The organism is Flavobacterium sp. (assembly GCF_039930565.1).
Lineage (GTDB): Bacteria > Bacteroidota > Bacteroidia > Flavobacteriales > Flavobacteriaceae > Flavobacterium.
This window is the reverse complement of record NZ_JBDTTP010000017.1, coordinates 1-57,619: the sequence shown is the minus strand read 5'-3', so window position 1 is coordinate 57,619 and position 57,619 is coordinate 1. Positions and strand designations below refer to the sequence as shown.

The following is a 57,619-nucleotide window of genomic DNA, read 5'->3' as shown; positions in this document are numbered from 1 at the left end:
TTTATTTTTTGTTGAAGAAAAAAAGCGACCGTAGGAAGCTCTTTTTTCTTTTTACAAAAAAAAGCGTTTTGAAAAAAGATTGAAACGAATAGCAAGATCGGCTCCTGATAATTTTACTGGTTTTAAAATGCAAAAATAAGATATAGTTTTTAGAATATGGAAATAAATTTGATTAGCGATACGATTACCAAACCTACATACGAAATGTTGCAGTATATGTTTAATGCGCAGGTTGGGGATGATGTTTATAAACAGGATCCTACGGTAATTGAACTGGAAACGAGGGTTGCTGAGTTTTTTGGAATGGAGGCAGGTTTATTTTTTCCTTCGGGAACTATGGCTAATCAAACGGCAATTAAATTGCATACCCAGCCTGGGGAACAATTAATAGCCGATAAGTATGCACACGTTTATCATTATGAAGGAGGAGGGGTTTCGTTTAATAGCGGAGTTTCCTGTTGCTTATTAGACGGAAATCGTGGAATGATAAATGCAAGTCAGGTCGCGGCTGCAATAAATGATCCGGAGTTTTACCATAGCCCGTTAACGAGTTTGGTTTGTGTAGAAAATACGACCAATAAAGGGGGAGGTGCCTGTTATGAATTGGAAGATTTAAGAGAAATAAAAAAGGTCTGTGATGCTAATAATTTGAAATTCCATTTGGATGGAGCCAGAATTTGGAATGCATTAGTCGCCAAAAGACAAAATCCGAAAGAATTCGGTGCTATTTTCGATACTATTTCGGTTTGTTTGTCGAAAGGATTGGGAGCTCCTATTGGTTCTGTATTATTAGGAACCAAAGCAGATATTCACAGAGCGTTGAGAATCAGAAAGATATTGGGTGGAGGAATGCGGCAGGTAGGTTATTTAGCAGCTGCCGGATTATATGCCCTTGCGCATAATATTGAAAGGCTGGCTGATGATCACAGAAGAGCAAAACAAATTGCCGCCGTGCTCAGTACAAAATCTTGGGTTTCGGAAATTGAAACGGTAGAAACTAATATTTTAATTTTTTCATTGGCGGAAGGCTACAGCGACAAACTGCTAATCGAAAAATTAAAACAGAAAAATATTTTAATAAGTGCAATGGGGCACAATAAACTCCGAATTGTAACGCATCTGGATTATAAAGAAGTAATGCATACCTATGTGATAGAAACCTTGCAGAAGTTTTAAACAGATCAAATAAATTAAAAAAAGGCAGGGTTCACCTGCCTTTTTTTAATTTATTTGATCTACTATTATGAAATTAATGTCAATTGAAGTATCCGATTTTAGTTCGAAATATTTATAAGTTTTGGTCAAAATGTTGAATTTAAAAAGAACAAATGCTTCAGATCCTTTTTGTACACAGCATATATATTCGTTATTATTTTTGTCTATATATCCTGGGCCATTAAGATGAGCATATCCTAAAAAGTCGCCAGGTAGTAAATCTTCGTAATTATTTTTTGTTAAATCAATTTTCACAATTGTATTGCTGCCTACGACACCTGTTTTATTTGTTATGCAGTAAACAAAGTTGTTTGAAGAAACGGCAGCTTTCAAAAATGAAAATTTGGTATTGTTTAATAATATCTTTTTTGCTGTATTGTTATCTGTGTCAATTTCATAAGTGTCCTGATTGTTATAAGAACTATATAGTTTATTTCCATTTAAAAAAGTAGAAAGCGAAGCGGTCTGATCGAAGCTTAAACCTGAATATGAAACTTCAAAAGTATCCGGATTGATTTTTACATAATACGATATACTATTTACAGGTGTAATATAGGTGTTAGGTACGATTATTCCATGAAGAACTTTTTTTGAATCATCCCATGTAAGTGCAGAAACTGACGGATTCGGACCAGTTACTTCACTTGGAAAAACTAATGATTTTGAGATTGTTTTTTTTGTTTTTTTATCAAAAACGAAAAGTTTATTTGAAGGCGCATAATATTCAACTAAAAAAATCTTATCTGTATTTGAAGTAACAGTATTTAGATTTATGGTATTAGAAGTTAGTCCTTCAAATTCAGAGTAAGATGTAATTTTTCCGCTGTTGTTTCCAATTTTGTTTATTTTTCCTGCAAATGTTATTGCTAAAAAACTAAAATCATCTTTAACTGATTCATCCTTTGGATTTGAATCATTTGAGCAGGAAAATAAAAATAAACTGGCAAAACTAATTGCCAGAGTTTTGTACGTTAGTTTCATAAATTACTTAAAAAGATTATCCATTCCCGGAATCATTGGCATATCCATTTTGGCAACAGCATCCAATTCTCTTTCGTTTACGCTTGTTGCTTTTTCAATGGCTTTATTCAACGTTACAATCAGGTAATCTTCCAATTGTTCCTTATCTTCAAGTAAAGAATCGTCTATAGAAATTGACTTTACCTTTCTGTTAGCTGTTAATGTTACTTTTAGCAATCCATCTGCAATTTGTTCGTCAATTAAAACCGTATCTAAACGTTTTTTTGTATCTTCAATTTTTTGTTGGGTTTCTTTAAGTTTACCCATCATTCCCATTAAATCCATTTTGTCAGTTTTTTAAATTGTTTTCAACAAAATTAGGTATTACGGTTTATAATAAAGTAATATTTTATGAAAAAATTAATTCTGTTCTATACACTATGTACTATTTTTGCCAGTCTTATATAAAAACAAATGCCCTATCAATGCAAAAAAATATAATTGCTCCAAAAGCGAAAGTTATTCCGAAATCACTAAAAAAACATAAAGTAGTCCGAATCGATAATTATTTTTGGCTAAATGACAGGGAAAATCCTGAAGTAATCGAATACCTGAATCAGGAAAATGCTTATTACAAAAGCACGACCGGGCATACAAAGGGTTTACAGGAATTTTTATTTGAAGAAATGAAAAGCCGAATCAAGGAAGATGACTCCTCTGTTCCTTATTTTTACAATGGCTATTATTATATTACCCGATTTGAAACAGGACAGGATTATCCTATCTATTCCAGAAAAAAAGGAAGCCTTGCTGCTGATGAGGAAATTTTGTTCAATTGCAATGAAATGGCAAAAGGACATACCTACTTTAAGCTGGGCGGAATGAGTGTGAGTCCTGATAACAAATATGTGAGTTTTGGTACTGATATAGTGGGGAGAAGAATCTACACGATACAGATTAAAAACCTTGAGACAGGAAAGGTTTTAGAAGATAAAATCGAAAATGTTACCGGGGGATCAGTTTGGGCAAATGACAACAATACGCTGTTTTATACAAAGCAGGATGAGGTAACTCTGCGATCAGATAAGGTTTTTAAACATAAACTAAATACTGATTCTAAAAACGATGTATTGGTTTATGATGAAATCGATGATACTTTTAATGTTTCAATCAGCAAAGAAAAATCAAGAAAATATATTGTAATAGGTTCGGGAAGTACACTGACTACAGAATATCGAATTCTGAATTCAGATGATCCTGATGGAGAATTTAAGGTTTTTCAGCCTCGTGTACGCGGACTGGAATACAGCATTTCGCATTATGAAGATCATTTTTATATTTTAACCAATAAAGACAAGGCGACCAATTTTAAGTTGATGAAAACGACTGAAAACAAAACAGCTAAAAAATATTGGAAAGATCTTATTCCGCATCGTGAGGATGTTTTGTTGGAAGATATAGAGATTTTTAGAAACTACCTGGTTGTTGAAGAAAGATCTAACGGACTAAGTCATATCCGCATTATGCCATGGAATGATGAACCCGATTATTATTTGCCTTTTGGAAGTGAAACGTATAGTGCTTACACCACCACCAATATTGATTTCGATACTGATATTTTGCGTTATAGTTATCAGTCACTGGCAACACCGTCATCGTTAATTGACTTTAATATGAAAACAAAAACCAGGGAAATCTTAAAGGAACAACAGGTTTTAGGTGGAAAATTTGATAAGGAAAATTACATCGAAGAACGCGTTTGGGCCACTACCAGGGATGGTGTTAAAGTTCCTGTATCAATGGTTTATCGGAAAGGTTTGGTGAAAAATAGTAAAAATCCTTTATTGCTGTATGCTTATGGTTCCTATGGAGCGACTATGGATGCTTATTTTTCATCAACAAGACTTTCATTACTTGATCGTGGTTTTGTGTATGCAATTGCCCATATTCGTGGAGGTGAAGACTTAGGAAGACAATGGTATGAAGAAGGAAAACTGTTAAAAAAGAAAAATACCTTTACAGATTTCATTGATTGCTCTAAATTTGTAATAGACGAAAAATATACTTCTGCTAAACATTTATATGCTGAAGGAGGGTCTGCAGGAGGACTTTTAATGGGGGTGATCGTAAATGAAGCACCTGAATTATATAATGGGGTTATTGCCCAGGTTCCTTTTGTGGATGTAGTCACAACGATGTTGGATAATAGCATACCGCTTACAACAGGAGAATATGATGAATGGGGCAACCCGAATAATAAAAAATATTATGATTATATGTTGTCGTATTCGCCATATGACAATGTAAAAGCTCAAAACTACCCTAATATGTATGTGTCAACGGGATTACATGACTCGCAGGTGCAATATTGGGAGCCAGCCAAATGGGTTGCTAAACTGAGAAATCTAAAAACAAATGATAATTTTTTGTTTCTCGATACCAATATGGATGCCGGACACGGTGGAGCTTCAGGTCGTTTTGAGGCTTTGAAAGACTTAGCAAAGGAATTTAGTTTTTTATTAGATTTAGAGAAAATTAAAAGCTAATTAGAAATTTTTTGTTAAATTTGCAACCTATCGGGGTTATTTAAAAATGCCTTTGATTAACTATTTTTTTATGAAAGAAGAAATAAATGCTTATAATAATGTTTTAGAGTTAATAGGTAACACCCCGCTTATTAAGCTAAATAAAGTCACCGAAGGTTTAGAAGGAAATTTCTACGCAAAGGTAGAAGCTTTTAATCCGGGACATTCGTCAAAAGATAGAATAGCATTGTATATCATTGAAGAAGCAGAGAAAAAAGGAATTTTATCTCCCGGTGATACCATAATTGAAACTACATCAGGAAATACAGGATTTAGTTTAGCGATGGTTAGCATTATAAAAGGTTATAATTGTATTTTGGCAGTAAGTTCAAAATCATCAAAAGATAAGATTGACATGTTAAGGAGTTTAGGAGCAAAAGTATATGTTTGCCCGGCTCACGTTTCTGCCGATGATGAAAGATCCTACTACAATGTTGCAAAACGTTTGCACGAAGAGACAAAAGGTTCCGTTTATATCAATCAATATTTTAATCAGTTAAATATTGATGCACACTATAACACAACAGGTCCTGAAATCTGGGCTCAGACAAAAGGACAAATTACGCATCTTATAGCTTGTAGTGGTACCGGAGGAACAATTTCAGGAACAGCAAAATTCCTTAAAGAGCAAAATCCAAATATTAGAATTCTGGGAGTTGACGCTTTTGGATCAGTTTTGAAAAAATACCATGAAACAAGAGAATTTGATAAGAAGGAAATTTATCCTTACCGTATTGAAGGTTTGGGTAAAAACTTAATTCCATCTGCAACAGACTTTGATATTATTGATAAGTTCATGAAAGTAACTGATGAAGAAAGTGCACATACAGCAAGGGAAATTACACGAAAAGAAGGTTTATTTGTAGGATATACTTCCGGAGCTGTAATGCAGGCAATCAAGCAATATGCAGAAGAAGGTGAATTTACAAAAGAAAGCAACATCATTGCAATCTTTCCTGACCATGGTTCCCGTTATATGAGTAAGGTCTTTAGTGATGACTGGATGAATGAACAAGGTTTCTTTGACAGCGTTAATGAAGAAGAAGTTCAGAAAATTGAATTTATAAAGTAGACTAAAAATTTACTTTTAGCTATAAAAAAACTCCAGATGAAAATCTGGAGTTTTTTGTTTATATTATTTTGCTAAAAGCTCTAAGATCTTTGCTCTTAATTCAGGACCTCTTAAATCCTGTGCAACAATCTTTCCTGATGAATCAAGTATAAAGGTTGCCGGAATCGATTCTACGCCATATTGCTTTGCAATTGGTTCGTCCCAGAATTTTAAGTTAGAAACATGTGTCCAGCTTAATTTATCTTTTGCAATGGCTTCTTTCCAGGCACCAGCTTCTTTATCTAATGAGACTCCAATGATGTTTAGACCTTTTGAGTGCAGCTCATTGTATATGGCGACAACATTTGGGTTTTCCTTTCGGCAAGGGCCACACCAGGAAGCCCAAAAATCAACAATTGTTACTTTTCCCATACTTTCCTTAAGCGATACTTCTTTGCCTTCAGGATTTGGAGCTGAAAAATCTGCTCTTCATTTAGGACTCCCAATCGCAGGAGCTGTTGCACCTACTGCAGGCATTTTCATTTGACCGATTTTTTCTTTTATGCTTTTTCCTGGTTTTGTGTTTTTCAACGACTCATCCAAAGAGTTATATAAAGCTTCTGTTTTTTTGAAATCTGCACTAGGGTCATTAGCCATCCCCTGAATAATCAATGCACTTATAAAAGACTTAGGATGAGATTCAGCGTAAGCTATATATTTCTTTTTAGATTCGCCCTGAACATCAGTTTGTATAGCCATGTATTCTTTCATCAAACCATTGATAGCTGCAGTATCTTGCTTTTGTTGTGCAGCCTGCATAGTTTGTGTGTTTTTTTTCTGAAAATCAACCAGCCTTTTTTGAACTTTAGTAAGCTCTTCGTTGAATTTTACATACTCATCATTATTGTAAGTTCCTGAAATTTTCGATTTATGAATACTGTCTTTATCAACTTCGATCTTAATTTCACCAGTTTCTAAGATAAACGGAACCGGACCTTGTAAATCCTGTATAACTAAAGTATGAAAAGCAGGTTCAGTAACTTTTCCTTTTATTTCGAATTTCCCATTTTCAACTTTTACAGTGTCAAGTGGTAAAACAGCCATTGTTGTTGGATCCTGTCCCTGAAGTATTATTGTTTTTCCATTTTCAATTCCTTTTGCAGTTCCGGTAATAAGGAATTCTCCGTCTTTAACTTTACTGCAAGAAATTATCGCTGCAGAAGCGGTAAGTAAAAAAAATATTTTTTTCATTATAAAAATTAATTAGTTAATTGATTCGTGCAACAAAAGTATTTAAAAATATAAAACATCAACAATTTTACTACCTAAAATTTTGTTATAGTTTTTTTTGCCTCAACTGTCTTATTAGTAGTGTTTTAATTGGTTTAGATCAACTAAAAAACAGCTAATAATTTTATTATTCAGAATTAAAGGAATGATTTTGTTACTTTTTAGCATAAAAAAAGCACTCTGGTGTCAGAATGCTTTTAACAATATTTATTGCAGGAATCTATTCCTGATTTGTTTTCTTTCTCCAGGTAAAAGAGTTTAAAATGTGTCTTTTTGCGAATCTTCCAGGAGAATCAGCATTTACCATTTTCACGTAAGTAGCTTTAGGAACACTAATGTATTCGTAAACACTTCCGTTAGAAAAATCAATGATTAAACGTCCTTCAACAAATTTATAATCAGTAATTGTTGCAGTTGCGATCGTTTCAGTATATTCAGGTAAATTAGCTTTAATCGTCTCAGGATTAATACTTACCAAAAAGTGGTACGCTTCAATAATAGCTTTACTTTTTTCTTCTGCAGCTTTTAAACCCGCATCGTCGCCTTGAAATTTGTCAGGGTGAGATTCCTTCATCGCATTACGATAAATGGTTTTTAAATCTTTTAATTCAGCAGTTTTCTCTACGTTTAGTAACTTGCGGTATTCAACTATTTTTTTCATAAATAAGGTAACTACTTGTCTATTAGTTTGAAATTGATATTAATTGTTCAAAAAGACAAATTTTTTGCAAAGGTACACTTTTTTTTAACTTTTTACTTTTGATAGAAAAAATATTCAGTAAATATCTAAAGAGGTATTTTTCAGGAGCTGGTTCCCGCTATCCGTTCTAATCTTTTATGCCGAACCCCGGCATAAAAGGATTTCCACTTCAAACGAAGTTCACTGAACTCAAATTAAAATAAAAGCTAAGTGAAGTAATCGGGGCTAGGGCACTTGTTTTTATAAGATGTTTAGATTTCAACCTGAAACCTGAAACAAAAAAACCTGAAACAGATTTTAATTATTTATTCTCAGGCTTATGATTGGCCTTATCAAAGTTTTTAGATTTCTTTGGATATTTATCATAACTAATATCGCTTGGATTTTCGATAACCGATTTAATTGTAATCCAATCTCCGATAGTAAAGTTTGAATGTGCCATTTTGTAATCTAAAAGATATTCACCACAAAAATAATTGTTGCTTTCATCTTTTTCGATGATGCCGGTATAAACTCCTTTTTGAGGCATTTTTTCTTGTGAATCTTTAGACATAGTATTTTATTTTAAATTGAAGTGGCAAAGTTAATCAATTTTGGTTTGTTTTAGGGAGTTCGTGACAATCTCAGTATATTTGCACATGCAAAAAAACTTTAAGCCACATCCTAATTCCTTTAAAAATACATTTTGTGTTTTTAATGAAGTATTGCCGGAAGTCATTAAAGGATTGAAAATTCAGTTTGAAAGCAAAGCAGGAAGTACCTATTATTATACCGAAGCCGGAATGTACCGTGTTTCGAATCATTGGGGCAGATTAGCCAACAGTAAATGGCGATTGGTTGCAATGGATCCGGATACTTCTTCTAAAACCAAAACAGGTTTTGCTGCCTGGAGTGAGTTTTATCCTGATAATACGGAAGAAAAATTATATTACATAGAAGCGGATTATAATAAAAACACTGTAAACTATCAGCACAAAAATAATCCGGAGTATGATAAAAAAGCAATTCTGAGAACGGGTTTTGAAACCACGAAAAGAATCAGGCAAATCAGAAACCTTCAGCAGCTGACTTCATGGGCAAAATATTACGAAGCTGATATTGATGTTTTGAGAAAACAGTTTGTAAGCGAATTGATTTATACGGAGAAGACTTTAGACGAAATTAAAAGAGAAATATAATGGGACGCAACAATGAAAGGAATATCAAAAAGCACAATGACAAATTGCACAAAGCCCAAAACAAAGTAAAACAGGCTGAAATTGCACGTAAGGAAAAGCTAAAAGAAATTATAAAAAAGTTTAACCAAAAAGATCAGGAATAGATAACAGTTCTGGTTTTGCGTGAGCGGTAGAGGCGGTATCCTCGTAATGAAATGAAGAGATAAAGCCGAAAACGCGACCCGCTTTTTTTGCGGGTCACGCCCAAATTTGATAACGAAAACACCTTATAATATGAATACTAAATTTGAAAGTTTAAAAGCAAGCGTCCAGGAAATTATAGATTTAATTGCTGCTGAAAATAATAGAGAAGCCAATAATAAATTGCTTGATGTAAGTGAAGTATTGGATGAAATGCTGGATTTTACTGAAGAAGATGAAGAATTGAGAGAAATAAGCAGGTATCAGGTTTTGTTAAACCAGCTTCATGTAAAACTGAATGGCGAAGAGCAGGTTGATGGAGAATAAAAAATGCTTTTGCGACACAGGTTTACTCTTCGCTGATTGTTGTGGATTGTATCTTGAAAAGGATCAAAAAGCACCAACAGCATTGGCTTTGATGCGTTCTAGGTATTCTGCTTATGCTACGCATAATGCCGATTATCTTTTGCAAACAACTTATATTTCGGAAAGGCAATATTACTCAAAAGCTGAAATTCTAAAATGGGCTACGAGTAATAAATGGCTGCAACTGGAAATTTTATTTTACAAAGAGAATAAGGTAGAATTTAATGCGTATTTTTTGGATGAGAATAAAAAATCACAAATTCATCATGAATTTTCAACTTTTAAATTTGAAAATGGTGCATGGTTTTATCTTGAAGGAAATTAGTAATCGCTAAGTTTCTTGCCAAAAAAGTATTGTTTTATACCTAAGACTTTAACTAAAAATTAATAAACGTTTCGTTTTTCTTGGTTGTAAAAAAGATTAATTTTAGAACTATGAAAAACGAATTTAAAAAGGGTTTTTATTTTAAGACGTACGAAGCACCTTTTCAGTCTCCGTTTGAAAAAATTTTTGGCATTTTCAAAGAGCTCATCACCCATACCTCGGGTGATTTTGACGAAGCTATAGACTGGCTTCGGGAGTTGGACAAGGAATACAAACTGACCGACGAAAACTACACTATCGATGATTTTATCGAAGATTTAAAAAAGAAAGGTTACATAAAAGACGAGGTTAAGGAAGATGGTACCGGCGGTTTTGGTATTACGGCCAAAACAGAACGTGCCATTAGGCAACAAGCTTTAGATCAGATTTTCGGAAATTTGAAACGTTCCGGATCCGGAAACCACAAAACCAAACATGCGGGGAACGGCGATGAACATACAGGTGAATTCCGTGAATTTAATTTTGGTGATGGTTTAGAACGTATTTCGTTAACTGAAAGTTTACGAAATGCCCAAATTAACAACGGTGTAGAAAGTTTTATGCTGACCGAAAATGATTTGGTTGTTGAGGAAACACAATTTAAAGCCCAAATGAGTACGGTTTTGATGATCGACATCAGTCATAGTATGATTTTGTATGGCGAAGACCGAATTACACCTGCCAAAAAAGTTGCGATGGCTTTAGCCGAATTAATCACAACCCGTTATCCTAAAGATACTTTAGATATTTTAGTTTTTGGAAACGATGCCTGGACGATTCCAATTAAGGATTTGCCGTATCTGCAAGTTGGTCCGTATCATACCAATACCGTTGCAGGATTGCAATTGGCGATGGATATTTTGCGCAGAAAGCGAAATACTAATAAGCAAATTTTCATGATTACAGACGGGAAACCAAGCTGTGTGCGTGAGAGGGATGGTTCCTACTATATGAACAGCAACGGGCTGGACGAATATATTGTGGACAAATGTTATACACAGGCGCAGCAAGCCAGAAAATTACACATTCCGATTACTACTTTTATGATTGCAAACGATCCGTATTTACAGCGTTTTGTCAATCATTTTACGGAAGCCAATCAGGGAAAAGCATTCTATACCGGACTGAAAGGTTTAGGGGAAATGATTTTTGAAGATTATGAAACCAATAGAAAGAAGAGAGTTCGTTAAACAGTTGAAGAGGTTCTGAGGAACAAAGGCTTTTCAAAAGGAAATAAATTGAATTTTTATAACATTAAAATTTTTCAATTTCAAAATAAATAATATGAAAATAGAAGACATAAAAACATTAGGCCAATTAAAAGCCGCAGGATATAAAAGTATAAGTATCAAAGACGAATTGAGAAATAATCTTCGTGAAAAAATCAAATCAGGAAAACCTGTTTTTGAAGGTGTTCACGGTTTCGAGAATACTGTAATTCCCGAATTGGAACGTGCTATTTTATCGCGTCACAACATTAATTTATTAGGACTTCGCGGTCAGGCAAAAACCAGATTGGCACGTAAAATGGTCGGTTTGCTAGATGAATACATTCCGTTTGTAACGGGTTCAGAAATAAATGACGATCCGTTAAATCCTATTTCGCGTTTTGCAAAAGATTTAATTTCCGAAAAAGGCGATGATACTCCAATTTCATGGTTGCACAGAAGTGAACGTTTCTCTGAAAAATTAGCAACGCCGGATGTTACCGTTGCCGATTTAATTGGCGATGTCGATCCGATAAAAGCAGCAAATCTTAAATTATCATATGCTGATGATCGCGTGATTCATTTTGGAATGATCCCAAGAGCGAATCGTTGTATTTTTGTCATAAACGAATTACCAGATTTACAAGCCAGAATTCAGGTTGCCTTGTTTAATATTTTGCAGGAAGGCGACATTCAGATTAGGGGATTTAAGTTGAGAATGCCTCTTGATATGCAATTTATTTTTACGGCAAATCCGGAAGATTACACAAATCGGGGAAGTATTGTAACACCTTTAAAAGACAGAATTGGTTCCCAAATCCTGACACATTATCCCGAAAACGTTGCTATTGCAAGAACGATTACAGAACAGGAAGCAAAATTAGACGAGACACAGCACAAACTTGTTTATGTGCCAAGTCTGGCGAAAGATATTTTAGAACAAATAAGTTTTGAAGCCCGCGACAGCGAATATGTTGATAATAAAAGTGGCGTTAGTGCGAGAATGAGCATTACCGCTTTTGAGAATTTAATGAGTACTGCAGAACGACGTGCCTTAAAATCCGGTTCAGATAAAACTGTATTGAGGCTGTCAGACTTTATAGGAATTATTCCCGCGATTACCGGAAAAGTCGAGTTGGTGTATGAAGGAGAGCAGGAGGGAGCCGCTTTTGTTGCCCAGAATTTAATTGGTTCAGCGATTAAAACTTTATTTCCAACACTTTTACCTAAAATAGAAAAGCTTGAAAAGCCTGACGCAAAAACACCCTATTCTGATTTAATTGAGTGGTTTTTTGCTGAAAGCGGTTTTGAATTATTAGATGATGCTTCTGATGAAGAATATCAACAAGTTTTAGACGAGGTAACTCCGTTGGATGTTTTATTAAAAAAATACCAGCCTCAGTTAGATAAAAAAGACCAGTATTTCATGAAAGAATTTATTTTATGGGGATTAGTAGAATATAAAAAATTAAGCAAAGATCGTTTTGCACAAGGACATCAGTTTAAAGATATGTACGGAAGTTATATTAGTAAATTGTAGTTATTAAAAATAGGATAAAAATAAAATCATGAATATTACATTAGAACAAGCTGAAAGAGCAATTGCAGCAGCAAAAAATAAAGCCGTAGAAATTAATACAAAAATGGATATTTGTGTAGTAGATGCCGGATCCAATATGGTCGCATTTGCCCGAATGGATGGTGCGTGGATAGGATCAATTGATATATCGCAAAAAAAAGCAAAAACTGCTGCCTGGTTTACAATGGATACAGCAGCTTTGGTAGATGCTGTACAACCGGGAGCGCCACTTTATAACATTGAACATTCTAATGGAGGATTGGTCACTTTTCCGGGTGGTGTATTGATTAAAAATTCGAATGGAGAAATTATTGGTGCTATTGGAGTTAGTGGCAGCAGTGTTGAAAATGACCATACTGTAGCCGTAGCCGGAGCGGAAGTTTTAAAGTAATTTTTATAAAAATACATCAAACCCGACAGATTTTAATAAGCTGTCGGGTTTTTTATGTCAAAATAAATCCATTATCAGTTTTATTTCTTCTACCTTGCTTCGTTGACTGTATTTGCAGTTTTCCTAAAAAATAAATGGAAAATAGTTTTGAAGATTTGATTGCAAGTTATATTGAGAATAAAGTTGGGATATCGGAGCATTTTTTAAGCCCTGAATTGGCGAATCATTTAAAGCAAAATTTACTTGACTTAAACAAGAAAAACTTATTGATGGCGGCAGGAATTGGCAATTCAGAAAAGCTTTCATACGATGGTGCCATCAGGAGCGATTCTATTTACTGGTTAGATAAAGAGAATAATAATGTCTTTGAGGATGCCTTTTTTGCTCAGATTGATGCTTTTATAATTTATTTAAATAAAAGCTGTTATGCAGGAATTACAGGTTATGAGTTTCATTATTCCTTATATGAAACAGGCGATTTTTACCTGAAACACTTAGATCAGTTTAAAAATAATCCAGGCCGTAAATATTCAATGATCAGTTATCTCAACAGTGATTGGCAGGAAAGCGACGGTGGAGAATTAATGATTCATCAGGAAGATAATAATCAAAAAATTTCACCAACTCAGGGTAAAACAGTCTTTTTTAAAAGCAACGAATTAGTACATGAAGTTTTGGTAACCCAAAATACCAGAATGAGTATTACGGGCTGGCTTAAAGGTGATTAAATAGTCAGATTTTTATTTTCTTCATAATAAAATCATAATTCAGGTTGTAGTAATTTGTATTTACATTTCAATTCTTATTTTTGTTTTTCATACATTATTAAAAATGAAATTACTTATAGTCGAAGACGAGCCTAATCTATTATCTATTTTACGAAAAGGATTAGCTGAAAATAATAATGAAGTAAGTGTAGCGCTTGATGGCAAAACAGCTTTAGAAATGCTTCATGATTATAATTTTGACGTGGTCGTTTTAGATGTTATGCTTCCGGATATTAACGGTATTGAAATTTGCAGAAGATTGCGGGCAAGTAAAAATTTTGTTCCGGTTTTACTTTTAACAGCACTTGGAACTTCTGAGAATATTGTAACCGGACTTAATGCGGGAGCTGATGATTATTTGGTAAAACCTTTTAAATTTGGCGAACTGGAAGCAAGATTAAATGCTTTATACCGAAGAGCAAATCAGGATGTTGAAAAAATAGATACCATCACTATTAGTGATCTGGAAATTAATGGACGTGCCAAGACTGTAAACAGGGAAGGCCAATCGATTACGTTAACGGCTAAAGAGTTTAAATTACTGTATTATCTGGCTAAAAATAAAGGGAATATCGTTTCTCGTGACCAAATTTTAGATAATGTCTGGGATATCAATTTTGACATGAATACCAATGTAGTGGATGTTTATATTAATTACTTGAGAAAAAAGATTGATAAACCCTTTTCCAATAAACTTATCCATACAATCAAAGGATTAGGTTATGTTATAAAATCATAGAATGAATATTAGAAAAAAAATTACATTTACCTATGTTGCCCTTTCCACATTTAGCACTTTGCTTTTATGTGTTATTGTATTTATTTTATTCAGGTCCAATAACCAATATTATTTTTTAAAACGACTAGAAGACAGGGCCAAAATTGTTGCTTCTATTCATTTTCAAAAAGATCCTGAAAAAATCAGATACTATAAAGAGCTTAAAAAGAATGGGCTTGAAGAACTTATAGAAGAAGAAGAATTTGTTTTGAAAATAAATAGCGCAAATAGCTTCGAATACAATACAAATTTAAATCTGCCAAACGAATTTTACACTAAAATTTTAAAAACAGGAAAAGACTTTTTTGAAATCGATAATAAATATTATCTCGGACAGGTTTTTGAGGAAAATAACCAGAAATATATTGTAATTGTAGGAGCAAGGGACAGAAAAGGAAATACTACCACAATCTATATTGTAAAAATAATGTTGTTTGGTGGTATTGGATTTGTGCTATTAGCTTTTTTCTTAGGACGTCTTTTAGCAATACGCGTTATCAATCCAGTATCAAGAATAACAAAAGAGGTTAATAGAATTAGTGCTTCCAATCTCCATAACAGATTGCCGGAGCTTAAAAATTCAGATGAGATTTCAGATTTAACGGCCACATTTAATGATATGCTAGACCGGTTGGAAACCTCTTTTGAAATTCAGGCTAATTTCATCAATAATGCTTCACACGAATTAAAAACGCCAATAACTACTATTATTGCAGAGTCTGAAATCATGCTTCTAAAAGAAAGAGAACTGCCGGAATACATTCAGTCCCTGGAAAATATTTACAGTCAGGCTTCACGATTAGGTAATCTTACCGAAAGCTTATTAAAATTGACACAAACTGGTTACGATGGTAAAAAACAGGTTTTGGATATTGCCAGAATTGATGAACTGCTAATGGAAGTTAAATCAGACATAGATAAAATTTTTCCGGATAACCGAGTAAGCATCAAACTTAATTTTGCACCCAAAGATTCTAACTTACTTTTAATTCCTTGCAATAAACCTCTATTAGAACTGGCTATCAATAATATTATTACAAATGGGGTTAAATACTCTGATAATAATGAAGTATTTGTGAACCTTACAGCTAATCAGGAATTAATTAAAATTTCTATAAATGATATAGGAATAGGAATTCCCCCTGAAGATATTCCACATTTATATGAACCTTTTTTTAGGGGCAAAATTGCTGCAAAATATATAGGTTATGGATTAGGGCTCCCGTTGGCTTCTAAGATTATCAGAATGCACGATGGTGAAATCCAAGTACAATCCGAGCAAAATAAAGGAACAATCGTAACTATTATTTTCAAGAAAAATACTTCTAAAAAAGCCAACATTAAAAATTCTAATGTTAAATCTTAGAAAATTCTAATTTTACATTAAGTCCGTACTAATGTTGAGAGACTTATTTTGTAGGTATAAACAAAACAATTATACTTATGAAAAATTTTCTTATACCTACTACTTTAAAAGCAGATACAATCTGCGCAGTAAAATCAGCTATCAATCAGGCAAAAAAATCTGATTGCGAGATTGTGTTAATGCTTTCATCTGAAACTCCGGATACTTTTTCGTCTTCTCAATTTTTACGCCAAATGAGAGCCGGTCTTACTTCAGGTCAGCAGGAAGTGTTAGAAGCTTGCCGATTTATAATCCAAAGTGCTTCAAATTGTAAAATAAAGGTGCATAATCAATTCGGTCTTTCATCGCCAATTTTTAAAGGTATAATTGATGCCTTTGATATAAAATTGGTAATCCTTACACATTCCTATAAACAGGAGCCAAAGCGAATTCATCAATATGTGACAAAATTAGCAGGTAATCAAAAATGCCCAATTTTGCATTTAGGAGTTGAGCAAATCAAAAACGATTTTAATAAAGCACTTTATATTGAAAATGCTACTGCCAATATGCATGTTAAAGATGTACAGCATTTTTTAAATCAGAATTTTTCATTTGAAATTGTGAGCCAAACCAGAAATTTTCAAAACATGGAAGAGTTTACACCTTATTTGAAAGAAGCCATATCTAAATACGATATTGATTTATTGGTTGAAACCAGAAAAGGCGAAAAGATTAAATTCAAAAAAACGAAACCAGTAAATAACAATGAGGGATTAGGTCTTCCGGTTCTTTCGCTTTATGAAGAATTGGCATAAAGAAATTATAAATGAATTTAATTTAAACCGATAATTATGTTGTTAAAGAAAAGAATTCCAATGAAGTATGTGCTCGGGAAAATTAAAGTTGAAATTGCCCTGGTGATTACTTATACTGTAATGTTTGAAATTTTTCATCATTATTTCATCAATCTTCCTGTTAATATCCCAATTGCAATACCAACAATGATTGGTACAATTATATCCTTATTATTAGCATTTAAATCCAATCAGGCTTACGACAGATGGTGGGAAGCAAGAATTGTCTGGGGAGCAATTGTAAACGACTCGAGAACACTGATTCGTCAGGTGCTGACATTTTATAAAGATCCCAATTTTTCAGTCGAAGCAAGTGAATTCAAAGAAAATTTTGCTAAAAGACAGATTGCATGGTGTTACAGTTTAGGACAGGCACTCCGAAATAAAGATGCTGTAAAACCACTTGTAGGATTGGTGAGTGAAGATGAATTACGTTTCATAAAAAATCATCAGAATGTTCCTAATGCAATTTTAATGTTGCATGCCAGAGATTTGCGAATTGCAAAAAATGAAAAAAAAATCAATATGTACCAACAGGTAGAAATTGATAATACATTATCAAGATTATGCGATGAAATGGGTAAATGCGAGAGAATTAAAAACACTATTTTTCCAACAACCTACAGCATGTATACCAGGCTAACATTGTGTTTGTTTATTTTATTGCTGCCTTTTGGACTTACTAGTGTATTGAGTTGGTTCGCTATTCCGCTTATCACAGCAATTGCAGCCTCTTTCTTTTTAATCGAAAGAATGGCAATTCATTTACAGGATCCTTTTGAAAACAGGCCAACAGATACACCTGTTACGGCTATTGCAAATACAATAGAAAAAAATATTATGCAGATGCTGAATGAGTATCAAAGTGAATTTGATATCATAAATGAGTTCCATCTTAAAAACGAGCCTAAAAAATCAGAAAGTAATTCCTATTACGTTTTATAAATTTAATTTTAGTTTTCAATAGTTAACAGACAATGCCAGTATTGGTGTTGTCTTTTTTTTTATAGTAAAATTCTAAAACATTCTGTATTTGGTTTTATTTTTTGGAAATTTGCCACTTCAATAAAAAATAATGAAAACTACAAAATATTACATAGCTGCCATTTCAGCCTATATTATTTGGGGATTTTTTAGTCTGGTCTTAAAGCCTATTCATGAATATGCTTCTTTGGATATTTTGTTTTATCGTGTTTTTAGCTGCAGTTTTCTCATGCTGCTAATCGTTTTTATTTTTAGAAGAAAAATATTAATTGAAAATATAACGATTTTTAAAAGTCTGCCATCTTCTGAAAAAAAGAAAACTATTTTATTAAATATCGGAGGAAGCTTCTTTTTGATAGCAAACTGGTTCACCTTTATTTATGTAATGAATCATATTAGCGTAAAGGCAACTTCGCTGGCGTATTTGGTTTGCCCTATTTTAACTACTTTGTTAGCTTACTTCATTTTGCATGAAAAGCTCTTAAAAACACAGTGGTTAGCGGTTGCACTAAGTGTTACAGGCTGTTTACTGCTGTCTTATGCAGATATAATGGATATGTTTTTTAGTATAATTATAGGTTTTACATATGCGTGTTATTTAGTAAGTCAGCGTGTTAATAAAGTTTTTGATACCTTTGTCATACTCACATTTCATATTACTTTAGCAGCATTAATTTTATTGCCTTTTTATTCGGCTTACAGCGAACCGTTGCCAACAAACTTCAAATTTTATTTTTTTATAGAAACAATTGCTATTTTATTTACAATTATTCCATTGTTTTTAAATCTGTATGCACTTTCCGGAATCAATTCTTCAACGGTTGGTATGCTTTTGAATATTAATCCCATGATCGCTTTTTTACTGGCGAACTTTGTTTATAAAGAAAAAATAAGCACATTACAGATTCTTGCTTACAGTATTGTTTTTATAGCGGTATTGGTTTTTAATTCGCATCATCTTTTCAAATTAAGAAAGAGAATAGAATAGCTAAAAATCATGAGTAGTTATTGAGTAAAGTTCATTTATTCATGAAGAGTTTAAAACACTATTTTTGCATTAAAAATAATTATGTTATTTCTGATTCTAAGTATTATTTGCAGTGTTGCAGTAGGAGTGATTTTTAAAATTTCCCGAAGTTATAATGGTAATGCATTTCAGGTAATCGCTTTTAATTATGTAGCAGCGATTGGACTTTGTTATTTCATATTTAGTCCGAATATGGATCAGGTTAGTGCTAAAGCTCCCTGGAATGTTTATTTGGCTATTGGTATTTTACTTCCTGTCGTTTTTCATTTTTTAGTCCTTTCAATACAACATATGGGAATTGTAAAAACAGATGCAGCACAGCGCTTATCGCTTTTTATTCCAATTTTGGCGGCATGGCTTATTTTTAATGAAGATTTTAACTTGTATAAAATTATTGGTCTTTTAATTGGTTTTTTTGCGTTATTGTTAATTTTCAATAAACCATCAGCAAATATTCAGTCCCAAAAATGGATTTTTACAACTTTTGTTTTAATTGGTTTTGGAATTATAGACATTCTTTTTAAACAAATTGCGCTTTATACCTCTTTGCCCTACACAACTTCTTTATTTGTGGTTTTTGATATTTCACTGGCAGTCAGTCTCTTTATTTTAATTTATCAGGCAATAGTTAAAAAAGTGCGGTTAGAATGTAAAAATTTTCTTTTTGGTGTTTTGGTTGGAGTATTTAATTTTGGAAATATTTTGTTTTATCTTAAAGCACATAAGGCTTTTTCTGAAAATCCTTCAACTGTTTTTGCCAGTATGAATATGGGAGTGATTGTATTAGGGACTTTTGTGGGAGTATTATTTTTCAAAGAAAAGCTATCAAAAATTAACTTTGCAGGCGTTATTTTAGCTTTGATAGCGATTGTTTTTATAGTTATTTCTCAATTATAAAATAGTATTTGTTATACTTAATATTTTTTTTCTAAGTTTATACACGACTATAATCACCTTTCCAGTGTATAATCGCTTTTTTTATTTCGTCGCCAGTAAGGTTTTCATGAAGTGTGCGTTCAATAAGGGATAAAAATTCACCATCAGATGCAAATCGTAAAGCAAATAACTGCTCATCCGTAAATTTATATTCAATGCTTTCCAGTCTTTTTCCTGAAAGAACAAAATACCGATATCTAAGTTCCATTTTTACTATTCTGTTTTGCAGTGTTAAAGCATAATGCTGCCGAAGCATAAAAGCAACACAGAATAAGAATATCAATGTTATACTTATAAAGGCCCAAATAAGTTTATCATCTGTTGTAAATGCAAAATAGACACTTGAAATTAAAAAAACCATCAAAATCGGATAATACACAAAATGATGCGGCGGATAAAATCTGATATGATTCCGTAAATTTTGAACTTTCATATTCTTGTAATTAAATAAAATTTATTTCAAGAAAACTATTTTTGAGGATAAGAATAATATTTATCGTTATTTTTTAATAAGTCTTAAAGAATATTCTTGTTTAATATAATAGTTTATCATAAAATCAAATATAATGATTAAATAGTCCGGATTTACTTTAAGGAATGTTAATTTGTTTTTATGAATTTATTCTAAATCATTTTTAAATTTTAAAAAAAAAATGGAGTTAAAAACTCCATTTGGTCCTTGCATTTATAAGCGCTTTTATCTTTATTGATTTAGGATTTTATCAAGTTATTTTTAATAGCATATTTTACTAAGCCAATAGTGTTTTTAGTCTGTAACTTTTTCATAATGTTTTTACGATGTGTTTCGACTGTATTTGTACTGATAAAAAGCTGCTCGCTGATTTCTTTTCCACTGTATTCTAGTGAAATTAAAGTTATAATTTCTAATTCACGACCCGTTAAAATCGAATTTATTGGAAAAACAGATTTATTTAATTTAGGATTATTTTCTGTAAAGGTGTTGAAAATTTTCTCTCTCACTGAAGTGCAAAAATACTCTTCTCCCTGATTCACAACTTCAATAGCTTCAATTATATTTTCGCCGGCACATTTTTTTGTCAAATAACCGCTGGCACCAAGCTTCATTACTTCTTTAATAATTTTTAAATCGTCATAACTGGATAAAATTATAACTTTACAAGGATATCCTTTTTTATTAAATTCTTTTAAGACTTCTACACCGTCTTTTTCAGGCATACTAAGATCAAGTACTAAAATATCGGCATTATTTGTCACTACTTCATCAAAAATATTTAGCCCATTTGATGATGATCCTACTATTTCAAAATCAGAAACAGTACTTAAAAGATTGGTCAGTCCATCAATTAGGACCAAATGGTCATCGGCAAGATGAATTCGTATTTTCTGTATCATAAATAGTATGGAATAACAATTGTAAAATTATAAAAAAAACAACTGATAACATTAATATTTTTAATTAATTTATTTGATTTTTAATAAATAACGTGATATTTAACACAAAAAAACCCGAATTGTATAATTCGGGTTCTCTTCGCGCAATAAACTAAGTTTATAGGTTTATCTCAAACGATCTACAGATTTTACGAGATCTTCGTCCTTTTTGATGGCCTTATTAGCTAAAACTAATAACACGATAGCAACAATAGGAAGAAACATCCCAATACCTTTCTCAGAAACAGTAACTGCTTCTCCAGATAAATTTAGAGAACGATATACAAACAATCCTAATAAAATTAAATTTAATATTATATTCAGTCTCCCCATAACAAACTGATTCTGTCTTTTTTTATATGAAATAATACTGATAATACTAAGCATAGTACTCAAACCCAATAAAATAGTATAAACCTGATCCTGCATAAAATAAAAAGGTTCTCTATTATTTGTTGTCCAAAGAGGAACAAAAAAGAGCAAAACTCCGGTAACCAAAAAGGTAAGCAGTAAATATATAGTCTGAATTCGTTGTATCATGATCAAAAATTGTTTTACAAAAATATATTTTCTTTTTTTAAAATACTATTGTATGATTAAATTTTATTCGTATTATTGCATCATAATACCGTAAGCACTTCATACTGCGGTTAATTGAAATCAAGTATCTACCTATTCTTTTACAGTATTTCATTTAAAATAATTAAATTCATAGAACATTCATGTTTGATATTTCTGCATTAAAAGAAATGAAGCTTTCCGAGCTTCAAGAAATAGCTAAATTAGCTAAAAATATAAAGTTTAACGGTGTCAAAAAAGAGACTTTAATTAGTCAGATTTTAGCACATCAGGAAGCTAATAATACGCCAGCCCCTGTCATTGAAATGGCTGATGATGATAAACCCAAAAGAACCAGAATAGTTCCTGCAAAAAAGGCAGCTATTTCAAAAAACACTCCTGTTTTAGAATTTGATAAACAAGAGGAGGAGCCTGAAAAAACTGAAGCTCCGGTAATTGCGAAACAAAATTCGAAAGCGCAGCAAAATTCAAAAGTCCAAGCGGATTCAAAATCTCAGGAAACCGCACAAATTGAAACTTCAGAATCAAAAGAAGATATAGGAACAGAGAAAAAAGGAGCAAAAATTGTAAAATTTAATAAATCTGCTTACGAGAAGAAAGTTGCTCAGCAAAAAGAAAAAGAAAGTAATTCTTCAGAAACTGAAGAATCTCTACCGGAGGTTCCATCTGAAAAAGCAGAGCAAGCTGCCCCAGTAAAAAAAATAAATCCGAATCAGCTTAAAAGCCAAAATCCAAACCAGAATCCCAATGGAAATGGAAATGGAAATGGAAATGTAAACGGAAATTTAAACGGAAATAACGGGAACCAAAATCCAAATCATAAAAATAAAAAAAATAATTTCAGGGATTCAGACTTTGAATTTGACGGAATTATTGAAAGTGAAGGTGTTCTTGAAATGATGCCGGACGGTTACGGATTCTTACGCTCGTCGGATTATAATTACTTAGCCTCTCCGGATGATATTTACTTATCAACTTCACAAATCAGATTATTCGGTCTTAAAACCGGAGATACAGTAAAAGGAGTGGTTCGTCCCCCAAAAGAAGGGGAGAAGTTTTTTCCTTTAGTTCGTGTATTGAAAATCAACGGTCACGATCCGCAGGTAGTTCGCGACAGAGTTTCTTTTGAACACCTGACACCTGTTTTTCCATCAGAAAAATTCAAATTAGCCGAAAAAGGCAGTTCAGTTTCAACCCGTATTATTGATTTATTTTCTCCAATTGGAAAAGGACAGCGTGGTATGATTGTCGCACAGCCTAAAACAGGTAAAACAATGTTATTAAAAGACATTGCCAATGCAATTGCCGCCAATCATCCTGAAGTTTATTTGATTGTTCTTTTGATTGATGAACGTCCTGAAGAGGTTACAGATATGCAGCGTAGTGTTCGTGGTGAAGTTATCGCTTCTACTTTTGACAGAGAACCGCAAGAACACGTAAAAATTGCCAACATTGTACTTGAAAAAGCAAAACGTTTGGTAGAATGCGGACACGATGTAGTCATTCTTTTAGATTCGATTACTCGTTTGGCAAGAGCTTACAATACTGTTCAGCCAGCTTCAGGTAAAGTTTTAAGTGGTGGTGTTGATGCGAATGCATTACAAAAGCCAAAACGTTTCTTTGGAGCAGCAAGAAATGTAGAAAACGGAGGGTCATTAAGCATCATAGCAACTGCACTGACAGAAACAGGTTCTAAAATGGATGAGGTGATCTTTGAAGAATTTAAAGGAACTGGTAATATGGAACTTCAGCTGGATCGTAAAATTGCCAACAAACGTATTTTTCCTGCAATCGATCTTACGTCATCAAGTACACGTCGTGATGACTTGTTATTAGATGAGAAAACGCTTCAAAGAATGTGGATCATGCGTAAATACCTATCTGATATGAACCCTGTAGAATCAATGGATTTTGTAAACGAACGTTTTAAGAAAACCAGAAATAATGAAGAGTTTTTAATTTCGATGAACGACTAAAATTCTAAGTTGCCAACAGTTTCAATTTGAAATTATTTATTGTAAATATAAAAAGGGGAATGAGTTTTAAACTCATTCCCCTTTTTTTTGCTTAAAGATAATCTTATTTAAGAACTTATTTTTTATCAACTATTGGTCTGTTCTCCCTGTTTGCCAGTTCCCAGGCAACGACAAATGCTAATTTTGTTCTTTTGGTTAAGGCATCATATTCAATTTTTTCAGCAATATCATCTTTTCCGTGATAATCCTCGTGTACCCCATTAAAAAAGAAAACAGAAGGGATACCATGTTTTGCGAAGTTATAGTGGTCAGAACGCTCATAAAAATGATTTGGATCTTTTGGGTCATTAAACTTGAAATCCAACTCTACTTTACTGTATTTTTCATTTTGGGCAACTGTAATATTATGTAAATCTGATGATAATCTGTCGGCTCCAATAACGTAAACATAATTGTTTGTTTTTGAATGTTCAACATCACGACGGCCAATCATGTCAATATTAATATCAGCAATCGTATTCGCGATTGGAAACAATGGGTTTTCAGAATAATATCTTGAACCGTGTAAACCATGTTCTTCACCAGTAACATGCAAAAATAAAATAGAACGTTTTGGTCCGTGTCCGTCTTTTTTAGCTTTTGCAAATGCCTTCGCTATCTCAATAACGGCAACAGTTCCTGAACCATCATCATCAGCGCCGTTATAAACTTCACCATTTTTAATTCCTACATGATCATAATGTGCAGAGATAACCAAAACTTCATCCGGTTTTTCGGAACCTTCTATATAAGCCAAGATATTTTCGGAGTCGGGTAGGTTTTCTTTATATTTTGCATTCAAAAAAGCCGCTGGGATATGCTGGTAATGATCAGAAGCTCCCTTAGGAAACGGAACATTGTTTTTTTTGTATTGCCCGATCATGTAAAGACCTGCTTTTTTTTGTCCCTTCGATCCTGTTTCACGACCTTCCATTTCATCTGAAGCGACAACATATAACATTGTTTTTAAATCTTCTTCACTAATCAGGTTCATGTATTTTGTTGGATCTGAATTGTCTTTAGAACCAACAGATTGTATGTTTTTGCATGAAAATGCAGAGGTAAGCAATAATAGAATAACTATTTTTTTCATTGTGGTTTAATGTAAATTAATGAATGTATAGAAAATGTAAAGAGTCAGTAAAAATAAGATAAAAAATGAGTTTATAAAAAAGAGTATTATACTTTTAAAAAAGGAAACAATTCGTGATTCTCCGTAAAAGCGATGATGTGCAGGATAAAAATAGTAAAGCATCCAGATTATGCCGACAAAATTTGCAATTTCAGCTATAAATGATATTGCACTAATCGACCCAATAGTTTTATCAATAACGAATAAAATAAGAAAAGTTAAAAGTAAAAAAGAAAAATAGTGCAGCGTAAATATTCCGTGATCAAAGTAATACCATTTCTTTTTATCATGAAAAATCCATAAAAAAAAGGCGAAGAAAGGCATTATAATGAATAGTATTTTTGGAATATTATGAACAAATGATTCTAAAAATTTTTCTATAATTTCTTTTTTAGTATTATGCTCAGTTACATGTACAACTTTTTCATAAGCCCAATATTCAAATTCAGAAAGTTTCTCTTTTCCTTTTTCATATTTTTGAATAGAATCGATTTCTTTCATTGTAATTAATTCAAAATGCGAATTAGGATTAAAATTTTTAATCTTTATCTTCTCATTTTTCTCTAGTTTTGAAGAAATATTTTTCTCTCCTTTGTTAAGGCTTTCATCAAAATTGGTTGGAAATAAAGCAATCATAAGAAAAGTAACAAAACTTATAAAAATATAAAGACGCACAGGAGCCAGGTAAGAAAGTCTTTTTCCAGAAAGATATTCTTTAGTTAAAGTGGCGGGTTTGAAAAGTAAATTTTTGATGGTTTTCCAAAAGGCATTTTCATAATGTGTCAAATCTTCAAAAAAATGAATAAACAAATGATGAAATGTTTTTCTGCTATCTGTATTTTCCTGTCCACAATTCGGACAAAATTTTTGTTCAACAACATGCCTGCAGTTTAAGCAGGTTTTATCTTTTCTGATAGGACTGTGTGACATTTATTTAGGTTGGTTTTGATTAGCTAACTCAAGAATATTAACCGATTTTATAGTCTTCAATTTAATTAGGAATTATTTTTTCAATACTTCATTAAGAAAAAGCTGTAGATGTTCAAAAGACCTTTTTGCCGCAACAGCATTATAGGCATTTCCTTTTGAGTTGTCATTTCCAGCTTCAGGATTGGTAAAGGAGTGAACAGAATTAGAATAATAAATCATTTGCCAGTCTGCTTTTGCATCACGCATTTCCTGCTGAAAGGCCAAAATTTCTTCTGGTTTTACATTTGGATCATCAGCTCCGTGGCAAATTAGAACTCTGGGAGTTATAGGTTCAACAGGGCGTGAAGCTTCTTTGCCTAAACCTCCATGGAAGGAAACAACGCCTTTTAGATTCAAATGACCTCGTGCTGCTTCCAAAATACCTGTTCCACCAAAGCAGTAGCCAATAGCAACAATATTATCAGCATTTGCTCCTGATTTTATTAATTGATCTAATGCTAATTGAATACGTTTTTGATAGGCTTCATAATTTTTTTTGTAGAAACCAGCTTGTTTTCCTGCTTCGGAATTGTCTTTTGGGTAATTTCCTTCCCCATATATGTCAGCGATAAAAACGGTATAACCCAATTTGGATAAATTTTCGGCAATTTCCTTTGAAGCATTATCAATTCCTTTCCAGGCAGGGAGTAATAAAATACCAGGATTCTGACTGCTTTTTTTAACTGATTTTATTGATAATCCGTTTAGAACCTGATCAGCATCAGCATATTTTACAGGTTTTAATTGTGCAAATATTGTATTCATGCTTAATAAAAGCCCTAAAATAAATAGATATATTGTTTTCATAAATGTTTGATTTTAAACAAATATCTGAAATTTTAATGGTAAAATAAACATCAAAATGCTATTTATTGGGATGTTTTGATAAACAGAGTTTTGATATGCTATTTTTGCATTTTATACTGAAATAATAGTGTACTTTTTTACTTACTAGGTATATTTTTAATTAGTTCTCTTACAGATCCTTTACTGCTGTTCCTGCTATTTTTATTTTTGCACCAAATGGCAGTTTCTGTACTTCATAAATTGTTCTTGCAGGACGTTTGTCAACTAAAAATAAGCTGCTGTATAGCTGATTTATTTCCGGCAGATTCTCTAAATTATCAAAAGCAATATCTATGAATACAATATCTTCTTTTTTAAAACCCGCATTTTCTATAACGGAAAAGAAATTTTTAAATGCTAATTCTCCTTCTTTTAGAGCAGTTTCACAAACATATTTTCCCTCACTATTTACAGATAATTGCCCGCTTACAAAACACATATTATTGGCAACAACTGCATGACTTATCGGATTTTCCCAATTGGGCAATCCATCTCCTTTGGTTATGTATTTTTTAGAATTCATTTTTCTCGTTTTATAAAGTAATGTTTCTTTTAAAAGCACAACCTAATTCAATTATAGAATCAGTTTTGGCAATGCCGGAAATCCGATCTATTTTTTCGTACAGGACAGTTCGCATGTGCTCGTGATTTTTGGCTATAATTTTGATGTAAAGTGTAAAGGAACCAGTTACATAATAACATTCTGTTATTTCCGGAATATCTTTTAAAGCTTCAATTATTCTGTCTGAATCCGAATCTTTATTGAGTGTAATTCCGGTAAATGAAGCCCAGTCATAACCAATTTTTTTTTCGTTAACCAAAGGTTTAATTCCGGAAATAATACCTTGTTCGACCAATCGATTGACACGCTGATGCACCATAGTATTTGAAATCTTCAGCGTTGTGGCAATTGACGAAAAAGCCATTCTGCCATCCTTTTCCAGCTCCTTTATAATTTTGATGTCAAATTCGTCTAATGCTAGCATTTCTTTAGTTGTTAAAAATAAAATTGACTTTTATTTAAATTATTAATTAATAAATTGACTTTAATTGCACTAAATAAAGTCAAAAGTAGCAATTTTTATTGTAAAATAGAATAATATAATTATTTTTGTAAAAGAATTTAAAATAGGAATCATGGCACATACACAAGAAATTCTTTCATCAAAATCTGAGGTTTTAATAGAGAAAGAAAATAAATACGGAGCACATAATTATCATCCGCTTCCGGTTGTTTTAGATAGAGGAGAAGGGGTTCATGTCTGGGATGTTGACGGAAAGAAATATTATGATTTTTTATCAGCCTATTCTGCCGTAAATCAAGGGCATTGTCATCCTAAAATTGTGGGTGCAATGATAGAACAAGCGCAAAAACTGACATTGACTTCCCGTGCATTTTATAACGATCAATTAGGAAATTATGAAGAATATATAACCAATTATTTTGGTTTTGATAAAGTTCTCCCAATGAACACAGGAGCTGAAGCAGTTGAAACGGCTTTAAAATTGTGCAGAAAATGGGCTTATGAAGTAAAAGGTATTCATGAAAATCTGGCTCAGATTATTGTTTGCGAGAATAATTTTCATGGAAGAACAACAACAATCATCTCATTTTCAAATGATGAAAGTGCCCGTAAAAGTTTCGGACCTTTTACCGAAGGTTTTATAAAAATTGGATATGATAATCTGGATGCTCTGGAAAAAGTACTGGAATCCTCAAAAAATATTGCCGGTTTTCTGGTAGAACCTATTCAGGGAGAAGCCGGAGTTTATGTTCCATCTGAAGGATATCTGGCTAAAGCTAAAGCACTTTGCGAAAAACACAATGTATTGTTTATTGCGGATGAAGTACAAACCGGAATTGCGCGTACCGGTAAATTATTAGCCGTTCACCACGAAAATGTACAGCCTGATATTTTGATTTTAGGAAAAGCAATCTCGGGAGGTGTGTATCCAGTTTCAGCGGTTTTGGCTAATAATGAAATCATGAATGTGATCAAGCCGGGACAACACGGCTCAACTTTTGGAGGAAATCCTGTTGCTGCAGCGGTTGCTATTGCTGCACTTGAAGTTGTGAAAGATGAAAAACTGGCTGAAAATGCAGAACGCTTAGGAATCATTTTAAGAAAAGGATTAAATGAAATTGCTCAACGTAACGACTTAATCACGCTTGTTCGCGGAAAGGGTTTACTAAATGCGATCGTAATTAATTGTGATGAAGAATCAGATTTAGCCTGGGAAATTTGCCTGAAATTCAGGGATAACGGTTTATTAGCAAAACCAACTCACGGGAACAAAATTCGTCTTGCTCCGCCTTTAGTGATTACAGAAGCACAAATTCAGGAATGTCTTGAAATTATTGAGAAATCTTTGAGTAATTTTAAAAGGTAAAATTACTTCAATAAAATAGTAATGCAGCTTTGAAATAGATATTTCGAAGCTGCATTTTTTTTATAAATTGGAATTATATAATAAAAGTAACTAAATTATATAATTTTTAAATTAGGAAGCGGAGTAGATTTGAATAACCTAAAACTAAAACCAAAAAATTTGTTTAACCTTTAAATTACATCCTATGTCTTACTCTAATAATGATTTAACACGTTTTTTAGATGCACAAAACAAACTTTATCTGACCGCTTATTCCGAACTAAAAAAAGGAAAAAAACAAACACATTGGATGTGGTTTATTTTTCCTCAGATAAAAGGTTTGGGAAAAAGCACAATTGCTAATTACTATGCAATTGCAAATCTTAAAGAAGCAGAGGATTTTTTAAACCATCCTGTTTTAGCAAAACATTTGATTGAAATCTGTAAGGTTTTATTAGCATACAAAAAAAAATCTGCTGAGGCTATTTTTGGAGAATTAGATGCGAAAAAACTTTGTTCTTCGATGACTCTTTTTTCTCAGGTAGAAAATGCGGATTCTGTATTTCAGGAAATACTGGATGTATTTTTTTCAGGGTATTCAGATCCACTTACTTTGTCATACACAGCTGTACCTTTAGAAATTGCTATGGCTTCTTAAATAAATTATACTCTAAGTTTTATATAAATCAAGAAGCGATTGTCCGAAGACAATCGCTTTTTTTAATTGCTTAAAATATCAAAAACGCCATTACTTTTTCGCAGCTGTTCCCGGAATCAATTCATTTTTTTGTTTGAATTTAATTTGAATTTAATTTGAATTTAATGTATTCAACTACTCCCGTTTTGTCTGCCCATTCAAAATATTTAGCCGAAAGTTCGTTAACAACACCGGGGTTTTGCCGGGCTACATGAGAATAACTAGATTATAGGTTTATAAATAGATGATTGATGGAAGGAAGTATTTGATTTTTAAATATATATAATGAGTTTGGGTGTTTTGTACAACTCAATAATAAAGAGTGTAAAATGCTATATTAAAACATTTACACTCTTTATTATTCATTTAAACCTCTCATAATTATTCTCCAAACAATAAAAAAGCAATGATCAGCGTGACAATTACATTAAAAAGCTGAGCAATCAAAAAAGCATACAAAGGTTTCTTACTATTGTTGCTGAACAAATCCTTAAAGTTGGTTTCTAATCCAATGCTGGTAAAAGCAAGAGCAAACCAAATTCCCTGAAGATTCTTCAAACTGTCTTTTACAGTATCTCTTGTTTCAGAAGTCAATAAGAAGGAAAATACTAAGGAAGCGATAATAAAACCAAGGACGAATTTTGGAAAACGTTCCCAAATAACGCCTAATGTTGTTTTTGAGGCAACAACTTCAGAAGATTTATTGTGCGTGTATGTCCAATAAACCGAGATTGCAAAAGCAGCAATTCCTAACAATACATTTTGTGAAAATTTGACAATAGTACTAATCTTCAAAGCCGTTTCTCCAACCAAAGATCCCGAAGCCACAACAGCTCCGGAGGTATCAATGCTTCCGCCAAGCCATGCTCCGGTAACTTCTTCAGGAAAGTTGAAATATTTGGCAATGATTGGCATGAAAATCATCATCGGAATGGCAGTTACCAATACCATAGAAATAACGTATGACAGTTTTTTTGAATCTCCTTTGATGGCACCAGAAGTCGCAATTGCTGCCGAAACACCACAGATAGAAACAGCACTCGAAATCATCATCGCCAATTCGTCGTCGACTTTTAGTTTTTTACACAACCAGAAAGCAAAATACCAAACCGATAAAACCACAATTAAAGCCTGAATTAATCCTAAAGAACCGGCTTTCAGAATATCTGAAAAAATGACACTGGTCCCCAATAAAACCAAACCGATTTTCACAAAAACTTCTGTTGAAAGTGCTGAACGAAACCATTCCGGAAGCTTGAAGAAATTGCCGATTGCCAAACCAATAATCAAACTAAAAATTACGGCTTCTAAATTGAGTCCTTTTATAAAAGTATTTCCTGCTATAATTAAAGCTAAAACAGTAAGCAGATATACGATTGGAAAACCCAATAAAAAGTTTTTGACCGATTTTCCAATTAAAAAAGCAGCTATACCTCCGATGGCAATCAGATAGATAAACTGAATTAGCAGAATTTTCAAATTTCCGATAGCAAATACATCCGCCAGTAAATCGGATCCGTTGGACCATTTGAATAGCGGAACTTCAGGAAGAAATATAAATAATGAAATCGCGATGATTAGAAATCCTAATAGTACGACTGTCCAGTCTTCGTGAAGGGTAAATTGTTTAGTATTATTTGACATTTAATTTTTTAATTTATTGTAAAAAAGTTTTTAAGAATTCAGATAAATAGTCTGGAAAAAAAATTGATAAACCTGCAAGATACTGAAACCTTGCAGGATTTAAAAAAAACAAAAAACAAAATTTTTTAAATGTCATTGATTATTTAGTTGTATCGGGCATCACTTTTATTATTATTTCGCCAATGCAACATCAACATCTTTTTTAAGATCACCTAAACCATCTTTTTTGAAAATAATTTCACCGTTTTTATATAAAATGAGGGTTGGAAAAACTTTTACGGTTTTTAAATCGGCTACAATTTGTGGGTTTTCCTCCAAATCAATTTCTACGATTTTCAAATTTTCACCATATTGAGTTTTAATGGTTTCCAGAACTGGTTTCACTTTCTTGCAGGCGCCACAATATTTTGAACCAATATCGACCAAAACAGTAGTATTGTCAGCAATGATTTTATTGTATTCTGCTAATGATAATTTACTTTTTGAATTAGCATAAAATGGTTTTCCATTACCAATCCAGTTCGCAATACCGCCTTCTAAACTATAAGCCTGTTTGAAGCCCTTTTTTAATAAGTCGTTGGCCAGCCAGACACTTCTTCCCGCACCAATAGAATAGGTAAAAACAGGTTTTGTCTTGTCTAATTTTGCTACTTGCTGCGCATAATCTTTTGACTCCAGATTAAAATTCACAACACCTTCAATATGATTGAGTGCGTATTCTTCCGGACCTCTGGCATCAATTATCTGTGGATTTTTTTCGCTTTTTATCTTTGAATAAAACTCATTCAGTGACACTGTATTTGATTTTTCATTTTGCGCAAATCCGGCAATGGATAACAGCAGTATGATAGCTGTGATATTATTTTTTAAATTTTGTTTTTTCATGATTTTAAGATTGAACTGGTTCAAGATTTGCTGAATTTGATGAAACTATTTCCTTTTTTTGAGAAATCGGAAGAGCAAGTACACCATCAGCTAATGGACTTCCTTCGATTTTAGATTTGAATATCGGCCACAGAAACTGAGCATACCATTCTTCACTTTTGTATGATTTTGTTCCGTATGATTCTGGAAATTTACGAGTGATTAAACCTGTACCGAACATTACATCCCACAAGAAAAACATATTACCGAAGTTTCCTTTAAAATGCCCAACACCATCACCGCTTGTATCAGCATGATGAGCGTGATGCGTAGCCGGAGTAGAAATAAGGCGCTCTAAAACCCATGCAACCGGATGCAATACTTTGTATTTGTAAAACGGTTTATCCCAGGCAATACTTGAATGTGCTCCTAATGTTATGATACTTTTAATAACCAAAACAAATAAGGCTGGCAATCCCAATCCTAAAAAAGTAAGCGTAGCCGTTAAATATATTTGAGAGAAAAACACCGTGTAAATGAAGTTTTGTCTTGATGCCATCGCCATTCCCATATACGGAGCAGAATGATGGGTTCTGTGAAAACGCCATAGAAACGGAACCTGATGGTGCAAACGATGGTACCAATATTGCGTTAAATCATCTGCAATAGCAATCAGGAAAAAACCTCCCCAAAATGGCACCCATGAAAGTGTATTGGCCAAATTTGGAACTAAATAAGGTAAAGCGGTTAAGCTAAAAAAAGTGATTACCGGAGGTAGAAGCAATTTTGGTGCTAAAAAACAAATAACATCTATTTTACGTTCACGACCGGTCCAGTGATCATCATACAAACCGGCAGCAAATTCAACAATTCCCAAAACGACTGAGAATACAATTAAACCCCAGCTTCTAATATTGGTAAAGGCAGGCTGTAAAAATTTTAAATAGGTTGGTAATGTAAGATGTGATTCTGTTACTATACCATTATTCAATTTAAAATACAGATAAATTGCCAATACTGGCAAAGTATAAATAAATAGGCTGATACCTAAGTCTCTTTTTAGTTTTGTTTGATCTAATGCCATGATTTCTTATTTTAAAATTTGATTAACTAATGTTAAACCTCCAGCCAGAATGACCAATGGTATTAAAAACACGATTATCCCAACGACAATCTTTTTTCCTATTACTTCGTAATCTGCTTTTCTCATGATTTCCTTTTTATTATTTAAAATCTTTATCTCGTTCCAGAAATGGATTCGCAATTATTTGATAAAATTAAAAATTAAAAATACTAATTCTATGTAATTAGTAGAATTTAATTTAATCTTTTTATAATATTTTGTTAGATATATTTATCCAATATATTTACAAGTTGGATTTAATCCTGTAAGCTTTTTAACTTACAGGATTAAATGAGATTAATTTGAAGTTCCGGCGCTTCCTGGTTTAGTAGCCTGCTTAATCAAATCCTGAAGTGTTTTACCTTTATCTGCGCCAGAATTATGTATTTTTCTGTTATACACATCCTGCCAGTCAATTAACGGATAAACATTATTTTCCTTAGCTTGTTCATCAAACAGTTTTTTCAATTCGGCTAACTTTTCCGGGTATTTTTGTGCCAAATTATTACGCTCGTTAAAATCTTCGTTGAGGTTGTATAATTCCCAGACATCTGCATCAAAATTGCTTTCTACAGGTTTGTCAGTTTTGCCTAAAGATTTTTTTACTGCAAATGAATCCGGTAAATGTGCTGCTCCCGCTTTCCAACCATCTTTGTAAATCGCTCTGTTTCCAAAAATGTAATAGTATTGCACCTTGTGTAATGATTCTGCATTGGCATTATTTAATGAAGCATATAAAGAAGAACCCTGAATAATATCCTGTTTCACATTTTTGATATATTCCGGCGCCTTGATTCCGGCAATATCCAAAGTGGTTGGAAGCAAATCGGTTACGTGGCTATATTGATTTCTGATTCCGCCTTTTTCTTTAATTCCGTTTGGATAAAAAACAATCAGAGGATTATGAGTTCCACCTTCAGATTGCGCATCTTGTTTCCAGTTTTTGAAAGGTACATTCGTTGCCTGAGCCCATCCTAAAGGAAAGTTGGTATTCAGACCTTTTGCTGTTCCAATTTCATCAATATTAGCTAAGTTTTTCTTCAGATTTTCCTCGTCGGAGGTTCCCTGAGAAAATAAACTTTGGTTGATTGTCCCTTCTGTAGTCCCTTCTTTACTGGCGCCATTGTCTCCAATTGCCACAAAAATCACTGTGTTTTCTAATTGATTGCTTTCTTTTAGATAATTCACCACTCTTCCAACTTCAGAATCAGTATACGTTAGGAATCCCGCATAAACTTCCATGAAACGAGCGTACACTTTCTTTTGGTCCGGAATTAGTTTTTTCCAGTCAGCAATTAGAGGATTGCGTTCCGGTAAAACTGCGTTTGAAGGAATTACACCCAATTTCTTTTGGTTAGCAATCACTTCTTCACGATAAGCATCCCAGCCTTTGTCAAATTTTCCTTTGTAGGGATAGCTCCATTTTGTAGCCACCTGATGAGGTGCATGAGCAGCGCCGGGTGCATAATACAAGAAGAAAGGTTTTCCGGGTGCCGCTTTTTGTTGTGTCTTAATATAGCTGATTGCTTTATCAGTAATCAATTCATTTAAATGACGTCCGTCAGGAACAACATGAACCTGATCTTCAACCAAATCAGGATTGTATTGATCGGTTTGGGATCCTAAGAATCCGTAGAAGTGATCAAAACCTTTTCCTGTTGGCCATCTGTCAAACGGACCAGCGTCAGAAGCTTCTTCGTCTGGCGTAACGCCGTATTTACCAACTGCAAAAGTATTATAACCATTTTCACGTAAAATCTCAGCAATAGTCCCTTTATCAGAAGGGATTCTTCCATCCCATCCCGGAAAACCGGCAGATAAAATCGTATGTGAAAATCCACTTACATGAACTCTTCCTGAATTTCTTCCTGTCAAAAGTGCCGCACGGGTAGGAGCACAAATGGCAGTAGTATGAAAGTTGGTATAACGTAAACCATTGTTGGCTAACTGATCAAAAGTTGGGGTCTGAATTAAACCTCCAAAAGCAGTTGAAGCTCCAAATCCAACATCATCTAATAAGATCCAAACTACATTTGGTGCACCTTTAGGGGCTTTAACGGATTCCGGCCAATATTCTTTAGAATCGGCTAAAGTTTTACCGATTACACCTTTAAATTCTTCTGGTTTTTGCTGGGCAAAACCAAATTGTGCAAGAAATATTGCAGTAATCAAAAATTCCTTTTGTGGACTTTTAATTTTTGAGCTAATTTTTAATTTTTTCATCATTTTTTTTTTTTTTAAGTATTTATTCTATTATATAATTTTGAAACTAAAGCTTTATTTTATTCCAATCTTCGACACCTACTTTCGCTGACCACTGCTGATGTAATTCAATCAGGCTTTGGAGCAGTTGCGGTTCTGACTTTGCCAGATTTTTTGTTTCTGTCCGGTCGGTAGCAAGATTGTACAATTCCCATGGCTGATTGTTTTCGGCTACCGCTTTCCAATTATCTTTTCTTACTGCTTTGCCTCCTTCATGTTCCCAAAATAAAGCTTGATGTGCATTAGATTGTTGTCCTTGAAATTCCTTTTTTAAGCTAATGCCTTCTAAGGGTGTTAGCTTTTTTTCCTGAAAAGAATCGGGATACTTAAAATCTGCATATTCAAGAAAAGTTGGAAAAATATCAATCAAATGAGTTACTCTATTACTTATTGTCCCTGCCTTGATATGCTTTGGATAATAAGCGATAAAAGGAGAAGCAATTCCACCTTCATGGGTATTCTTTTTGAACAATTGAAAAGGCGTGTTGCTCACATTTCCCCAAGGACTTTCGTAACTGTCAATTGACGCAACTGAACCTGGTGTTCCATTTTTTTGTGTCACGTAATTCCAGTTTTTTACATCATCCGCACTTCCTCCGTTATCCGAAAGAAAAAGAATAAGCGTATTATCTTCTTCTCCCAAAGACTTTACTTTCTGTAGGATTTGTCCAATTCCGGCATCCATTCGGTCAATCATGGCGGCGTAAATTGCCATTCGGGTATCCCATTTGTCTTTTTCTTCAACACTTAGTTTTTCCCAATCCGGCACTTTTTCAAAACGATTGGATAAGTTCCACTTTTTATCAATTATTCCCTGTTCTTTTAATTTTTTAAAACGGCTTACTCTTAATTTATCCCACCCTTCCAGGTATTTGCCTTTGTATTTTGCAATATCTTCTGGCAATGCCTGAATGGGCCAATGTGGCGCATTATAAGCAACATAAAGAAAAAATGGCTTTTGCTTATGGCGCTGTTTTTCTAAAGAATTAATGGCAAAATTGGTTATTTCCTGAGTCAGATAGGTAGAAGTATCCTTGCGAATAATTTCTTTATCTCCTTTCAAAAAAGTAACTTTTCTACCGTCGTTATACAAAGGTTCCGAGTTGAAATAACTGCTCCCATTGTTTTGTAGAGTAAAAGAATCATCAAAACCCCGATTCACCGCCAAAGCTGATGGCACTAAACCAACATGCCATTTTCCGGAAACTATAGTATTATATCCTGCTTGTTTGAGTGCTTGCCCAATCGTGATACAATGCTCGTTTAAATATCCCTGATAAGCCGGAAACCCCTTGTCCTGCACCATATCCCCAACACCTGCCTGATGCGGATATAAACCCGTAAGCAATGAAGCCCGGGAAGGACAGCAACGCCCTGCATTGTAGAACTGATTTAGAATAAGTCCGTTTTTAGCGAGTTTATCCAGATTTGGTGTTTTAATCTCCGAGCCAAAAGCACCAATATCTGAGAAACCTAAATCATCCGCTAAAATGACGATGATATTAGGTTGCTTTTTCTGAGCAGATAGCTGAAATTGTGCAACAACCAATAGGGCAATAATGAACAGTTTTTTAATCATTTTCTTTACTCTTATATAGTTTTTTCATTAATAACCATCGTTTTGAGGTAATCCGACAGGATCAATATTGCGCTCACTTTGTGGAATCGGGTATAAATTATTACGTTCCGAGACAGAGTTTTTAGCCGTTACTTTTTTGATTTCTGTAACCAAAGTTCCCCAACGCACTAAATCAAACCATCTTTGTCCTTCCTGAACAAATTCTTTTTTACGTTCTTCACGAATTGCTTCCGTTAACTGAGTAGTTGTCAATCCCACTAAATCTACAGTTGCATCTGGTGTCAGGATTGGTTTTGCAAAAGCTCTTCTTCTTACCTGATTTACCAATTCATGAGCTTCTAAAGTTGCTCCGCTTTGTTCATTAATTGCTTCTGCAAGAGATAATAAAATATCAGCGTAACGAACAATCGGAACATTAATAGCCACGTTAGATGGTGTAGCTAAATTGGACAAATCAAGATATTTGGCAAAAATTGGCTTTGGAAAAGTGTATAATGTTCCTGTGGCAGGATTCAATAATTGTTTTTTATAACTCACATCCCTTCTTACATCTCCAGTTGCATAAATATCATAAAATAAGGCAACATCAGAAATGATATCTGCTGGTTCAGTAGCCGTAAATCCTGTAAAAGAAGTTGCCTGGAAATTGTTTCCACTAGAGCCATTCCCTGCCTGATTGGGTTCGAACTGTACAGAAAAAATATGTTCTTTTCCGTTCTTTTTCGTTTTATTGAATATGTCTCCAAAATTTTCGAAAAGAGCATATCCATAGTCGCCATTAATAACTTCTTTAGCTTTAAGAATAGTATTTGGCCACTCTCTTCTGGTCAGGTATACTTTTGCCAAAATAGCTTTTGCAGCACCAGAAGTAGCGCGTCCGGCTTCATTGGAAGGATATGTGGCAGGCAGACTTTCAGCATCAGTTAAATCTTTGATGATTTGGGTGTAAACCTCGTCTACAGTAGCTTTTGGAGTTTTTAAATTTTCTACATTAATAGAAGTTGGCTCATGCAATCTAATTGGAACTCCGCCCCAAAGGCGAACTGCCTGAAAATACAATAAGCCTCTGATAAATTTAGCTTCATTGATCAGTCTGGTTTTTACCACTTCTGAACCTGTTACTTTTGGAATATTATCAATAGCGATATTGGCTATGTTGATTCCGGCGTAAATTTGGCGCCAGGCCACCTGAACACGATCATTAGTAGCATCATGCGTTAAAGAGCTCATGGCTCTTACCTGAGGATTTGTTGCAGAAACTCCCGCTGCTGCATAATCAGATCCCATATCGGTAAGGAAATATAAGTTTCTGCCGAATAAACTTTGCTCCCCCGGATCAAGACTTAAAGAAGCATAGGCAGCTGTTACACTTGCTACAGCATCATCCTGTGTAATAAATAAATTTTCTTCGGTTTTAAAAGAGGTTGGTGTTACCTCCAGCTCTGTGCACGATACAAACAAAGTGACAGTGAATAGCAATGTTATTATCTTTTTCATTGTTTAAATTTTTATAGTCTTAAAAAGTTACGTTTATACCTGAAATAAAAGTTTTGGAATTTGGATAAGCTCCAAAGTCAATTCCGGGATATAGGTTATTTTGTTCGTAAGAACTTACTTCAGGATCGTAACCCTTGTATTTTGTCCATGTAATCAAATTTTCTGCAGATACATAAAACTTAACACTCTTTGTTCCTAATTTTGAAGAAAGGCTTTTTGGAAGTGTATATCCTAATGTGATCAGTTTTAGTCTGACAAAAGAAGCGTCTTCTACATAACGTTCAGAAACTATCCCAAGAGGAGAACTTGACGCACGCGGAATTTCATTGTTTGGATTCGTCGGAGTCCAGCGATCTTCAAGAGTAGAGGATACATTAGTACCAAGAGTCGAGATTTCTAATTGCTGGTTCAGTGCATTAAATATTTTACCGCCATAAGCTCCCTGAAAAGAAAAATTCAGATCAAAATCGTTATAAGAAACCGTATTACTGAAACTTCCAACAAATTTTGGCTGTGAACTTCCAAGATCACCTTTGTCAGTAGCTGTAATTATTCCGTCGCCATTGGTATCCACATATTTTCTGTCTCCAATTTTTGTATTGGCAAGACTGTTTATTTTATGCTGCGTATTGATTTCTTCCTGATTCTGAAAAATACCATTGGTTTTGTATCCCCAAAAACTTCCAAGAGGCAATCCTACTTTTACTGTTACAGGTTGTTGCTGCAGTAAAGAGCCATTTGGTACCACCGGAAAAAACTGATCCACTCCGTTTCCAATTTCAATTACCTTGTTTCTATTGGCTGAAAACACAAAATTAGAATTCCATGAAAAATTGTCTGTTTTGATATTTTCGGTTATCAAACCAATTTCAATTCCTTTATTTTCAACACCTCCAATATTTTGAAGAATTGTAGGATATCCTGAAATAAGCGGCACAGGAACATTGATAAGCAAATCATTTGTTTTTTTATAGTACACATCAAAAACAAAATTTATTTTTCGGTCTAATAATGACAAGTCCAGACCAACATTGTACTGATTTGTTTTTTCCCATCTTAAATCTGAATTAGCCAGTCGGGTAGGAGCCAATCCTGTTTGTAATGTACCACCAAAAGAATAATTTACAGAACCAATTGAAGCTAACGAAAGGTAATTTCCAATTTCCTGATTTCCTGTTGTTCCGGCACTTAAACGAAGTTTAGCTTCTGTTACTCCTTTAATGTTTTGGGCAAAACTTTCTTCAGTAATATTCCATGAAAATCCTGCAGAAGGAAAATATCCCCAAAGTGATTCAGAACCAAATCTTGAAGAACCATCCGCACGTGCAGATACTGTAAAATTGTATTTTCCTTTATAAGAATAGTTAACTCTGGTCAGCCATGATTTCAAAACACTTTCGAATGCATCTGAATAGGGCTTTACTGCTACACCATCCTGAAGTGCATTATAGGTATTGGCATCGTTTACAAAGGTGTTGGCACCGGCATTGACAACTTCACCTTTTGTATATTGAAGCGTATAACCTCCCAATGCAGAGAATTTGTGGTTATCACCAAAATTGGTATTGTAATTCAGGGTGTTTTCATTCAGTACAGAACCTACCAATCTGCTTCCTGAAGAAGCTAATCCCTTGGTTCCCGCACCTGTTGAAGTGTGCGATGGTACATAATAATTCTGTTTGGTATTGATGACATCTCCGCTAACAGCAACCTTAGCTGTGATTTTTTTGTTGATTTTATATTCTCCAAACAAACTGGTTAAAACCCTGTCCAGCTTGGTTTCGTTTATTGTATTGACCAGGTCATTAATCGGATTCGGTATAAAACCATTAACAGAGGTTGCGTAAGGGTTGTTGGTCACATTATAACTTCCGTCAGCATTTTTTATTGGAACTACCGGAGCATTAAGAAGAATTCCAACCAAAGGATTTGGATTTCTTCCTGCTGCTGTACCACCATTTGTTCCAACACCATTGGATATGGAATTGGTATAATTCGCATTTACTCCAAATTTAAAGTTTTGGGAGTAGTTTCTTTCGTAGTTAACACGAATCGAAATTCGTTTAAAGTCAGAACCAATTACGATTCCTTCCTGATCGAAATAACCTGCAGAAATAGCATATCTTGAACGTTCATCACCTCCTGAAAGTGATAATTGATGATTCTGAATGGGTGCTGCAACCCTGAAAGCCTCCGATTGCCAGTCATAATTTCCTGATGTTTTAAAAGCTTCAATCTGAGCAGCAGAGAAGGATGGAGCCTGACCAATACTCGCTTGTATGTCATTTCGAAGGCTTGCCCATTGGCTGGCATTTAAAAGATCTAATTTTTTGGAAACATTCTGAAATCCAAAGTAACCTTGATATGAAATGTTATCCTGACCTTTTGTACCTTTTTTAGTTGTAATAAGAATTACTCCATTAGCACCACGTGAGCCGTAAATGGCTGTAGCAGAAGCATCCTTCAACACTTCGATAGACTCAATATCACCAGGATTAATGGTAGAAAGTACATTGACTCCGGCACCTGCAAAAGATACTCCGGCAGTACCATTATTATTGTCATTGTAAATTAATATTCCATCTACTACATACAAAGGCTCATTACCTGCAGTGATTGAGTTTCCTCCCCTGATTCGAACGCTGGAAGAAGCTCCGGGACGTCCTGAACTCTGGGTGACAACTACACCGGATACAGCACCTCTTAATAAATTATCTGCAGAAGATGAAACCTGACTTAAATTTGCTTTTGGAACTGAAGCGATTGAACCCGTAATGTCTTTTCTTTTTTGAGAACCATAACCCACTACTACCAATTCGTTCAATTCCTGAACATCTTCTTTTAAATGTATAATGACCGGATTGCCTTCAACAATTACTTCTCCTTTTTTGTAGCCTATATAAGTTACGACTAATGTGTAAGGAAATTTTTGACCTGTCTGAAAATAAAATTTACCTTCTGTATCTGTTTGTACACCATGCGTTGTTCCTTTTATAATTACAGAAGCTCCTATAACCGGTTGATTGGTTACTGCATCTATTACTGTTCCGTCAAGTTTAGACTGTATAAGCGGCGTTGTATTTTGTGCCTTAATTCCGGCTGATAAAAACAGGAAAAATAGTAATGAATATGTATTTAACTTTTTTTTCATTTCTTTGTATTGGTTTAAGTAATTAACAAGGAACCCTGAAAGTTGATTTTTCAACTCTCTCATTGTTTCCTTTATTTAGCGATAAATATTCTTTAAGCCTCGCCATTTCTGTTGCCGCAGAAATGGCATTTTTTATTTACAGCAACAGGTGTGCATCTTTTTCATTTTATTTGTTTTTTAGTTTGATTCAATTTTCTTAGTTTATATGTATAGTTTTAGAGTCTTTTTGACACAGATTATGTATCAAACAGATTTTTGTATATCAATAAATTCTTGTGTTTTATAGATTTGTTTTAACCAATTTCTAATAAATTGATAGTAACAAAATTATGAGAGGTTTAGCAACAGAAGCACATATAACAAAGAGTGTTATTTGTATATTTTTTTTGAAGATGGTAATACGATATGCTTTCAGTTGTTTTCAAAATATAGTGCCTTTGATTTAAATATGATTTTAAACTCTACTAATTCTATAGACAAAGTTAATTTTAATATAATAAAATCCAAAAAAAATTGAAGTTTTTTTTATCAGACGATAAAATAATATAATTTGATTCTAAATTTTTTTCTTAAATTTTTGATATTCACATTTTATATTCTTATTGTAAATGAATAAATGTTAAAAACTATATCTTAGAAGATATTAATTAGGTGATGCTTTTTAAATTAAGGATATTTCATTTCTCCTCAAACAGTCTTTAAACCTATCAAAGGTTTTAAAAACGAGAATTTTAGAATAAAAAGCGGCCTTATTTAAACATTGACTTTAAATAAATTAGAGTAATTTTATAGTCATAAAAAATAAATTAAAATTTTTAACCATACTAGTAATAAATACTTACATTTGTAATAAGTATTTATACTTAGTTTATATTTTAAAAATGATACAAGTTAATGAAGCTTTAACGATCGTAGCTGAGAATAGCTCGAAAATGCCATTGCAGAAAAAACCAGTAAGTAGAGCACTGGAATATGTTTTGGCAGAAACGGTATATTCGCCAATTGCAATGCCGCCTTTTCGACAGTCAGCAATGGATGGTTATGCTTTCATACATAGTGAAAAACAACAATATGATGTTGTAAGCAGTTCACAGGCGGGTGATCATTCCGATATAAAATTGAAGCCAAACGAGGCTGTCCGAATTTTTACAGGAGCTTTTGTTCCTGCAGCTGCCGACACTGTTGTCATGCAGGAGCACGTAATGGCAAATGAAAATTCTATATTGATTACAAGAATGCCGGATCAATTTACAAATGTCCGTGCAAAAGGAGAACAAATTAATAAAGAAGAAGTAGTTTTTGAAGCCAATACTTTAATCACACCGGCTGCAATTGGTTTTTTGGCTTGTTTGGGAATTACAGAAATTACAGTTTACAAAAAACCTAAAGTAGCCATTTTGGTTACCGGAAATGAACTGGTAAAACCTGGGAAGAAATTGCCAAAAGGCAAAATTTACGAAAGTAATTCGGTCATGTTACAAGCTGCGCTTCAAACTATAGGCATTAATAAAACAAAAGTTTTTAAAGTAAAAGACAATCTGAAAGCCACGAAGAAAGCTTTAAAAAAAATATTGGCAAAATTTGATGTTGTTTTAATTTCTGGCGGAATTTCAGTAGGAGATTATGATTTTGTAAAAGAAGCATTACTTGAAAATGAAGTCGAAGAGCTTTTTTATAAAATCAACCAAAAACCCGGGAAACCAATGTTTTTTGGCAAAAAGGATGAAACCTTAGTTTTTGCTTTACCCGGGAATCCTGCTTCATCACTCACAAATTTTTATATTTATGTTTGTCCGGCAATTAAAAATAAAATGGGTTTTTCTGAAATTCAAAAAACAAAAATTATTAGAAAGTTAAATTCGGATATAGAAAATAATACAGGAAAAACATTGTTCTTAAAAGCAAAATACGATGAAACCAATGTAACTGTTTTACAGGGTCAAAGTTCAGCTATGCTCAATACATTTGCGGTAGCCAATAGTCTGCTAATCGTTCCGGAAGAAATAGAAAGATATAAAAAAGGAGAATCGGTAACATTATTACCGATTGATTAAGGTTTGGATCTTAGAATAAAGAATAAAGAATAAAGAATAAAGAATTTCAATAAGATGCAATTTGTAAAATTAAAATATATAGCAAGAAACCTGAAAGAAAAAAACAATGCAGTTACTTAGTTCCGAAAATATAATACTGTTCAGTTTCGCTTTAATCGTAATTGCGTTTTTATACTCAAGTGTAGGTCACGGCGGCGCATCCGGTTATTTGGCATTAATGACCATTTTTGCTTTTCCGGTGGCAGTTATGAAACCTTCGGCATTATTATTGAATTTATTTGTTTCCAGCATTTCGTTCTTCTTTTATTACAGAATGAATTATTTCAAACCCAAACTATTTTATCCGTTTGCAATAGCGTCGATTCCGGCAGCCTTTATTGGTGGATTTATTACTTTGGACAATACGGTTTATAAAGTTGTTTTGGGAATTGTATTGGTTTTTGCAGCTCTTAGACTATTCGGAATATTCAATTTTAAGGAAAAAGAAACGGTTCAGATAAAATTACCTTTCGCTTTAGCGATTGGATTTGTAATCGGTTTGTTATCCGGAATGTTGGGTATCGGCGGTGGCATCATTTTAAGTCCGATTTTATTATTTTTAGGATGGGCTTCAGTTAAGGAATCTGCAGCAATTTCGAGTCTGTTCATCTTTGTGAATTCATTTGCAGGAATGTTAGGATTCTTTTTGGGAGGAAAAATAATCCCGATCGAAAGTTTTTATCTGGTTCCGATTGCAGTAATAGGAGGAGTTTTGGGAGGTTTTTATGGAAGTGGTTATTTCTCCAACAAAACCTTAAAAATAGTTTTGGGAACAGTGATTTTAATGGCGAGCATCAAATTGATTTTTCCTTAAAAGGCAAGAACGTTTAACACATAGAAACATAGATTTGTTTGATAAAAAAAAGATTAAAAATATAACACATTATCACACATAGCTATGTGTATTCATGCAAAATGAAACGCCTTTAAACATAAAGAAAAACTATGTTTCTATGTGTTGAAAAAAAGAAAGGTTGGTAAAAACCTGAAATGTTAAACCTGAAACAAATAAATTAATAATGGAAACACTAACAGCATTTATTCTTTGTGGAGGAAAAAGCTCCCGAATGCAGTCAGAGAAAGGAATGGTTTTGTTTCAGGAAAAACCATTTATAGAACATATTATTCAGGCGATTTTGCCAGTAACTGAGAATATTCAGTTGATTACGAATACAAATGATTACGATTATTTGCCTTATCAAAAAACAGCAGATATTGTTAAAGACAAAGGACCTTTGGGTGGAATTTACACAGCATTGATAAATTCTGAAACCGAATTTAATCTGATTTTGAGTTGTGATATTCCATTAATTTCGACAGAATTATTGTCAGAGTTAATTTCAAAACATAATAAAGAAGCCGGAATAACGGTTTTTGCAACAGAAAGCACATTGCATCCGTTAATCGGAATTTATTCTAAAGAAATACTTCCAATTATAAAAGAAGCAATTGAGACAGATGATCTTAAAATGATGAATTTTTTAGACAAGGTGCCTCATCAGATTATAAAAATAGAAGAAAGCGAAAACCTTCCTTTAACCAATATTAATTCGGTTGACGAATTAAACGACCTGAATATCAATTTAAGTTAATAGATTATGCAAAACGTAAAAACACCAAAGTTAACAGTAGTAGGCGCAGGACCGGGAGATGTTGAACTGATTACGCTAAAAGCAATAAAAGCGTTAGAAAATGCTGATGTGGTTTTGTATGATGCCCTGGTCAATGAAGAATTACTGCAATACGCAACCAAAGCAGAAATTGTTTTTGTGGGCAAACGCTTAGGATGTCATGCTTATACACAGGATCAAATCAACGAATTGATTGTTGCAATGGCAAATCGTCATGGTCATGTTGTGCGATTAAAAGGCGGAGATCCGTTTGTTTTTGGACGCGGAAGTGAAGAAATCGAATATTCAGAAAAATTGGGATTGGAAACGGCTGTAGTTCCCGGAATTTCATCTGCTTTGGGAGTTCCTGCTTCGGTTGGGATCAGTCTTACACAACGAAAAGTAGCTGAAAGTTTCTGGGTGATTACCGGTACAACATCCAATCATGAATTATCAAAAGATGTAAATTTAGCATCAAAATCAGCTGCAACTGTTGTTATTCTAATGGGAATGCATAAATTAGAGGAAATCATCGCCATTTATCAGGAAAACAGAACGGATGATCTGCCAATTGCCATTATTCAGAACGGAACTAAAAATTCAGAACAAAAAGTGGTAGGAAATATCAGTTCAATTACCAAATTGGTTGCGGATAAAAACATTTCTTCACCAGCAATTATCGTAATTGGCGAAGTGGTTAAAAATACTTCAAAACTTACTTCTTATTTTCAGGAGCATTTTGAAGATGAGTTTATATTTCAGAATTTAAATCTATAATAATGATAGAAGTTAAGTATTTTGGAGCCGTAGCCGAAAAAACGAAATGTTCGTACGAAAATGTATTGTCTTCTGAAGTTTCCCTGCAGGAATTATTACAGGATTTGGAAGCAAAATACCAATTCGATTCGCTTTCTTTCAGTGTTGCCGTCAACCAGAAAATAATACCAAAAGCTGCCCAATATACTTTGAAAACAAGTGATGTAGTGGCGTTACTTCCTCCATTTGCCGGAGGTTAAAATGAATATAATGAATACGACAGCACGTTATAACCGACAAATAATTCTTCCGGAAATTGGAGAAAACGGCCAGTTTAAACTATCGAAAGCGAAAGTTTTATTAATTGGTGCCGGTGGTTTAGGTGTGGCAATTTTACCCTATTTGGCGGCAGCCGGGGTTGGAGAAATTGGTATTGTTGATGATGATGTTATCGAAGTTTCCAATTTACAGCGCCAGGTCATTTATAAAAGTTCAGCAGTTGGAAAACACAAGGTGGATGAAGCCAAAGCAATGGTAGCCGAATTGAATCCGTTAGTTAAAGTGAACGCAATATCAGAAAAATTATCAGGCAAAAATGCGATTTCATTATTCGAAAAGCATGATATAATTGTAGATGCGACGGACAATCTTCAGATTAAATATTTAATAAATGATGCTTGTCTTTTGACGAATAAACCAATGGTTTACGGTTCAGTTTTCAGGTTTCAGGGACAGGTTTCAGTTTTTAATTATAAAAAAGGTCCAACTTACAGATGTTTATATCCGGACGAAAACAGTTCATCTGCAAATTGTACAGACGCCGGGGTAATCGGAATTTCAGTTGGAATTATCGGCATGTTACAAGCCAATGAAGTTATAAAAATTATTTTGGGAATCGGAGAGGTTTTAAACGGAAAAATACTGGTTTATAATATTCTGAATAATGAACAGCAGAAATATGATTTCGAAAAAAATGTTTCAATTGTAATGAATAGCACTATTTTCGAAGAGAAATATCCGTCAATTGAAAACACTGTTGAAGAAATTGCACCTGAAGCTGTTTTAAATGAAATGAAGAATGATAAAATAGTGTTTTTAGATGTTCGCAATTCAGATGAACTTCCCAAAATAAATTTCAAAAATGGAATGCAGATTTCGCTGATGAATTTAGAAAACGAAATTGATAAACTGAATTCAAATCAAACTATTTACGTGTTTTGCCAATCAGGAATCAGAAGTAAAATGGCTGTTGAATTGCTTCAAAACAAGGATTTTAAAAATATAAAAAGTATTTCCGGAGGTGCTTTGGCATTGAATCAATTATTGAAAGAAGAAAATATAAAAGTATAAATTATTTCGTGCTATTTGTCATTCTGAAAACGAAGAATCATCGCAAGTAACTCCGCAATCAGAATTATCAGTTTTTATAGAATCGAGTGTGATTTGCTTCACCTGTTTGCTATAATAATTGTCTCTTTCGTCGAAATGACAATATTAGGTTATTCTTCATGGAATTAATTTGTGAAAATTTGTGTAATTTGTGGCAAAAAAGACATTTAATCTGTGGTAATAAAAAATAAAAGATGAGTAAAAATGTATTTATAGAAGGGCCAATTTCTCCTGAATTTATCGCTGAATCGATTGCTAAACATCAGTCTAAACATACGATTGGTGCACATAATATTTTTTTAGGACAGGTTCGTGCAGATGTGATGCATGACAATACGGTTGTGGCGATTGATTATTCGGCTTATACTGATATGGCTAACGAAGCTTTGCATGCGATTCGTGAAAAAGCATTTGCCAAATTCGATTTGACCTGTATGCATATTTATCACAGTTTGGGCGTTGTAAAAGCAGGTGAAATTTGTCTGTTCGTATTTGTTTCGGCAACGAGACGAAAACAGGTTTATGAAGCTACAGAAGCCATTGTCAACTGGATTAAAACAGATGTGCCAATTTTTGGCAAGGAAATGTTTGAAAACGATGCCTTCACCTGGAAACAAAATACCTAATAAAATTTATATGGTAGATATTACGCATAAAATAAGCACGTTAAGAACAGCAACGGCTACAGCAATTGTCAAAGTCAGCAGGCAAGAGACAATTGATGCAGTGGTTAATAATCTGGTACCAAAAGGGAATGTGCTCGAAATGGCAAAAACAGCCGGATTATTTGCAGTAAAAAATACGCATTTATCAATTCCGGATTGTCATCCACTACCGATTGAATTTACTTCAGTTGAATATAAAATCGAGGATCTAACAATTCAGATTATCTTCAATGTAAAAACAGTTTACAAAACAGGAGTTGAGGTTGAAGCAATGCACGGAGCTTCAATTGTGGCGTTGACGATGTACGACATGTTGAAACCAATCGATAAGGAAATCGAAATTTCTACCATCAAACTAATTAATAAAGAAGGTGGAAAATCGTCTTTCAAAAATAAATTTCCGTATACCATAAAAGCAGCGGTTTTTGTGTGTTCCGATTCAATTTTTGCAGGTGAGAAAGAAGATCGTTCCGGAAAAATCATAGTCGAGAAACTGAATTCCTACGGAGTTGAAACCGCACATTATGAAATTATTCCTGATGAAATTGATATCATTCAGGAAAGAACCAAGGCTTTCGCCGAAGAACATCAACTGGTCATTTTTACGGGTGGAACCGGATTATCACCAAGAGATGTTACTCCAGAAGCATTAGCGCCATTATTAGAAAGCAGAATTCCGGGAATCGAAGAAGCGATTCGTAACTACGGACAGCAACGCATGCCATACGCCATGTTATCAAGAACCGTTGCAGGAACATTAGGAAAAAGTCTGGTGCTGGCTTTGCCGGGATCAACCAACGGGGCAAGGGAATCTATGGATGCTGTTTTTCCGCACGTAATGCACGTTTTTCATATTTTAAAAGGAAAAAATCATGACAGCCTCTAAAACCATTTTAATGGATGATTTTGGACGAAAACACAATTATTTGCGTATTTCGTTACTGGAGAAATGCAATTTGCGTTGTACATATTGCATGCCGGCTGACGGAATCGTATTGTCTCCAAAAGCCAGCTTAATGACGGCGGATGAGATTTTTGCAATTGCCCAGACTTTCGTGGAAAATGGTGTTCATAAAATTAGGTTAACGGGGGGGGAACCGTTATTAAGAAAAGATTTTCGTGAGATTGTTTCAAAACTATCCACTTTAAATACTTCGCTTTCGATTACCACAAATGGTATTTTAATTGATCGTCATATAGATGTTTTAAAAGAAGCTAACATCAAAAAAATCAATTTAAGTTTAGATACGCTTGTTTCATCTAAATTTCATTCTATAACGCTTCGAAATCAGTTTGAGAAAGTAATTGATAATCTGCATTTGCTTTTGAATCATGATTTTGAAGTAAAAGTAAATGTCGTTTTGATGAAAGGTTTTAATGAAAATGAAATCATTGATTTTGTACAATTGACTAAGTTTTTACCTCTTTCAATACGATTCATAGAGTTTATGCCTTTTGCCGGAAACGAGTGGGACAGGAGTAAAATGGTATCTCAAAGTGAAATTTTATTGCAGGTTGAAGAAACTTTTGCTTCAGATGAAATTATAAAACTGGATGATGAAAAAAACTTTACAGCCAGAACTTACGAAATAAAAGGTTTTCAAGGGAATTTCGGAATTATAAGTTCTATTACGAATCCATTTTGTGATGGCTGCAACCGAATTCGCCTGACAGCAAACGGAAAAATTAAAAATTGTCTTTTCTCAAATTCAGAAACCGATTTGCTGACAGCTTTTAGAAAGGGTGAATCGATCACGAATTTAATTTCAGAATCCATTAAAAATAAAAAGAAAGTCAGGGCCGGAATGGTTACTATTTCTGAAATGGATGATCCTGCATTGCATTTTGATAATCGCAGTATGATTGCTATTGGGGGATGAATTTTTATGATGATTTTGTCTTTGCGAGGAACGAAGCAATCTCACTAACATTGGTAACTGTTGTGGATATATTGAATGTGTTTGCTTCATTCCTCGCAATGACTTGTAGGAGGGTAACAAAAAAAAGGTTCAACTTTATTTAAGTCAAACCTTTCTCAATATTATTTTTTCTTTTTAGCCTTTGCTTTCTTTTTAGATTTGGCTTTCTTTTTCGCTATTTTTTTAGCTTTCGCTTTTTCCTTCGCTTTTTTAGCTTTTTCCTTTTTCTTGGCTGCAGCTTTTAATTTTGCTTTTTTAGCTTTTTCTTTCTTTTTGTCTTTTTTAGCTTCGTCTTTTTTCTTTGCTAATTTCTTTTTGGCTTTTTCCTTTTCTTTATCTTTCACTTTTTTGGTTTTTTTAGCAGTTTTGTCTTTTTTAGTTTTTTCAACTGTAACTGCTTCGTTAGTATTCTCTTCTTTTAATTCTGTTTTTACTGTTTCATTTGTTTTAACCTTTGTAACAGTAGGTGCTATGGTTTTTTTAACAGCTGGTTCAGTTGTACCTATTGTAGCGGCAGCTGTTTTTGCAGCAGTTGTTTTAACTGGTGTATTTTTACGGGCTGGTGCCTTTTTAACCGGTGTGTTTTCAGTTTTTACAGGTTCTGTAACAGGTTGTACAGCTTTAGTTTTTGGAGAATCAATTTTCTCAGGATTTGTTTCTTCGGTCATTTTTTCCATATTAAATTTACTTTTATACAAGGACTATTATCGACAATGTAACTAAATTGTTAATTTACAGTTAAGTAAAGGTAATTATAAAACAAGTTTTCCAATGTTAAGTTTTTAGGCAAAAATAAATATTAACTTGTTGTAAACTAAATGGTTGGTTTTTTGTCTAAAATAAAAAGCAAAATCTCTTAACAATTCTACATGAGAAATAAAGTAAATTACTGCATAAATTGCATTTTGGTGAGGTGAATTATTTTGTAAAAAAAGGTGTTTTAAAAACGGTAACCCTAGCCCGGATGAAAGTGGCATCCTTTTATGGCGGGGTTTGCCATAAAAGATATAACGGACAGCCGGAATGAGCTACTAATGATTATTCTAAATTATTCTAGTTCCTTAGGTTCTTTCTCCTGCTCATCTTCGATAAAGTCAAGTTCCAGGGCTCTTACGGTCTGTACTGCATTTCCGGCAATACCGCGAATCGAACCGTACATTCCCAAAGTATTATGAACCACTTTTTCGATTTGTTTCTCGCGTTGTTTCCAGATACGCTGCATCGCTCTTTTTTCGGCATCAAGATCGCCCTGCATTTGCGTAAAACCTTCTACGATTCCTTCAATCTGCAAACGGAATTCGTTGCTGGTTAAAAAATCATACAACATTGACATTTTATCACCTTTGTTTTCCTGCGCCTGAACTGCCTGGCTTACCTGAATTAAAGACTGACGTAAAACGGCACTCAAACCTTTGAATTCTTCGTAAGTACAAATCCAGATCCCGTCCCGCATTCCCATTCGGTCCATTCCGGCAGGCATAACTTCGGTTACTAAAACACCAATGTTGGCTCTTTTTGTTCTGATATCATTTTTGAATTTTTCAATCCATGCCGGCTGAAACGATTTGGTACGCTTGCTTTCGTAATATATTGATCCGCAGTTTTGCAGTTCGCGGGTGTTGACAATTTGTAGGCAATCGGCACCATTTGCACCTTTTTTGATTTCATCGATACTGTCCAGCGGAAAATTATTCGCCAGCCATTCTTCGATCGCCAGTTCCATGACTTCGCCTTGTAATTGCATAGAACCTTGTTCCTGCTTGCGTTTCATTTCTTCGATCAGCTTTTTCTGGTCGTCAGATTGTTTTTGGTATTCTTTGATTTTTAACTCGTTTTTTTCTTCTTCCTGTTTTCGGATTTTATCACGTTCCAAAACCAAAGTGGCGTTGAGTTGTTTTTGAGCTTCGGCTTCGATTGCTTCTTTCATCTCCAGTTTTTCACGCTGTAATTTGGCAATTTCGCCTGTCATTTTATTAAGTTCGCGAAGTTTTTCAGATTTCTCCGAAAGTTCTTTTTCCATCGAAAGCAAACGATCTTTGTTTTCTTCTTCGAGTTTGTTTTTTAGTTTTTCGGTAATATCTTTTTCAGCTATCTTCTTTTCACGCTCCAGCCGTTCAGCAAAAAGTTCATTTTCCTGTTTCTTTTTGGCTTCAAATTCGGATTTGGCTTTTTCAAACTGCTCATTTCGAAGCTCCAATTCTCTGCTTTGAGCATTGGCTTTTTGCTGAAATTCTTTACGGATACTATCTTCAAGCTGATGTTTCAGAATGTCATTTACATCGATAGTGGTGCCGCAGTTTGGACATTGAATTGAAGATTGCTCAGCCATTTTTATTGATTTTATTGAGTAGAATTATAATTTGCTAAGATATTTAAAAGTTATCTTTTAAGCGAGAAGTATGGTGTGATAAATTGTAACGTTTTTTTGGTTGAAAAGAATTGCGCGAATTTGCACTATTTTAAACTTTAAGTAAATTTCTGGTAAAGATTCAAAACGTAAAGTTTTTTATGAAATTCTTAATTATGCGTACTGTTTCTCATTCCTCGAAATGACATAAAATGAGAGAGAACTTTGCAAATCTGCATTTTTTAGAGATCATTTTTTAAAATGCAAAAGAAAATCAACTGCTGATTTTGTGATTTCAGAATCATCTTCTTTTGATGTAATTAAGGAAACATCTGTAAATAAATTTACCTTCTTTAATTCAATAAAACCAATTTCTGAATCACGATTATTTTTCGCAATATTGGATGGAACGATAGAAATTCCTAAGCCATTTTTGACCAATTGTACAATTGAATTAATGTTATTTGATTCGTGGACAACTTTAGGCGTAAATCCATAAAAAGCACATAATTCCAATAAAACTTCCTGATAATGCGGTGCGTAGTCTTTATTGAAAAACACAAAGGTTTCGTCTTTTAGATTTGGAATTTCTTTTTCGGACTTAATTTGAATGTGGCTCTTGCTGTAGACTACTGAAAAACCATCCTGAAACCACAATTGCGATTTTATTTTGGGAGATTTAACCGGTGAACGAATAATTCCCATTTCGATTTTTCCTTGTTCCAAAGCTGTAATTTGTTTGGTGGTGGAAACTTCAAAAAGCTTGAAATTCACATACGGAAACTGCTCTTTTAAATGTTTGATCAAATCTGAAATTACTGCCGAATAAATTGAACTGATATAGGCGATCCTGAATTCTCCCGAAATATTCTCCGCTATTTTTTTCGTTTTTACGGAAATGCGCTCTAAATTATCAAAAAGTTCCTTTACTTCTTTTTGAAAATACTTTCCGGCTTCTGTCAGTTCTACTTTTTTATTGTTTCTGTTGAATAAGCGAGCCTGGATTTCTTCTTCCAGTTCGATGATTTGCCTGCTCAATGGAGGTTGTGAAATGAATAGTTTCTCAGAAGCTTTGGTAAAGTTTAATTCTTCGGCTACAGCCAAAAAATATTTAAGATGACGTAATTCCATGATACCTTATAAGTATTAGTAATTGACAAAATAAGTATTTTTGAAGTATATATCAAAGAGATACTTTTACAAAAAAATAATGTTAATAAAAGTAACTATGAAAAAATCAACTACTAAAGAAATCAGAGAACGTTTTGACAATGATGTCGAACGATTTTCGAATTTAGAAACGGGGCAGGTGGCTACAATTGACGCGACCATATCGTTAGAATTAATTACCGAAGCATCGAAAAGAATTGTTCCGAATGCCATAAATGTATTGGATATCGGCTGCGGTGCCGGCAATTATACTGTAATGATGTTGTCTAAAGTTCCCAATTTAAATTGCACTTTGGTAGATTTGAGTTTACCAATGCTGGATCGGGCTTTTGAAAGAGTTTCGGCAGCAACCAAAGGAAAAGTAGAAGCGAAGCAAGGCGATATACGTGAAGTAGATTTACCTGAAAATCATTTTGATATTATTTTGGCCGGAGCTGTTTTGCATCATTTGCGAGAGGATCAGGATTGGGAAACCACTTTTACGAAAATTTTTAAATTATTAAAACCCGGAGGCTGCTTTATGATTTCGGATTTGATTACGCAGGATACCGAATTGTTAAATGAATATATCTGGCAGCGTTACGGCGATTATTTGGAAGGAATTGGCGGAGCGGACTATCGTCAAAAGGTATTCGATTATATAGAAAAAGAAGATTCGCCGAAATCCATGAATTACCAATTGGATTTGATGAAAAAAGTAGGTTTTAAAAGTGTTGAAATTTTACACAAAAATATGTGTTTTGGTGCTTTTGGAGGGATAAAGTAATTTAAAAAGGAATAGCGATTGGTTTTATAAAATGGTTATTCCTTTTTATTTTCAGCTTAAAATGACTGTATTGTTTTATAAACCTGAATAGGCGAAGCAACTAAACTTTCACTTTTCTTTATAAAATCCTGTAAATAGATTTGATTATTATGAATGTCAAGTCCAGGCTGATCTTTCCATTCTTCCCAGATAATGAACACATTTTCTGTCGTGTGAAGGTCGTAACGTATGCAGGCTTCTTCTTTTCTGGTTTGTGTAACCAAATGATGAATCATGTTTTTGATTTCTTCGATATTTTCTTGTTTGCTTTTGATGATGGCAGTAATGGATATCATGATTATAAAGTTTTAAAAGTTTGTTCTAAATGTTTGGTATAGTTTTCCTTAAAGAGGTCAATGTTTTCAGCTGTTGCACCTTTTTCAACGTCGTGGAAATGGAAACTGTCTAATTTTTCCATGCTTACAAATTTATTCATTTTATGGAAACCAAACATAAACCATCATAAACAGATGTTTCTACAAATAATTCTCCCGGCAGTAATTATAAAATGAAACTGATTGAACATCGTTTGTCTTTGGCAATAAACGAATCAATGAAATTGCATATGAGTTTGGCTTTCCGACGAAAGTCACTTTGATAAATTTTTTAAACAACAAACAGTGAATAGCCCTTTGACAGCTAGAAAACGATACTTACTTAATAAAGGAAATATTTAAATAATCTTCTTGATTACCCTTAATTTATGTGTATGCTTATTTAATTCCGGATTGTAAATTCCTAAGTGATCCAAACGGTCGATTCGCACTTTTCCACTTGCGTGAATAATGTAATTGTTGTCCATTATGATTCCGACATGAATGATGTTTCCTTCATCATTATCAAAAAAAGCCAGATCTCCGGCTTCGCTTTCTTCAATGAAACTTAACGGTTCTCCTTCAAGTGCCTGTTGTGAGGCATCGCGATGAATTTTATAGCCATTTAGTTTGTAAACCATTTGTGTAAAACCGGAACAATCGATTCCGAATGGTGTTTTTCCGCCCCAAAGATAGGGAGCATTCAAATACATAAAAGCAGTATTGATCAATGCGCTTTTAGGTTTAATACCGCTCGTTCTTGTTCCTTCAAAATCGAAATTAGAGGTATTGATTTCATTGTTATTCAAAAATGATAAAGAAGCACCAAGTGGAATTGGAAGCAATAAATTATCTGATGAAGTAATATAATCAATCAAGTCAGCATTTAAAATAATGGCTTCATTGCTTAACTGATTATAATTTGCTTCAGAAATTACCTGATATTGTTTAGAATCTACCCAGCCTTCGTAATCATCAAACTGAATTTTAATTCGTGCCCATTGATTTTGGCGTTCTAAGATTTCGATGTGTTCGCCAAACAAAAGCTGCGTCACGATTTCACTTCTGTCACTTGGTTCAGCCCGAACGGGTACTATGGCGAGATTGCAGATTCCGAACATTTAGTGTAATTTATAAGTTGAAATTAGGAGTTAAATCAATAACTCCTAATCATAGGTATTATTTAAGCTCTTTCGATAACAATTGCCGAAGCACCGCCGCCACCATTGCAAATTGCTGCAGCTCCGGTTTTGGCATTATTTTGTTCTAAAACATTTAATAAAGTTACGATTATTCGGGCTCCTGAACAACCAAGCGGATGGCCTAATGAAACAGCACCGCCATTTACGTTTACTTTATTGTTATCAAGATTTAAGATTTTTGAATTCGCCAGACCTACGACAGAAAATGCTTCGTTAAATTCGAAATAATCAACATCTGCAATTGCAATTCCTGCTTTTTCCAACGCTTTTGGTAATGCTTTTGCCGGGCTGGTTGTAAACCATTTTGGTTCCTGAGCGGCATCAGCATAACCTTTGATGTAAGCTAAAGGTTTTAATCCTAATGCAATTGCTTTTTCTTCTGACATTAAAACCAACGCAGCAGCTCCGTCATTTATTGTTGAGGCATTTGCGGCAGTGACGGTTCCGTCTTTAGTGAAAACAGCACTTAGTGATGGAATTTTATCCAGTTTTACATTGGTGTATTCTTCATCTTTTGAAAATATAATGGGTTCACCGCGTCTTTGCGGCACTTCAACAGGAACAACTTCATTATCAAATTTTCCGGCATCCCACGCTTTTGCACTTCTTTCGTAAGACTGAATAGCGTATCTATCCTGTTCTTCACGGCTGATGTTGTATTCAGACGCACATAAATCAGCGCAAACTCCCATTGCGTTGTTATCGTAAGCATCTGTCAAACCATCTTTTTGCATTCCGTCAAGCATTGTAGCAGGACCGAATTTAGTTCCATTACGCATTTGTACGTAATGCGGAATCAGGCTCATGTTCTCCATTCCTCCGGCTACTACAATTTCTGCATCACCGCACGCAATTGCCTGAGCAGCAAACATAACAGCTTTCATTCCGGAAGCACAGACTTTATTTACGGTTGTTGCGGCAACTTCATCAGATAATCCTGCAAAAAGTGCAGCCTGACGTGCTGGTGCCTGGCCAACTCCGGCTTGTATCACGTTGCCCATAAAAACTTCATCAACTAATTTTGGGTCAAGATTAATTTTTTGTAATGCCCCTTTTATCGCTGCAGCACCCAATTGTGGAGCAGGAACTGTAGATAATCCTCCCATGAAACTTCCGATAGGTGTTCTAACGGCAGAAACGATAACAACTCTTTTGTTCATTTTCTGTATAGTATTAGTTAATAAAGCAAATTTAATCTTTAATTTATAGAAATTCAAATTTTGAATCTATGCGATTGTATTTTAAATTTAATATCATTTTTTCGTTAATTCTATTCGTTTGATTGTGAAGTGTTTTAAAAAAAAGATTGAAAAAAGATTAAAAAAATCACGAAAATAGTTGTGAGAAATAGAATGTTGTGCTACATTTGCAACCGCAAAATAGGGCATGTTTCTTGAGCTTGGAGAGTTGCCTGAGTGGCCGAAAGGACTTGTTTGCTAAACAAGCG

The 57,619-nt window shown here is 33.8% G+C and carries 56 protein-coding genes and 1 pseudogene; 30 read left to right on the top strand and 27 right to left on the bottom strand.

From position 1 onward, the window contains the following. The first annotated feature begins 156 nt into the window (after positions 1–156). Positions 157–1,176: a GntG family PLP-dependent aldolase gene (locus ABI657_RS06650; protein WP_348096461.1), complete on the top strand. Its 1,020-nt coding sequence runs from the start codon at positions 157–159 to the stop codon at positions 1,174–1,176. A gap of 45 nt (positions 1,177–1,221) precedes the next feature. On the opposite strand, the gene ABI657_RS06645 is transcribed toward ABI657_RS06650, so the two are convergent. Continuing rightward, positions 1,222–2,196, bottom strand: coding sequence for a hypothetical protein (locus tag ABI657_RS06645; RefSeq protein ID WP_348096460.1), 975 nt, complete (start codon positions 2,194–2,196; stop codon positions 1,222–1,224). Positions 2,197–2,199: 3 nt separating this feature from the next. After that, entirely contained in the window at positions 2,200–2,520 is a 321-nt protein-coding gene (locus ABI657_RS06640; RefSeq protein ID WP_348096459.1) for a YbaB/EbfC family nucleoid-associated protein, read from the bottom strand. 140 nt (positions 2,521–2,660) lie between these two features. Here ABI657_RS06640 and ABI657_RS06635 point away from each other — a divergent pair, with 140 nt between their 5' ends. Together ABI657_RS06635 and ABI657_RS06630 are read left to right on the top strand one after the other, a co-directional pair. Further along, a complete protein-coding gene (locus tag ABI657_RS06635) occupies positions 2,661–4,721 on the top strand; it encodes a S9 family peptidase (RefSeq protein ID WP_348096458.1) in 2,061 nt (686 codons plus the stop codon). 70 nt (positions 4,722–4,791) lie between these two features. Next, positions 4,792–5,832 (top strand): cysteine synthase family protein, encoded by a 1,041-nt coding sequence (locus ABI657_RS06630; RefSeq protein WP_348096457.1) that lies wholly within the window; start codon positions 4,792–4,794, stop codon positions 5,830–5,832. Positions 5,833–5,895: 63 nt separating this feature from the next. Here ABI657_RS06630 and ABI657_RS06625 read toward each other — a convergent pair. From ABI657_RS06625 to ABI657_RS06610, 4 genes and pseudogenes are all read right to left on the bottom strand, one after another. Beyond that, positions 5,896–6,282 (bottom strand): annotated as a pseudogene (locus tag ABI657_RS06625) (TlpA disulfide reductase family protein); the annotation flags it as partial. Between the two features lie 18 nt (positions 6,283–6,300). After that, on the bottom strand, positions 6,301–7,062 hold the full coding sequence (locus ABI657_RS06620) for a DUF4369 domain-containing protein (RefSeq protein WP_348096456.1): 762 nt from the start codon (positions 7,060–7,062) through the stop codon (positions 6,301–6,303). Between the two features lie 259 nt (positions 7,063–7,321). Next, entirely contained in the window at positions 7,322–7,762 is a 441-nt protein-coding gene (locus ABI657_RS06615) for a KTSC domain-containing protein (protein ID WP_007806810.1), read from the bottom strand. A gap of 340 nt (positions 7,763–8,102) precedes the next feature. Next, complete coding sequence (locus ABI657_RS06610; protein WP_348096455.1) at positions 8,103–8,354, bottom strand: hypothetical protein; 252 nt, start codon at positions 8,352–8,354, stop codon at positions 8,103–8,105. An 85-nt stretch (positions 8,355–8,439) separates the two neighbouring features. Between ABI657_RS06610 and ABI657_RS06605 the strand changes: the two genes are divergently transcribed. The 14 genes from ABI657_RS06605 to ABI657_RS06540 all read left to right on the top strand — a co-directional run bounded on the left by ABI657_RS06605 (position 8,440) and on the right by ABI657_RS06540 (position 19,722). Further along, on the top strand, positions 8,440–8,979 hold the full coding sequence (locus ABI657_RS06605) for a hypothetical protein (protein WP_348096454.1): 540 nt from the start codon (positions 8,440–8,442) through the stop codon (positions 8,977–8,979). Beyond that, positions 8,979–9,122, top strand: a complete 144-nt coding sequence (locus ABI657_RS06600; protein WP_348096453.1) for a hypothetical protein — start codon at positions 8,979–8,981, stop codon at positions 9,120–9,122. Before ABI657_RS06605 ends, ABI657_RS06600 begins: the two co-directional genes overlap by 1 nt. Positions 9,123–9,252: 130 nt before the next feature. Further along, complete coding sequence (locus ABI657_RS06595) at positions 9,253–9,486, top strand: hypothetical protein (RefSeq protein WP_348096452.1); 234 nt, start codon at positions 9,253–9,255, stop codon at positions 9,484–9,486. Then, positions 9,476–9,850: a YchJ family metal-binding protein gene (locus ABI657_RS06590; protein ID WP_348096451.1), complete on the top strand. Its 375-nt coding sequence runs from the start codon at positions 9,476–9,478 to the stop codon at positions 9,848–9,850. The genes ABI657_RS06595 and ABI657_RS06590 overlap by 11 nt, the downstream gene beginning before the upstream one ends. Before the next feature lie 110 nt (positions 9,851–9,960). After that, the gene (locus ABI657_RS06585; RefSeq protein ID WP_348096450.1) at positions 9,961–11,079 is read left to right on the top strand and encodes a VWA domain-containing protein; all 1,119 of its coding nucleotides are present in this window, start codon (positions 9,961–9,963) and stop codon (positions 11,077–11,079) included. Between the two features lie 94 nt (positions 11,080–11,173). Next, positions 11,174–12,637 (top strand): magnesium chelatase, encoded by a 1,464-nt coding sequence (locus ABI657_RS06580; RefSeq protein ID WP_348096449.1) that lies wholly within the window; start codon positions 11,174–11,176, stop codon positions 12,635–12,637. Positions 12,638–12,665: 28 nt separating this feature from the next. After that, positions 12,666–13,067, top strand: a complete 402-nt coding sequence (locus ABI657_RS06575) for a heme-binding protein (protein ID WP_348096448.1) — start codon at positions 12,666–12,668, stop codon at positions 13,065–13,067. Between the two features lie 134 nt (positions 13,068–13,201). Beyond that, complete coding sequence (locus tag ABI657_RS06570) at positions 13,202–13,795, top strand: 2OG-Fe(II) oxygenase (protein WP_348096447.1); 594 nt, start codon at positions 13,202–13,204, stop codon at positions 13,793–13,795. A gap of 103 nt (positions 13,796–13,898) precedes the next feature. Then, a complete protein-coding gene (locus tag ABI657_RS06565) occupies positions 13,899–14,573 on the top strand; it encodes a response regulator transcription factor (RefSeq protein WP_348096446.1) in 675 nt (224 codons plus the stop codon). A 1-nt stretch (position 14,574) separates the two neighbouring features. Further along, positions 14,575–15,978, top strand: coding sequence for a HAMP domain-containing sensor histidine kinase (locus tag ABI657_RS06560; protein WP_348096445.1), 1,404 nt, complete (start codon positions 14,575–14,577; stop codon positions 15,976–15,978). A gap of 77 nt (positions 15,979–16,055) precedes the next feature. Beyond that, the gene (locus ABI657_RS06555) at positions 16,056–16,775 is read left to right on the top strand and encodes a hypothetical protein (protein ID WP_348096444.1); all 720 of its coding nucleotides are present in this window, start codon (positions 16,056–16,058) and stop codon (positions 16,773–16,775) included. Between the two features lie 36 nt (positions 16,776–16,811). Then, entirely contained in the window at positions 16,812–17,759 is a 948-nt protein-coding gene (locus tag ABI657_RS06550; protein ID WP_348096443.1) for a bestrophin family ion channel, read from the top strand. A 130-nt stretch (positions 17,760–17,889) separates the two neighbouring features. Continuing rightward, positions 17,890–18,786, top strand: coding sequence for an EamA family transporter (locus tag ABI657_RS06545; protein WP_348096442.1), 897 nt, complete (start codon positions 17,890–17,892; stop codon positions 18,784–18,786). Between the two features lie 81 nt (positions 18,787–18,867). Next, entirely contained in the window at positions 18,868–19,722 is an 855-nt protein-coding gene (locus ABI657_RS06540) for a DMT family transporter (RefSeq protein ID WP_348096441.1), read from the top strand. Positions 19,723–19,759: 37 nt separating this feature from the next. Here the strand turns inward: ABI657_RS06540 and ABI657_RS06535 are convergent, their stop codons facing one another. From ABI657_RS06535 to ABI657_RS06525, 3 genes are all read right to left on the bottom strand, one after another. Then, positions 19,760–20,194, bottom strand: coding sequence for a DUF6526 family protein (locus ABI657_RS06535; RefSeq protein ID WP_348096440.1), 435 nt, complete (start codon positions 20,192–20,194; stop codon positions 19,760–19,762). Between the two features lie 278 nt (positions 20,195–20,472). Next, a complete protein-coding gene (locus ABI657_RS06530; protein ID WP_348096439.1) occupies positions 20,473–21,135 on the bottom strand; it encodes a response regulator transcription factor in 663 nt (220 codons plus the stop codon). A gap of 165 nt (positions 21,136–21,300) precedes the next feature. Next, positions 21,301–21,714, bottom strand: a complete 414-nt coding sequence (locus ABI657_RS06525) for a DUF4293 domain-containing protein (RefSeq protein ID WP_348096438.1) — start codon at positions 21,712–21,714, stop codon at positions 21,301–21,303. Between the two features lie 182 nt (positions 21,715–21,896). Here ABI657_RS06525 and rho point away from each other — a divergent pair, with 182 nt between their 5' ends. Beyond that, the gene (gene rho / locus ABI657_RS06520) at positions 21,897–23,729 is read left to right on the top strand and encodes a transcription termination factor Rho (RefSeq protein WP_348096437.1); all 1,833 of its coding nucleotides are present in this window, start codon (positions 21,897–21,899) and stop codon (positions 23,727–23,729) included. Positions 23,730–23,844: 115 nt separating this feature from the next. On the opposite strand, the gene ABI657_RS06515 is transcribed toward rho, so the two are convergent. The 5 genes from ABI657_RS06515 to ABI657_RS06495 all read right to left on the bottom strand — a co-directional run bounded on the left by ABI657_RS06515 (position 23,845) and on the right by ABI657_RS06495 (position 27,701). Further along, positions 23,845–24,861 (bottom strand): M28 family peptidase, encoded by a 1,017-nt coding sequence (locus ABI657_RS06515; protein ID WP_348096436.1) that lies wholly within the window; start codon positions 24,859–24,861, stop codon positions 23,845–23,847. A gap of 6 nt (positions 24,862–24,867) precedes the next feature. Beyond that, complete coding sequence (locus ABI657_RS06510) at positions 24,868–25,830, bottom strand: DUF3667 domain-containing protein (RefSeq protein ID WP_348096435.1); 963 nt, start codon at positions 25,828–25,830, stop codon at positions 24,868–24,870. 72 nt (positions 25,831–25,902) lie between these two features. After that, a complete protein-coding gene (locus ABI657_RS06505; protein WP_348096434.1) occupies positions 25,903–26,676 on the bottom strand; it encodes a dienelactone hydrolase family protein in 774 nt (257 codons plus the stop codon). A gap of 169 nt (positions 26,677–26,845) precedes the next feature. After that, positions 26,846–27,238, bottom strand: coding sequence for a RidA family protein (locus ABI657_RS06500; RefSeq protein ID WP_348096433.1), 393 nt, complete (start codon positions 27,236–27,238; stop codon positions 26,846–26,848). A gap of 10 nt (positions 27,239–27,248) precedes the next feature. Continuing rightward, positions 27,249–27,701, bottom strand: a complete 453-nt coding sequence (locus ABI657_RS06495) for an Lrp/AsnC family transcriptional regulator (protein ID WP_348096432.1) — start codon at positions 27,699–27,701, stop codon at positions 27,249–27,251. 151 nt (positions 27,702–27,852) lie between these two features. Here ABI657_RS06495 and rocD point away from each other — a divergent pair, with 151 nt between their 5' ends. Then, on the top strand, positions 27,853–29,106 hold the full coding sequence (gene rocD, locus ABI657_RS06490) for an ornithine--oxo-acid transaminase (protein ID WP_348096431.1): 1,254 nt from the start codon (positions 27,853–27,855) through the stop codon (positions 29,104–29,106). 184 nt (positions 29,107–29,290) lie between these two features. Continuing rightward, positions 29,291–29,743, top strand: coding sequence for a DUF1810 domain-containing protein (locus ABI657_RS06485; protein WP_348096430.1), 453 nt, complete (start codon positions 29,291–29,293; stop codon positions 29,741–29,743). Between the two features lie 420 nt (positions 29,744–30,163). Here the strand turns inward: ABI657_RS06485 and ABI657_RS06480 are convergent, their stop codons facing one another. The 7 genes from ABI657_RS06480 to ABI657_RS06450 form a co-directional block, all read right to left on the bottom strand. Beyond that, positions 30,164–31,426 carry a putative sulfate exporter family transporter gene (locus ABI657_RS06480; RefSeq protein WP_348096429.1) on the bottom strand — a complete coding sequence of 421 codons (1,263 nt, stop codon included), beginning with the start codon at positions 31,424–31,426 and terminating at the stop codon, positions 30,164–30,166. A gap of 171 nt (positions 31,427–31,597) precedes the next feature. Next, positions 31,598–32,311, bottom strand: coding sequence for a thioredoxin domain-containing protein (locus ABI657_RS06475; RefSeq protein WP_348096428.1), 714 nt, complete (start codon positions 32,309–32,311; stop codon positions 31,598–31,600). 4 nt (positions 32,312–32,315) lie between these two features. Further along, positions 32,316–33,374 carry a sterol desaturase family protein gene (locus ABI657_RS06470; RefSeq protein ID WP_348096427.1) on the bottom strand — a complete coding sequence of 353 codons (1,059 nt, stop codon included), beginning with the start codon at positions 33,372–33,374 and terminating at the stop codon, positions 32,316–32,318. Positions 33,375–33,710: 336 nt separating this feature from the next. After that, positions 33,711–35,639 (bottom strand): arylsulfatase, encoded by a 1,929-nt coding sequence (locus ABI657_RS06465; RefSeq protein ID WP_348096426.1) that lies wholly within the window; start codon positions 35,637–35,639, stop codon positions 33,711–33,713. Positions 35,640–35,682: 43 nt separating this feature from the next. Then, positions 35,683–37,254 carry an arylsulfatase gene (locus tag ABI657_RS06460; protein WP_348096425.1) on the bottom strand — a complete coding sequence of 524 codons (1,572 nt, stop codon included), beginning with the start codon at positions 37,252–37,254 and terminating at the stop codon, positions 35,683–35,685. Between the two features lie 27 nt (positions 37,255–37,281). Next, positions 37,282–38,751: a RagB/SusD family nutrient uptake outer membrane protein gene (locus tag ABI657_RS06455; protein WP_348096424.1), complete on the bottom strand. Its 1,470-nt coding sequence runs from the start codon at positions 38,749–38,751 to the stop codon at positions 37,282–37,284. Positions 38,752–38,770: 19 nt separating this feature from the next. Beyond that, on the bottom strand, positions 38,771–41,902 hold the full coding sequence (locus ABI657_RS06450) for a TonB-dependent receptor (RefSeq protein ID WP_348096423.1): 3,132 nt from the start codon (positions 41,900–41,902) through the stop codon (positions 38,771–38,773). A gap of 881 nt (positions 41,903–42,783) precedes the next feature. On the opposite strand from ABI657_RS06450, the gene glp reads away from it, so the two are divergent. The 9 genes from glp (at position 42,784) to moaA (ending at position 50,295) form a co-directional block, all read left to right on the top strand. Continuing rightward, positions 42,784–43,956 (top strand): gephyrin-like molybdotransferase Glp, encoded by a 1,173-nt coding sequence (gene glp / locus ABI657_RS06445; protein ID WP_348096422.1) that lies wholly within the window; start codon positions 42,784–42,786, stop codon positions 43,954–43,956. Between the two features lie 106 nt (positions 43,957–44,062). After that, positions 44,063–44,809, top strand: coding sequence for a sulfite exporter TauE/SafE family protein (locus tag ABI657_RS06440; RefSeq protein WP_348096421.1), 747 nt, complete (start codon positions 44,063–44,065; stop codon positions 44,807–44,809). 205 nt (positions 44,810–45,014) lie between these two features. Then, a complete protein-coding gene (locus ABI657_RS06435) occupies positions 45,015–45,587 on the top strand; it encodes a molybdenum cofactor guanylyltransferase (RefSeq protein ID WP_348096420.1) in 573 nt (190 codons plus the stop codon). 6 nt (positions 45,588–45,593) lie between these two features. Beyond that, complete coding sequence (cobA, locus tag ABI657_RS06430) at positions 45,594–46,382, top strand: uroporphyrinogen-III C-methyltransferase (protein ID WP_348096419.1); 789 nt, start codon at positions 45,594–45,596, stop codon at positions 46,380–46,382. Between the two features lie 2 nt (positions 46,383–46,384). Beyond that, positions 46,385–46,621: a MoaD/ThiS family protein gene (locus tag ABI657_RS06425; protein ID WP_348096418.1), complete on the top strand. Its 237-nt coding sequence runs from the start codon at positions 46,385–46,387 to the stop codon at positions 46,619–46,621. Positions 46,622–46,631: 10 nt separating this feature from the next. After that, complete coding sequence (locus tag ABI657_RS06420; RefSeq protein ID WP_348096417.1) at positions 46,632–47,711, top strand: HesA/MoeB/ThiF family protein; 1,080 nt, start codon at positions 46,632–46,634, stop codon at positions 47,709–47,711. Positions 47,712–47,944: 233 nt separating this feature from the next. Next, positions 47,945–48,376 carry a molybdenum cofactor biosynthesis protein MoaE gene (locus ABI657_RS06415; protein ID WP_348096416.1) on the top strand — a complete coding sequence of 144 codons (432 nt, stop codon included), beginning with the start codon at positions 47,945–47,947 and terminating at the stop codon, positions 48,374–48,376. Between the two features lie 10 nt (positions 48,377–48,386). After that, complete coding sequence (gene moaCB / locus ABI657_RS06410; RefSeq protein ID WP_348096415.1) at positions 48,387–49,301, top strand: bifunctional molybdenum cofactor biosynthesis protein MoaC/MoaB; 915 nt, start codon at positions 48,387–48,389, stop codon at positions 49,299–49,301. Continuing rightward, complete coding sequence (gene moaA, locus ABI657_RS06405; protein ID WP_348096414.1) at positions 49,288–50,295, top strand: GTP 3',8-cyclase MoaA; 1,008 nt, start codon at positions 49,288–49,290, stop codon at positions 50,293–50,295. The genes moaCB and moaA overlap by 14 nt, the downstream gene beginning before the upstream one ends. A 161-nt stretch (positions 50,296–50,456) precedes the next feature. On the opposite strand, the gene ABI657_RS06400 is transcribed toward moaA, so the two are convergent. The 3 genes from ABI657_RS06400 to ABI657_RS06390 all read right to left on the bottom strand — a co-directional run bounded on the left by ABI657_RS06400 (position 50,457) and on the right by ABI657_RS06390 (position 53,812). Beyond that, positions 50,457–51,002 (bottom strand): hypothetical protein, encoded by a 546-nt coding sequence (locus tag ABI657_RS06400; RefSeq protein WP_348096413.1) that lies wholly within the window; start codon positions 51,000–51,002, stop codon positions 50,457–50,459. A 380-nt stretch (positions 51,003–51,382) separates the two neighbouring features. Then, complete coding sequence (locus ABI657_RS06395) at positions 51,383–52,663, bottom strand: DUF2130 domain-containing protein (protein ID WP_348096412.1); 1,281 nt, start codon at positions 52,661–52,663, stop codon at positions 51,383–51,385. 267 nt (positions 52,664–52,930) lie between these two features. Next, positions 52,931–53,812, bottom strand: a complete 882-nt coding sequence (locus ABI657_RS06390; protein ID WP_348096411.1) for a LysR family transcriptional regulator — start codon at positions 53,810–53,812, stop codon at positions 52,931–52,933. A 97-nt stretch (positions 53,813–53,909) separates the two neighbouring features. Between ABI657_RS06390 and ABI657_RS06385 the strand changes: the two genes are divergently transcribed. After that, on the top strand, positions 53,910–54,617 hold the full coding sequence (locus tag ABI657_RS06385) for a methyltransferase domain-containing protein (RefSeq protein WP_348096410.1): 708 nt from the start codon (positions 53,910–53,912) through the stop codon (positions 54,615–54,617). Between the two features lie 56 nt (positions 54,618–54,673). Here the strand turns inward: ABI657_RS06385 and ABI657_RS06380 are convergent, their stop codons facing one another. The 3 genes from ABI657_RS06380 to ABI657_RS06370 all read right to left on the bottom strand — a co-directional run bounded on the left by ABI657_RS06380 (position 54,674) and on the right by ABI657_RS06370 (position 57,332). Beyond that, positions 54,674–54,952 (bottom strand): putative quinol monooxygenase, encoded by a 279-nt coding sequence (locus ABI657_RS06380; RefSeq protein WP_348096409.1) that lies wholly within the window; start codon positions 54,950–54,952, stop codon positions 54,674–54,676. A 377-nt stretch (positions 54,953–55,329) separates the two neighbouring features. Then, positions 55,330–56,091 (bottom strand): C40 family peptidase, encoded by a 762-nt coding sequence (locus ABI657_RS06375; protein WP_348096408.1) that lies wholly within the window; start codon positions 56,089–56,091, stop codon positions 55,330–55,332. Between the two features lie 62 nt (positions 56,092–56,153). Next, positions 56,154–57,332, bottom strand: a complete 1,179-nt coding sequence (locus ABI657_RS06370; protein ID WP_348096407.1) for an acetyl-CoA C-acyltransferase — start codon at positions 57,330–57,332, stop codon at positions 56,154–56,156. Positions 57,333–57,619 lie beyond the last annotated feature (287 nt).

Coding starts and splice junctions, on each gene's coding strand:
- ABI657_RS06375 (WP_348096408.1), bottom strand. CDS start 56,091: ATGTTCGGAATCTGCAATCTCGCCATAGTACCCGTTCGGGCTGAACCA.
- ABI657_RS06550 (WP_348096443.1), top strand. CDS start 16,812: ATGTTGTTAAAGAAAAGAATTCCAATGAAGTATGTGCTCGGGAAAATT.
- ABI657_RS06570 (WP_348096447.1), top strand. CDS start 13,202: ATGGAAAATAGTTTTGAAGATTTGATTGCAAGTTATATTGAGAATAAA.
- cobA (WP_348096419.1), top strand. CDS start 45,594: ATGCAAAACGTAAAAACACCAAAGTTAACAGTAGTAGGCGCAGGACCG.
- ABI657_RS06630 (WP_348096457.1), top strand. CDS start 4,792: ATGAAAGAAGAAATAAATGCTTATAATAATGTTTTAGAGTTAATAGGT.
- ABI657_RS06540 (WP_348096441.1), top strand. CDS start 18,868: ATGTTATTTCTGATTCTAAGTATTATTTGCAGTGTTGCAGTAGGAGTG.
- ABI657_RS06590 (WP_348096451.1), top strand. CDS start 9,476: ATGGAGAATAAAAAATGCTTTTGCGACACAGGTTTACTCTTCGCTGAT.
- ABI657_RS06585 (WP_348096450.1), top strand. CDS start 9,961: ATGAAAAACGAATTTAAAAAGGGTTTTTATTTTAAGACGTACGAAGCA.
- ABI657_RS06495 (WP_348096432.1), bottom strand. CDS start 27,701: ATGCTAGCATTAGACGAATTTGACATCAAAATTATAAAGGAGCTGGAA.
- ABI657_RS06525 (WP_348096438.1), bottom strand. CDS start 21,714: ATGATACAACGAATTCAGACTATATATTTACTGCTTACCTTTTTGGTT.
- ABI657_RS06510 (WP_348096435.1), bottom strand. CDS start 25,830: ATGTCACACAGTCCTATCAGAAAAGATAAAACCTGCTTAAACTGCAGG.
- ABI657_RS06640 (WP_348096459.1), bottom strand. CDS start 2,520: ATGGATTTAATGGGAATGATGGGTAAACTTAAAGAAACCCAACAAAAA.
- moaA (WP_348096414.1), top strand. CDS start 49,288: ATGACAGCCTCTAAAACCATTTTAATGGATGATTTTGGACGAAAACAC.
- ABI657_RS06380 (WP_348096409.1), bottom strand. CDS start 54,952: ATGATATCCATTACTGCCATCATCAAAAGCAAACAAGAAAATATCGAA.
- ABI657_RS06440 (WP_348096421.1), top strand. CDS start 44,063: ATGCAGTTACTTAGTTCCGAAAATATAATACTGTTCAGTTTCGCTTTA.
- ABI657_RS06480 (WP_348096429.1), bottom strand. CDS start 31,426: ATGTCAAATAATACTAAACAATTTACCCTTCACGAAGACTGGACAGTC.
- ABI657_RS06485 (WP_348096430.1), top strand. CDS start 29,291: ATGTCTTACTCTAATAATGATTTAACACGTTTTTTAGATGCACAAAAC.
- ABI657_RS06395 (WP_348096412.1), bottom strand. CDS start 52,663: ATGGCTGAGCAATCTTCAATTCAATGTCCAAACTGCGGCACCACTATC.
- ABI657_RS06645 (WP_348096460.1), bottom strand. CDS start 2,196: ATGAAACTAACGTACAAAACTCTGGCAATTAGTTTTGCCAGTTTATTT.
- ABI657_RS06425 (WP_348096418.1), top strand. CDS start 46,385: ATGATAGAAGTTAAGTATTTTGGAGCCGTAGCCGAAAAAACGAAATGT.
- ABI657_RS06595 (WP_348096452.1), top strand. CDS start 9,253: ATGAATACTAAATTTGAAAGTTTAAAAGCAAGCGTCCAGGAAATTATA.
- ABI657_RS06500 (WP_348096433.1), bottom strand. CDS start 27,238: ATGAATTCTAAAAAATACATAACCAAAGGAGATGGATTGCCCAATTGG.
- ABI657_RS06505 (WP_348096434.1), bottom strand. CDS start 26,676: ATGAAAACAATATATCTATTTATTTTAGGGCTTTTATTAAGCATGAAT.
- ABI657_RS06610 (WP_348096455.1), bottom strand. CDS start 8,354: ATGTCTAAAGATTCACAAGAAAAAATGCCTCAAAAAGGAGTTTATACC.
- ABI657_RS06530 (WP_348096439.1), bottom strand. CDS start 21,135: ATGATACAGAAAATACGAATTCATCTTGCCGATGACCATTTGGTCCTA.
- ABI657_RS06555 (WP_348096444.1), top strand. CDS start 16,056: ATGAAAAATTTTCTTATACCTACTACTTTAAAAGCAGATACAATCTGC.
- ABI657_RS06435 (WP_348096420.1), top strand. CDS start 45,015: ATGGAAACACTAACAGCATTTATTCTTTGTGGAGGAAAAAGCTCCCGA.
- ABI657_RS06470 (WP_348096427.1), bottom strand. CDS start 33,374: ATGGCATTAGATCAAACAAAACTAAAAAGAGACTTAGGTATCAGCCTA.
- ABI657_RS06400 (WP_348096413.1), bottom strand. CDS start 51,002: ATGACCGAAGAAACAAATCCTGAGAAAATTGATTCTCCAAAAACTAAA.
- ABI657_RS06385 (WP_348096410.1), top strand. CDS start 53,910: ATGAAAAAATCAACTACTAAAGAAATCAGAGAACGTTTTGACAATGAT.
- moaCB (WP_348096415.1), top strand. CDS start 48,387: ATGGTAGATATTACGCATAAAATAAGCACGTTAAGAACAGCAACGGCT.
- ABI657_RS06615 (WP_007806810.1), bottom strand. CDS start 7,762: ATGAAAAAAATAGTTGAATACCGCAAGTTACTAAACGTAGAGAAAACT.
- ABI657_RS06465 (WP_348096426.1), bottom strand. CDS start 35,639: ATGATGAAAAAATTAAAAATTAGCTCAAAAATTAAAAGTCCACAAAAG.
- rho (WP_348096437.1), top strand. CDS start 21,897: ATGTTTGATATTTCTGCATTAAAAGAAATGAAGCTTTCCGAGCTTCAA.
- ABI657_RS06390 (WP_348096411.1), bottom strand. CDS start 53,812: ATGGAATTACGTCATCTTAAATATTTTTTGGCTGTAGCCGAAGAATTA.
- ABI657_RS06605 (WP_348096454.1), top strand. CDS start 8,440: ATGCAAAAAAACTTTAAGCCACATCCTAATTCCTTTAAAAATACATTT.
- ABI657_RS06420 (WP_348096417.1), top strand. CDS start 46,632: ATGAATACGACAGCACGTTATAACCGACAAATAATTCTTCCGGAAATT.
- ABI657_RS06450 (WP_348096423.1), bottom strand. CDS start 41,902: ATGAAAAAAAAGTTAAATACATATTCATTACTATTTTTCCTGTTTTTA.
- ABI657_RS06535 (WP_348096440.1), bottom strand. CDS start 20,194: ATGAAAGTTCAAAATTTACGGAATCATATCAGATTTTATCCGCCGCAT.
- ABI657_RS06620 (WP_348096456.1), bottom strand. CDS start 7,062: ATGAAAAAAATATTTTTTTTACTTACCGCTTCTGCAGCGATAATTTCT.
- ABI657_RS06515 (WP_348096436.1), bottom strand. CDS start 24,861: ATGAAAAAAATAGTTATTCTATTATTGCTTACCTCTGCATTTTCATGC.
- ABI657_RS06575 (WP_348096448.1), top strand. CDS start 12,666: ATGAATATTACATTAGAACAAGCTGAAAGAGCAATTGCAGCAGCAAAA.
- ABI657_RS06415 (WP_348096416.1), top strand. CDS start 47,945: ATGAGTAAAAATGTATTTATAGAAGGGCCAATTTCTCCTGAATTTATC.
- ABI657_RS06580 (WP_348096449.1), top strand. CDS start 11,174: ATGAAAATAGAAGACATAAAAACATTAGGCCAATTAAAAGCCGCAGGA.
- glp (WP_348096422.1), top strand. CDS start 42,784: ATGATACAAGTTAATGAAGCTTTAACGATCGTAGCTGAGAATAGCTCG.
- ABI657_RS06635 (WP_348096458.1), top strand. CDS start 2,661: ATGCAAAAAAATATAATTGCTCCAAAAGCGAAAGTTATTCCGAAATCA.
- ABI657_RS06455 (WP_348096424.1), bottom strand. CDS start 38,751: ATGAAAAAGATAATAACATTGCTATTCACTGTCACTTTGTTTGTATCG.
- rocD (WP_348096431.1), top strand. CDS start 27,853: ATGGCACATACACAAGAAATTCTTTCATCAAAATCTGAGGTTTTAATA.
- ABI657_RS06475 (WP_348096428.1), bottom strand. CDS start 32,311: ATGAAAAAACAAAATTTAAAAAATAATATCACAGCTATCATACTGCTG.
- ABI657_RS06370 (WP_348096407.1), bottom strand. CDS start 57,332: ATGAACAAAAGAGTTGTTATCGTTTCTGCCGTTAGAACACCTATCGGA.
- ABI657_RS06650 (WP_348096461.1), top strand. CDS start 157: ATGGAAATAAATTTGATTAGCGATACGATTACCAAACCTACATACGAA.
- ABI657_RS06600 (WP_348096453.1), top strand. CDS start 8,979: ATGGGACGCAACAATGAAAGGAATATCAAAAAGCACAATGACAAATTG.
- ABI657_RS06560 (WP_348096445.1), top strand. CDS start 14,575: ATGAATATTAGAAAAAAAATTACATTTACCTATGTTGCCCTTTCCACA.
- ABI657_RS06460 (WP_348096425.1), bottom strand. CDS start 37,254: ATGATTAAAAAACTGTTCATTATTGCCCTATTGGTTGTTGCACAATTT.
- ABI657_RS06565 (WP_348096446.1), top strand. CDS start 13,899: ATGAAATTACTTATAGTCGAAGACGAGCCTAATCTATTATCTATTTTA.
- ABI657_RS06545 (WP_348096442.1), top strand. CDS start 17,890: ATGAAAACTACAAAATATTACATAGCTGCCATTTCAGCCTATATTATT.